Origin of the sequence: Aestuariimicrobium sp. p3-SID1156 (genome assembly GCF_025144225.1) — a bacterium.
Lineage (GTDB): Bacteria > Actinomycetota > Actinomycetes > Propionibacteriales > Propionibacteriaceae > Aestuariimicrobium.
On the sequence record NZ_JALXXB010000007.1, the window covers coordinates 56,804 to 113,055 of the forward strand.

Here is a 56,252-nt window from a genome sequence, read left to right on the forward strand (position 1 = left end):
CTTCGCTCCCCTGGCGCGGCCTGACAAGGCGACCTGCACCGGGCAGGACGAGCACGGCAACCCCGTCACCCTCACGGGCACCGGGCTGTTCGCGCGCTGCCTGCAGCACGAGACCGACCACTGCAACGGTACCGTCTTCGGCGACCACCTCTCCAGCCGCCACCGCCGCAAGCTCGACCAGCTCCAGGCCCAGTACGGCCCCCGCTACCCCGAGGACTGGCCGGTCTCCCCCAAGCTCAGCCTCGTCGAGGCCCGCGAAGCAGGACTGGTGGACAGGGACGCCGAGGAGGACTGAGCTCGTAGAGTTTCGGGCGCATCCTCAGGCCAGCGCGTGACAGGCGATCGCGCTGGCCGAGGCCACGTTGAGCGAGTCCACCCCGCGCGCCATGGGAATCCTCACCACGACATCGGACAGCTCGAGCCAGCCATCGCTCAGGCCGGAGCCCTCGGTGCCGAGCAGGATCGCCACCTTCTCCCCAGCGAGCCGGGTGGCTGCTTCCTCGAGGCTGACCGCATCCGCTCGAAGCGCCAGGGCCACCAGCGTGAAACCAGCATCCTTGAGCGCCGCCAGATCGGCGTCCTCGGTGAGGCGAACCCACGGCAGGTCGAACACGGTGCCCATCGCGGTCTTGATCGAGCGCCGGTAGAGCGGGTCGGCACTGCGTGAGGACAGCACCACCCCGTCCCAGCCCAGCCCTGCGGCATTCCGAATGATGGCGCCCAGGTTGGTGTGGTCGACCAGGTCCTCCACCACCACAAGCCGCCTCAGCCCCAGGACGGATTCCAAAGGCAACGGTTCCGGGCGGGCGAAAGAGCCCAGCGCCCCGCGATGGACATGGAAACCGGTGACCTCTTCCGCCAATCGCTCGCTGACCATGTGGACCGGCACGTCGAGTCCCTCGACCAGGGGTCGCAGCCCCTCCCACCAGCGTGGTGCCAGCATCAGTGATCGGGGGCGGCACCCGGCGGCGAGGGCGCGTTCGATGATCTTGACGCCCTCGGCGATGAAGAGCCCGTGCTCTGCCTCGACGGCATGGCGCAACTGTGTCTCCCGCAAGCGGGTGTAGTCGGCCAGACGCGGGTCGCTGGCGTCAGTGATCTCGATGAGGGTGGGCACCCGAACAGCCTAGTGACCGTCGCCCACCTGATGACTTCGTTCGGGATCGTGTGCGCCGGGCTGGTTGTCATGCTGGGCTCGGCCCAGCTCGTCAGCTCGGGGGCGGCGCAATCAGACGCGGTGCCGCGAGCCCCGGTGCGGTTCTCCGCCTCCTGCTCGATCTGGCTGGGCCGACGATCCTGACGATCGGGCCTGGGACGAGGGGCCACCACCAGCAGCTTCCCGGGGCGTGATCGATCGGGCGTGATGGCTGGCCAGGGCGCCGCAGGCCATCAGCTGGATCTGGTGGAAGACTATCAACGGCAGGCCCACCAGCCCCAGGGCGTGGCCCGAACCGGCGAAAATCACCGCCGCCATGGGCAGGCCGGTCATCAGCGACTTCTTGGTGGCACACATCTGCGCCGCGATCTGATCAGCCCGATCCATCCCCACACGGCCCGCCGCCCACCAACTGAGCGAGAGCATGACTGCCACCAGGGCGGAAAGAATGACCACCAACGCGATCATGCGTCCGATGGTGGTCTGGGACCAGGACTGCGAGCGCATCGCCTCACTGAAGGCGGCGTAGACGATCACCACGATCGAGGCCTGGTCGACCAGCTTGAGCCGGGGGTGGCGGGTGACAAAACCCAGCGTCCAGCGCCGCAGCACCTGGCCGACCAGGTAGGGCGCCAGGATGTTGGCGGCCACCGTGAGGATCGAACTCGGATTGATGTGGACGCCCATCCCACCGATCAGCAGCATCGCCAGCAGGGGCGTCAGGAACACGCCCAGGATGTTCGACACGCTGGCGCTCACCACGGCGCCGGCCACATTGCCCCCGGCGATGGAGGTGAAGTTCACCGACGACTGGACCGTTGAGGGGCACAACGTCAGATAGAGGATCCCGAGGGCAAGCGTGGTGCCGAGCCAATCGCCCAGCAGCAGCGACAAGCCGAGTCCGACCAACGGGAAGAGCACGAAGGTGAAGCCGAACACCAACCCGTGCAGTCGCCAGTTGCGCAGGCCGTGGAGGGTGTCGACGGGGCTCAGGCGTGTGCCGTACAGGAAGAACAGCAGCCCGATCAGGATCGTGCCCAGCCAGTCGACGGCGGGAATGGCCCATCCGCGGGCCGGGACGATGGAACCGATGACGGCGGCCACGATGATCGCGGTCAGGAAACCGTCGATCCGCAGCCGCCGCCACCAGGGAGCCCGGGGCCCGGGCTGGGCGCTCACGCCCTCAGGAGCCAAGAGGACCCTGCTGATCGGGGTGGGTGGGCTGATGGGGCTGGTTCGAGTAGGGCTGACCGTAGGGCTGGGCGCCGTAGTGCCCGGGCTGGCCCTGCCCCATCGGCTGCTGGCCGTAGCTCGGGGAGTCCTGCTGGGGCTGGGCGGGCTGGGGCTGGGCGGGCTGACCCTGGACCGGCTGGCGGCTGGTCTCCGGCTCGTCGTCGGTCTTGCCGGCGGTCAGGGCACCGGCCTGGAAGGGCGAGGTGCGGGTGGGGTTCTCCAGCTGGCGTGCCTCGGCGATGGCCTTCTCGACGGTCGCGTCCGAGGCAGCCTTCTCCTGTTCCTTCTGCGCCTCGATCTCGGCCATCACGTCGACCTTTTCCGGCGCGGTGAAGGTTCCTTCCGCAGCCGCAGGAGCCGCCTTGGGAGCGGTCACGGATTCACCACCCATGACCTGCCCGAGCCCCTTGAGGGCATCGTTCAGCTCGCTGGGCACGATCCACATCTTGTTGGAGTCACCCTTGGCCAGCGTGGGCAGCATCTGCAGGTACTGGTAGGCCAGCAGGCCCTGGGTGGGCTGGCCGGCGTGGATCGCGTTGAAGACGGTGGAGATGGCCTGGGCCTCGCCCTCTGCGCGGAGCATCTGGGCCTGGCGATCGGCCTGGGCGCGCAGCACCATGGCCTCGCGTTCACCCTGCGCCCTCAGGATCGCCGACTCGCGATCACCACCGGCCGACAGGATCTGCGACTGGCGCTGGCCCTCGGCCAGGAGCACCTGGGCACGCTTCTCGCGCTCGGCACGCGCACCCTTCTCCATCGCGTCACGGATGGTGGGCGGCGGCTCGATACCGCGCAGCTCGACGCGGTTGACCTTGATGCCCCACTTGCCGGTGGCCTCGTCCAGCACGGCGCGCAGGCGCTGGTTGATCTCCTCACGGGAGGTCAGGGCCGCCTCCAGGTCCATGCCGCCGATGATGTTGCGCAGGGTGGTCATCGTCAGCTGCTCGATGGCGGCCCGATAGCTCTGCGCCTCATAGGCGGCTCGGACCGGGTCGACGATCTGGAAGTAGATGACCGAGTCGATGCTCACCATCAGGTTGTCCTGGGTGATCACGCCCTGCGGCGGGAAGGGCTGCACCTGCTCGCGCATGTCCAGCTTGTAGGCGACGCGATCAAGAATCGGGACGACCAGGTGGGGGCCGGGGTCAAGCTTCTTGCGGAACTTGCCCAGCCGCTCGATCAGTCCGACCTGCTGGGTGTGGATGATCTTGACCGCCTGGGCCAGGAACACCACCACCGCCACGATCAGGACGCCAATGAGGATGAGGTCCATGCGTCGTTCTCCTTGCTCCGTTGACGCTGGTGGCGTGGGAACCCACCACCGGTTGCGCTTGTCCCGTTCACCCTACTCAGGCCCGGGTGCAGGACCCAACCAGGGCACGGCTGTCAGCGTCCGCCCGGGGGTTCAAGGCTCGGGAAGCCAGGCCCCTCGGCCGACCGCATGGAGGGGTAGACCTTCAGGGTGGTGCCGTCGACCTCCTGCACCTCGACCTTCTGGCCCACCAGGACCCGACCCGGCATGACCAGCTGGGCGTTCCAGGTGAGGCCATCAACCTTGACCTCTCCACCGTCCTGGGTGATCTCCGCGGTGGCGACCCCTTCGCTGCCGACCAGCGTCTCGAAGGAACCGCGATAGCTGGGGGCATTTCGCACCTTGGCCAGCAGCGTGGGGCGCAGTACGAACAGCAGCAGGACGGCCGAGACCAGGGCCACGATGATCTGGAGCATGACCATGCCCGGGAAGATGAGCGCCGTCACCCCACCGGCCGCAGCACCACCGGCCAGCATCAGCAAGGTGAAGTCGAGGGTTAACATCTCGGCGGCACCCAGCACGAGGGCCAGGCTCATCCAGGCCGACCACGGGTGGCCCCTCAGGTAGTCGAAGATTTCCATGATCGACTACTCCCTGGTTTCCAGCGCATGCCGACGTCGCGTTGCGCGAGCGGTCCAGCGGCCATCCTCATGGCGCACCGACAACGGCAGGGAGAAGGTCTCAGTGAGGTTCTCGTCGGTGAGCACCTCCTCGATCGGCCCCGCAGCAGTCATCCGCCCCTCCTTGAGCAGGAGCGCATGGGTGATGCCCTCAGGAATCTCCTCGACATGGTGCGTGACCAGGACAGTCGCCGGGGCGTACGGATCCAGACAGAGTTCCGACAGCGTGTCCACCAGTGCCTCGCGACCGGTCAGGTCCAGCCCGGCGGCCGGCTCATCCAGGAGCAGCAGCTCCGGGTCGGTCATCAGGGCACGGGCAATCTGGACACGCTTGCGCTCCCCCTCCGACAGGGTGCCGAAGGTGCGGTTCCGCAGGTGGTCGACGCGCAGCTGCTCCAGCAGCTCGGTGGCGCGTTCGGAGTCCATGCGGTCGTACTCCTCGCGCCAGCGGCCCATCACCGCATAGCTGGCCGACATCACCACGTCATCGACGCGTTCCCCGCGCGGGATCCGATCAGCGATGGCCGCCGAGGACACACCGATCCGGGGTCGCAGCTCGAACACGTCGGTCGCACCCAGCACCTCGTCCAGCAAACCGGCCACACCGGCTGTGGGGTGGAGCTGCGCGGCCACGACCTGAAGCAGGGTCGTCTTGCCTGCGCCGTTGGGGCCGATGATGACCCAGCGCTCGTCCTCGTTGACGGTCCAGGTGATGTCATCCAGCAGTTTGGCGCCACCGCGCACGACGTCGACACCGGCCAGGTCCACCACTGCACTCATGGTCCCAACCTACCCGACGCCGCTCCTCCACCAGCGGTGGGACGCCCCGAGCTCGCGTGCATCGGGTCCCTGCTCCCGGCTCCCGTCGGCGTTGGGTGGGGCTCCTAGTCTGGTGCGGTGGAACTGAGCATGCTGCAGCTGACGGCGACTCTCAATGCCATGGACGCCGGCGCCGTCAATCCGGCCGAGGCCGAGGATGCCCTGCGTGGCCCCGAGGGCGAACTCTTCGCCTGGGTGAAGGATCCTGATCGGTTGATGGGCATGTCCCATCGGCTCACCCTGCGCATCGGCATGGCGCAGGTGCCGCGACGCTTCCCCGGCCCATGGATGGTGGCGGTGGTGGCACCCGGACGCCTCACCGGGCTGCGCGGGCCGGCTGAGCTCACCAGGGCCGCACTCTCAGCCCAGGAGGACCCGGCCCTGGGTGCTGTGGCCGTGGCGGTCCGGCAGGCCGGCACCCTCGCCTGGACACCGGCGCTCGAGCCCGAGATGGGCGTCGGGGCCATCGACGCCGGCGGCCTGGACGACGAGGATCACCTGGTTCCGGTCCTGCGGCTACGGCATGCTGAGCGACCGCTGCCGCCGGCGACCCCCTCGGAGGCGGCGCATGCCCTCACCGCCGCGATGAACCGGGCCGCGGGCGCGCTGCAGGCGTCCGGGTTCACCAGTGGGCAACGGCCGGGGGCCACGGGCACCGTGCGGCTGGGCCCGGCCTATGGGCCGGCGAACCAGCGACTGCTGGACCAGGCGCTCACCATGCTGGCGGTCGTGGCAGCGGGCCAGGAACAGAACGGGGAGCTGCCACACTCCCATGCGATTGCGACGCGTGCTGCGGCACTCGCGCCCCTGCGCACCGCAGCTCTGGACGCCGTGTCCGCAGCCGTGTCCTGGCCCACACACGCCATGCAGTAGGCGCTCTGTTCAGGCGCCGGTGCTGTGCAGGCCGCCATCAACGTGGACGACCTCGCCGGTGGTGGCGGGAAACCAGTCCGAGAGCAGCGCCACGACGGCCTTGGCCGACGGCCCGGCGTCCTGCTGGTCCCAGCCCAACGGGGCGCGTCCCTCCCAGATGCCGTCGAAGGCCTCTGCACCAGGAATCGCATTCTTGGCAATCGTGGACAGCGGCCCTGCCGAGACGATGTTCGAGCGGATGCCCTCCGGACCGAGGTAGCGGGCCAAGTAGCGCGAGGTCGACTCCAGCGCCGACTTCGCCACACCCATCCAGTCGTAGGAGGGCCAACTCACGGTGGCGTCGAAGGTCAGCCCCACCACTGCGCTGCCGGGGGGCATGAGCTCCTTGACCGCCATCGTCATGCTCGTCAGGGAATACGCCGAGACGTTGAGCGCGGTCGCCACGTCCTCAAAGGGAGTGGTCAGGAACTTGCCGCCCAAGGCGGTCTCGGGGTTGGCGAAGGCGACCGAGTGAACGACGCCGTGCAGCTGGTCGACATGCTGGCGGACCTGGTCGGCCAGGCCGGCGAGGTGCTCGGTGTTGGTGACGTCCAGCTCCAGCACCGGGGGAACCGGGTCGAGCTTCTGCACCACGCGGTGGGTCAGCCGCAGTGCGCGTCCGAAGTTGCTCACCAGGACCGTGGCGCCCTCTTCCTGGGCGATGCGGGCGACCTCGTAGGCGATCGAGGTGTGATGGGTGACGCCTGCCACCAGGATGTTCTTGCCTTCGAGGATTCCCATGGTCCGTCCGTATTCGCTGGTTGTGGTTCGCTGGATCGCTGGTGAGTTGGTGGTCAGGTGGTGATCAGTGGCCCATGCCCAGGCCGCCATCGACCGGGATGACCGCGCCGGTGATGTAGCCGGCCTCGGCCAGGAAACCCACGGCCTGCGCGACGTCCTTGGTCTGGCCCAGGCGTCCAGCAGGGATGCGCTCCTGGTAGCCCCTGATGGTGTCCTCGGGCAGCGCAGCGGTCATGTCGGTCTCGATGAATCCGGGAGCCACCACATTGCAGGTGATCCCGCGGCCGCCGAGCTCGCGGCTGACCGAACGGGCGATGCCCACCAGGCCGGCCTTGGAGGCGGCGTAGTTCACCTGTCCGGGTGACCCGAGCAGGGCAACCACCGAGGAGATCAGCACGATGCGCCCGTAGCGCTGCTTCATCATGGCGCGGGTCGCGCGCTTCACCACACGGAAGGTGCCAGTCAGGTTGGTGTCGATGACCTGGCTGAAGGCGTCCTCGTCCATGCGCATCAGCAGGGTGTCCCTGGTGATGCCGGCATTGGCGACCAGCACCTCGACCGGGCCGAGTTCCTTCTCCACGGCGGTGAAGGCCTGGTCGACCTGGTCGGTGTCGGTGATGTCGCACTGAACGCCCAGCACTCCCTCGGGCACGTCACCGGAACGGAAGGTGCCCGCCACGCGGTAGCCCCGGTCGCGAAGGTGCTCCGCGATGGTCCGTCCGATGCCCTTGTTGGCACCGGTCACCAGAGCCACCCGGCCCGGTGCCTCGGTCTGGTCAGCGTTCTGGGGCGTCTCGGTCACAGATGGGAACCTATCGAAAGGGTGAGGCAGCCTCAACGTGCGTCCGCACAGCGTTTGCCATGTGTCTCTGTGGGGTTCGGTGCATGTCGCTGCCCCCGCCGTGGGACCCCACCGGTTCGGCGGGCCACAGCCCTGACCGGCAGGCGTACAGTGGATGAGTGCCCAGCCTGATCCATGACCCCGAGAGTGGCTACCGCCGCTCCTCGGAGCGCGTCGTGACGATCACCCAGGTCCCCGAGAGCCGCTCGGAGGACAGCGCCCGGCGCAATCGCAACTACATCATTGCGATGGGCATCCGTACCGCCTGCTTCCTGTCCCTGTTCCTCGTCCCCGGCGTCTGGCGCCTGCTGCCGCTGGCGGGCGCGGTGGTGCTACCAGTGCTGGCGGTGATGTTCGCCAACGCCATCGACCTGAAGCGCCCCGATCCGGTGCTGTTCGACGAGGACCCCATCCTTGCCCTGCCCGCTGGGGAGATCATCAAGGGCGAGGTCGTCGAGGAGCACCAGTGATGTCCGCAAGTAGGGTCGAGGCGTGAAGAAGCTGTGGATCCGTTGGGTGGCACTGCTGCTCGTCGTGGCGGCGCTCGGAGCCGTCTTCATTCGGCTCGGTGAATGGCAGTTGCATCGGCTGGACCAGCGCCGGGAGCGCAACGCGTCCGCCGTGGCGCACCAGCAGCAGCCGGTCAAGCCCTGGGCCGAGGTGATGGACAAGCCCATCACCGAGACCGACCAGTGGCAGCGCGTCCGGGCCCGCGGCACCTTCCTGGCCGACGAGCAGCTGGAGGTCCGCTACCGCAAGGTTGGCGACCAGCAGGGCAGCGAATGGGTGGTGCCCTTCAAGACCGTTGACGGCAGGACGGTCCTGGTGAACCGCGGGCTCACCGCCAAGCAGGAGGGTACGGTTCCTCCCCCTGCTGCGGTCCCGAGCGGTGAGGTCGAGCTCACCGGCTACGTGCGCCGCAACGAGAAGGGGAGGCTGAACGCCACCAAGCCTGTGCAGGGGTCTGTGCGACTCATCAACTCCCATGAGATCTCCAAGGAGCTGGGTGAGCCGCTGGCCGATGGGTACATCCAGCTGATCTCCTCCACCCCTGACGCGGCGAAGGGTCTCACCCTGATCGGGCCCCCAGAGCTCACCGAGGGGCCGCACTTCTCCTACGCGATCCAGTGGTTCATCTTCACGGTCATCGCCGCGGCCGGGGCGCTGCTGTTGATCCGGGCCGACCTGCGCGATCGCCGCAAGCGTCGTGCTCGTGCCGGCACCCCGATCCTGCCGGTGTCCGGTGCCACTCGTGCGGACGCCGCCACCAGCGCTGGGACCGAGTCCTCACCCCGCGAACCGTGAGCGGCTTCGACTGGCTGCTGTGCCCCCAGTGCGGCGACGGTCTGGTCGTCGAGGACCGGGCCGCCCGTTGCGACCGTGGCCACAGCGTCGACCGCGCCCGACAGGGCTACCTGAACCTGCTCGGCCGGGCCCAGGGAGCCAATGCCGACACCCCCGACATGGTCGCCCGCCGTCACGCCTTCTTGTCCTCAGGCCACTACTCCCCCATCGCGGACGCCGTCTCGCAGCGCTCCAGCGGCTCCGCTGCGGTGGTGGAGGTCGGCGCCGGGACCGGTTGGTACCTGGCCCGGGTCCTCGACGCGCTGCCGAGCGCCGAAGGTCTCGGCGTCGATGTCTCCGTGGCGGCGGCCAGGCGCCTGGCGAAATGCCACCCGCGAGCCCGCGCCATCGTGGCGGACGCCTGGCAGCCGCTGCCCATCGCGTCCGCTGTCGCCGACGTGATGCTGTCGATCTTCGCACCGCGCAACCCCGAGGATTTCGCCCGGGTCCTGGGGCCCAAGGGGCGTCTGGTGGTGGTGACCCCACGCGCCGACCACCTCCGGGAGGCCCGGGAGCGGTTCGGGCTGCTCGGCATCGAGGCGGACAAGCAGCAGCGGCTGGCCTCCACCCTTGGCCCCTGGTTCACCGAGACCGAGGCCGAGGACCTTGACGTCCCCATGGTGTTGGCGCCGGGGGAGCTGGTCAATCTGGTCGGGATGGGGCCCAATGCCTTCCACGACCATTCAGCCGACGTGCAGGAGCCCTTCGAGGTCACCGCGCGGGTGCGGATCAGCAGCTGGCAGAAGCGCTGACGCCCCCGGCCACACAAAGAGCTGGCGCACAGGAGCTCCGGGGCAGCGGCTCCCGGCGTCCTCATTCGAACTGGGTGGCGTACAGCTCGGCGTAGGGACCGCCAGTGGCCAACAGCTGTTCGTGGGTACCGCGCTCGGACACGCGCCCGCGTTCGATGACCAGGATCTGGTCGGCGTGACGCACGGTGGACAACCGGTGCGCGATCACGACGCTGGTGCGATCGTGCATGGCCGAGTCGAGCGCTCGCTGGACCGCGACCTCCGACTCGGAGTCCAGGTGGGCGGTCGCCTCGTCCAGGACCACGATCGGGGGCGCCACCAGCAGCAGCCGCGCGATGGCGAAGCGCTGGCGTTCACCACCGGAGAGCCGATAGCCGCGTTCCCCGACCATGGTGTCCAGCCCGTCGGGCAGGCGGTCGACGAGGTCCAGGACGTGGGCGGCCGCCAGCGCATCGCGCATCTGCTGCTCGGTGGCCTCCGGCGCGGCGTAGAGCAGGTTGTTGCGGATGGTGTCATGGAACATGTGGGCGTCCTGGGTGACGTAGCCCACCATCCTCTCCAGCGACTCCCCGGTGACGTCGCGCACGTCGTCGCCACCGATTCGCACCGCACCAGCGGACACGTCGTAGAGGCGGCGGAGCAGGTGGGTGATGGTGGTCTTGCCGGCCCCCGAAGGCCCGACCAGGGCCACCGTCTGCCCGGGTTCGGCGCGGAAACTGATGTCGAAGAGGACCGGGTCATTGGGACGCTCCGCCTTCGCGCTGGCCGGTTCCAGCGAGGGCAGCGAGTAGTCCGCCGGGTCGGGGTAGGTGAAGGCAACGTGGTCGAACTCGACGCTCGGAACCGGGGTGACGGGTTTCGCGTCCGGGGCATCAGCGATGAGGGGCTTGATGTCGAGCACCTCGAAGACGCGATCGAAGCTGACCAGGGCGCTCATCACGTCGACGCGGACGGTGGTGAGCTGCATCAGCGGCCCGTAGAGGCGCATCAGCAGACCGGCCAGCGCGGTGAGAGTTCCGACCGTCAGGTCCCCCTGGATGGCCTGCCAGCCGCCCACACCGTAGACGACCGCGGTGGCCAGGGCGGCGACCAGCGACATGGAGGCAGCGAAGACCCGGCCGATCATCGCGATCTTCACCCCGACGTCGAGTCGGGCGTTGGCGGGCTTCGCGAACAGGTCGTGCTCGCGCTGGGGGTCCCCGAAGAGCTTGACCAGCAGCGCCCCGGAGACGGTGAAGCGCTCGGTCATCATGGCGGCGATGTCCCCGTTGATCTGCATGGAACGCTTGGTCAGTTCGGCGACCCGTCCACCCACGATCCAGCCGGGGACCATGATCAAGCCGCCCAGCACGATGGAAGCCAGCGTCAACGTCGGGCTGAGCGCGAACATGGCCGCCACCACCAGCACCAGCGAGATGACATTGGAGACCACGCGGGACAGTGTCGAGGTGAAGGCCTGCTGGGCTCCGATGACGTCGGACTGGAGCCGGGAGACGAGCTGTCCGGTGTGGGTGCGGCTGAAGAAGGCCAGCGGCATCGCGGTGACGCGGTCGAAGACCTGGATGCGCAGGTCGCGGATGAGTCCCTCCCCGATCCGTGAGGAACACCAGGTCTGCAGCAGTCCGATGGCGACGTCCGCGATCGCCAACACGCCGACCACGATTGCCAGAGTGACCACGACGCGAGTGTTGCCCTGCAGCACGCCGTCGTCGATGATGCGCTGCAGCAGCAGCGGTGGCGCCACGCCGATGACGGCGCCCACGACGATGGTGACCAGGAAGAGGGTGAGCATCCCGGTGTAGGGGCGGGCGTAGCCGAGGACGCGCCGGGCCGTGCCCTCGCCGATCTTGTAGCCCTTGATCTCCTCGTCCTTGGACAGCGACCGCATCATGCGGCCGCCGCCCATGCCGCCACCGTGGCCGGCCACCGTCATTCCGTCTCCCCTGCTTCCAGCCGTCGTCGGACTTCGGGTCCGCCCAGGCGTTCGATCGCCTCCGGGTCGCCTACGACGACCAAACGGTCGGTCGCGCGGGAGAGCCCGACGTAGAGCCTCTCGGCCCCGCGCTCCCCTCGCCCAGAATCGTTCACACACAACACCACCGCCCGGCGTTCCATTCCCTTGAACCCCAGGACGTGCCCATAGAACACGTCGCAGTCGACTGACTGGTCCCAGTAGGTGTCCCAATAGCCGCGGTAGCCGTGTTTCTCCTGCAGTTCGGTGTGCTGGGGGTGTCGCTTTCCCACGGTGAGCAGGGCGATGTCGTGGGGGCGCCAGCCCTCGTCGAGCAGGATGTCGACCTGGTCGTCGGAGTCATGGACGGCATCGTCCAGGGTGCTCGGGATGAAGGTGACCTGGGGCCCCGTGCCGCCGCGAGAGCTCATGCCGCTGGGTGCCAGCGGCTTGAAGGTGTCGTAGATCTGCTGGGTGTTGCGCAGGTTGTGGTCCAGGACCAGCGGTACCAGCTGGATCGGAGGTGCCCCGAAGCGGTTGAAGACGCGCTGGTGCTCGTCGGAGTAGATCCCCAGGCGGCCCTGGTCCTGGTCGGCCAGCGCATGCAGGAGTGGTGTCCACCAGTGGTCGGCGAAGTCCTGCGCCTCGTCGACGATGATCGCGTCGAAGCGCTTGCCGTCGGGCAGTTGGTGCGCCTTGTGCGCCATGGTGGCCGGCAACCGGCGTTCCCAGAACTCGGAGTCATCCCGCGTGGCCCTGGAGGTGTCGATGCCCCAGTCGTTGGCCAGTTCCTCAAAGGCGCCCACGAAGCGTGGCTGCTTCTTGCGGGAGCCGACCTGCAATGTTCGTCGCAGGTAGCCGGCCAGGCCGTAGGAATAGCAGAGCACCGCCACCCGCTCCGGGCGTCCGGTCAGACGACCGTCGGCCAGGCGGCGGGCATGTTCTATTGCCAGATGCGTCTTTCCGCTGCCCGCCCCACCACGGATCTCGACGCGCGGCACCAGCCGGGTCACCTGCAGCAGGGTCGCCTGCTGGTCGGTGAGGCGGGAGATCTGCTCATCGCGGGCCTCCGCACCGACCAGGACATCGCGCTGGGGCAGGAAGCGTCCCCCCAGGATGTCCGCGATGAGCCTGACCTGGTCGGTCGTCGGCGGAAGCGCTCCGGAGGAGTGGTGGAGTTCGAGGTTGTCGACCAGCTGGTCCACCAGCGTCGGGAGGTCGCTGCTGCCGCTGACCTGCCAGCGCGGCACCTGGGGGGTGCAGAAGTCGGGTGCGAGCGGGGTGCTGGCCAGCACCACGTGGTGCGCCCAGCGCATCGGTCCCCCACTCCAGCGTGGATCCCTGCTGACGTACTTGATGAGCGCACGTTTGGCCTTCATCGCCTGCTCGAAGGGGTCGATGCGGCGTGGGCCCTCGGGGGTGGACTGCCACCACTGCTGGTCCTCGTGCCACACCCGGCCGCCCTTCACCTCGACCACAGCCATCCCAGAGCCGGGGACCAGCGCCACCAGGTCGGCTTCGAGGTCTTGGGCCTCCTCGGTGATCCGCAGGTTGGCGAGCAGGATCGAGCCCTCGGGGAGGCCGCGCTGCAGTCGTCGGCAGACGTCCTGTTCGTAGGTGTTGACGAAGGTGGGCTTGTCAGGCACGAGTGTGGCAGCCACGGTGCGTCCTCTCGATGGGCTTCTGACATCCCATCATGGACGCCGTGGCGAGTGCCCGGCAGGTCTCCTTCGGGGACGCGTGAGGGGCGGTACCACGTGGGTACCGCCCCTCTGGGCTCATTCAGCGCTGGTCACCAGCGCCTTGGATCAGCGACCGGTGTTGGGGAGGGCGCCGGGCTTCCCGTCCTTGCCGTCCTTGCCGGGCTTCCCGTCCTTGCCGATCAGGGAGTAGACCTGGACGACGGAGGGGCGGGGGCCGGCCATCTCGCCGGCGCGAGCGCCAGCCTTCTTGAAGTCCGGGAAGTAGGAGATCGGCTCAGCGAAGGTGCCACCCTCACCCGGGTGCTGGACGGCCACGAAGACCATGTTGTCCAGGTCGTGGATGACCGGGCCACAGGTCTCGGCGCCAGCCGGGACAGCGAGGAACTGCTCGACGCGACCGCGCTCGGCACCCACGAGGGTGACCTTGTGCAGGGCGTCGCAGTAGCCGATGGTGCCGGGCTGGCCGTCGGTAGAGACCCACAGGTTGCCCTTCGAGTCGAAGGCGACGTTGTCGGGGCAGGAGATCGGCGAAACCTTGTCGGCGGGGTAGCCGGCGAAGTAGGCCGACGAGGTCTTCGAGGGATCGCCGGCCACGATCAGGATGTTCCAGCCGAAGGTCAGGGCGGCAGCGTCATCACCGGTCTCGGTGACCTCGAGAATGTGGCCGTCCTTGTTCTTGTTGCGCGGGTTGGCCTCGTCGGCCGGGGCCTTGCCCTCGGTGCCACGCTGGGTGTTGTTGGTCATGGCCATGTAGATCTTGCCGGTGACCGGGTTGGGCTCGATGTCCTCGGGGCGGTCCATCTTGGTCGCGCCGACGCGGTCGGCGGCGATACGGGTCCAGACCAGGACCTCCTCGATGGACATGCCGGCGACCATCGACTTGCCGTTCTGGGTCAACGGGATCCAGGTGCCGGTGCCGTCGAAGGCGCCGTCGGAGGGCAGCTTGCCCGAGCCGTCGATCTCGGCCTCGGTGTCACCGGTGAACTTGGCGACGTAGAGGTCACCCTCGGTCAGCAGGTTCTTGTTGGCCTGGCGAGCAGCCCTGGGGTTGTACTTGCCTTTCGAGATGAACTTGTAGACGTAGTCGAAGCGCTCGTCGTCGCCCATGTACACGACGATGCGGCCGTCCTTGGCGACGGAGATGTTGCCGGCCTCGTGCTTGAAGCGGCCCATCGCGGTGTGCTTGACCGGGGTCGAGGTCGGATCCTGGGGATCGATCTCGACCATCCAGCCGAAGCGGTTGACCTCGTTGGCGTAGCCCTCGTTGTTGAGGTCGAAGCGGGGGTCAACGGTCTCCCAGCCGCGCTCGGACGTGGTGGGGATGCCGTAGCGCTTCTCGACCGACGAGCCGGTACCGACGAAGTACTGGTTGAAGTTCTCCTCACCCGACAGGACGGTGCCCCAGGGGGTGGTGCCACCGGCGCAGTTGTTGAGGGTGCCCAGGACCTTGTGGCCGGAAGGATCGGCAACGGTCTTCAGGAGCTTGGAGCCGGCGGCGGGGCCGTCGACCTTGAACTCGGTGGTGCCGGTGAAGCGGCGGTTGCGCTTGCCACCCTTGACGTAGCTCCAGGGCTTGCCGGCGCCGGCGCGGACCAGCTCGACCACGGCGAAACCGTGGGAGGCGATGGCGATCTTGCGGGCCTCGGCGGCGTTGGCCTTGAACCAGTCCTCGGGGAACATGATTTCTTCGTTGGTGTACTCGTGGTTGCACACCAGCAGGCCGTGGGTGTCGTCCTCGGCGATGATGTTCAGGTAGTCGTTGTTGTAGCCGAAGGACTTCTCAGCCTGCTCCACGGTCTTGACGAAGCCGTCGAAGGTCGGGGAGTCCTTGAACATCGGGTCGCCCCAGCGGATCACGGTGTCCCACTGGTAGCCCTTGGGCACGGTCACGGTGTCGACGGTGCGCTCGACCGGCGCGATCGGGGTGAAGGCCAGCTTGCCGCCGGCAGAGCCGTTGCCACCGAAGTCGGCGACTGCCGGGGTGGCGCCACCACCGACGACGTGACCGACAACCACAGCGCCAGCAGCGGCGCCACCGAGGCCGAGGGCTGCGCGGCGGGAGAGGGCAGCGCCGGCGATCTCACGGAAGTAGGAGTTGTCGGAGGTGTTGCAGGTCTCGCCGAGGCAGGCGTTGCCACACTTGTAGTGGCAGGTGGCAGCCGAACGGTTGCCGTTGGTGTGGCCGAACATCGGCAGCAGCTTGAGGCTCTTGTGCATGAAGAACTCCTGGTCAGACGTGATCATGGCGCAGCGGACATCAATCCGATTGCCTGAACACTCTCAGCGACAAGGAACCTGCACGCGACGGCACCGTGAACGGTTGGCAAACAATGGCGCACAGCACGTTTCACACACCACGGCTAGCCATTGCGGACGCCACCCGGACCTGACTAGGCCAATTACTACGCCCCGTAGCGGTCGGAGTGGCTGTCGGCTCCGCCCAGCCCGCGGGTCTCGTTCACGTGTTCTTCTTCTTGGACGCCTTGTCCTTGTCCTTCGACTTGCCGCTCTTCTTCTTGGACTTCTCGGACTTCTCAGGAGTCGGGGGCTTGGGCTGGTGCTTGGATTTCTTGGACTTCTTGACCTGGTCCTTCGACTTCGCCTTCTTCGTGCCCTTGCCCTTCTGTTGTTGGACCTCGAGCGGCCGCACCTTGACGTGGTCCTCCACTGCTGGCGCGGTCATGGTGCGCTGGGCGACCGCCGCCTGGCGTGTGCGGGCCACCGACGAGCGGGTGTCCCCACCGCGGGTCCTCAGGGTGACACCTGCCTCCCGCAGGAGGGTCTGCACGAAGCCGTAGCTTCGACCAAGATCAGCCGCGATGGCACGGATGGATTCCCCGGCCTGGTAGCGCTGGCACAGCTGCCCGGCCAGGGTCTCCCGGGCCTCCCCCGTGACGCGAGACCCAGGCCCCAGAGGGATGTGTGCAGTGACCATGGTCAGGACCTTTCCTTGATCAGGTATCCGCCCAGCGTAGCTGGACGAGCACCCAGAACGGCTCACGCCAACGCGATGAGGTCCTGGTAGTCCCTGCTCCACAGGTCCTCGACCCCGTCGGGCAGCAACAGGACGCGATCGGGTTCCAGCGCCTCCACCGCTCCCTCGTCGTGGGTCACGAGGATGACCGCTCCCTGGTAGCTACGGATGGCGTCCAGCACCTGCTCCCGACTGGCGGGGTCCAGGTTGTTAGTGGGCTCGTCGAGCAGCAGCACATTGGCCGCCGACACGACCAGGGTCGCGAGCGACAGCCGGGTCTTCTCACCACCGGAGAGGACGCGGGCGGGCTTCTCCACATCATCGCCGGTGAACAGGAACTGTCCCAGCACCTTGCGGCAGTCGGTCTCGTTCATGTCGGCGGCCGCTCGGGTCATGTTCTCCAGCACGGATGCCTTCATGTCCAGCAGGTCATGTTCCTGCGCGAAGTAGCCGAGCTTGAGGCCGTGGCCGGGCAGGATCCGGCCGGTGTCGGACTGCTCGACGCCGGCCAGGATGCGCAACAGGGTCGTCTTGCCCGCGCCGTTGAGTCCCAGGATCACCACCTGCGAGCCGCGGTCGATGGCGAGGTCCACGGAGGTGAATACCTCCAGCGACCCGTAGGACTTCGAGAGGTTCTCGGCCATCAGCGGGGTCTTGCCGCAGGGGGCGGGGGTGGGGAAGGCGATCTTGGCGACCTTGTCCTGGACGCGTTCGCCCTCGATGCCGGCGAGCAGCTTCTCGGCGCGCTTGGCCATGTTCTGGGCAGCGACAGCCTTTGTCGCCTTGGCGCGCATCTTGTCGGCCTGGCTCAGGAGCTGTTCGGCCTTGCGCTCGGCGTTGAGACGTTCACGCTTGCGGCGCTTCTCGTCGGTCTCGCGCTGGAGGAGGTAGCGCTTCCAGTCCATGGAGTAGATGTCGAGTTCGGCGCGGTTGGCGTCCAGGTGGAAGACCTTGGTCACCGTCGCGTCCAGTAGGCCGGTATCGTGGCTGATCATGACCACGCCACCCGGGTAGCCCTGCAGGAAGGTCCGCAACCAGCTGATCGAGTCGGCGTCCAGGTGGTTGGTGGGCTCGTCGAGCAGCAGGGTGTCGGATCCGGAGAACAGGATGCGGGCCAGTTCGACGCGGCGGCGCTGGCCACCGGAGAGCTGCCGGATGGGCTGGCTCAGGACGCGCTCGGGCAGGCCCAGGTTGGCGCAGATCTGGGCGGCCTCGGCCTCAGCGCCGTAGCCGCCGGCGGCGACATGCTCGGCCTCGGCACGGGAATAGGACTCCATCGCCTTCTCGCGCCGTTCCCCGACCGCTTCAGCCATCTCGTTCTCGTAGCGGCGCATCCGACCCAGGATCTGGTCCAGACCCCGGGCGCTGAGGATGCGGTCGCGAGCGGTGACATCAAGATCACCATCGCGCGGGTCCTGCGGCAGGTAGCCGAGCTTGCCGGTGCGGGTGACGGTGCCACCGGAGGGCTGCCCCTCCCCCGCCAGGATGCGGGTCATCGTTGTCTTGCCGGCGCCATTGCGCCCGACCAGCCCGATCTTGTCGCCGGGCAGCACCTGGAACGACACTGGTTCCAGCAGAGTACGGGCGCCGATGGAAACGGCGAGATCCTTGACCTGAAGCACGAGGGGCGAGTCTACGCTCCGGGCGGCCCCGACCCGAATCGGTCAGACCCGAATCGGTCAGACCCGAATCGGTCAGACCCGAATCGGTCAGACCCGATAGCGGTCGGACCCGATAACGATCAGACGTTGTAGCCGATGGCGCGCAGCTGTTCGCGGCCGTCGTCGGTGATCATCTCCAGCGACCACGGCGGCATCCAGACCCAGTTGATCGCCGCGGAGGTGACCAGTCCCTCGAGCACCGTCTGGGTGTCGTACTCGATGCGGTCGGTCAGCGGGCAGGTGGGGCTGGTCAAGGTCATGTCGATGGTGGCGTTGTTGGCCTCGTCGAGGTGCACTCCGTAGACCAGGCCGAGGTCGACGACGTTGACCATCAGCTCGGGGTCCACGACATCACGCATGGCCTCCAGCACGTCCTCCTCGCTCACGGCCGTCCGCGCTGGCGCGTCCACGTCGGGGAGCTCGTCGCGCACCAGGTCGGAGGGGCGGCGAGCGCCCTCCCCACCCGGCGCCAGGGTGTTCTCGGGCTGGGCCATCGGGGAGCCCTGCCCTTCTGCCGCCGGGGTGCCCGGCAGGTCGGCTGTCTGGTCGGACATCATGCCTCCTGTGAGGTGGTGGGTTCGGTGGGCCGGCGGGAACCGGCAGATTCGGCGCGGAGCAGGGCGTCCTTGAGGGCGGACCAACCCAGCAGTGCGCACTTGACGCGGGCGGGGAACTGGGAGACCCCGATGAAGGCGATGCCGTCCTCGAAACGGTCCTCGTCGGGTTCCATCTTGCCCTGCGAGTTCATCATCACGACGAATTCGTCGTGCAGTGCCAGGGAGTCTTCGACGTCACGACCGATGACCAGGTCGCTCATCACCGAGGTCGATGCCTGGGAGATCGAGCAACCCTGGGCGACATAGGAGACGTCCTTGATCATCCCGTCCTCGACATCGACGCGCAGGGTCAACTCGTCCCCACAGGTGGGGTTGACGTGGTGCACCTCGGCGTCGAACGGCTCCCGCAGCCCGGCGTGGTGCTTCTCGCGGTAGTGGTCCAGGATGATCTCCTGGTACATCTCCTCGACGTTCATGCTCCTCCTCGGTCATCCTCGGGGACGGCCCCGGTCTGGGCGCCACCGTCGAGTTCTTCACGGGCGACCCGGCGCGCTTCCCGAGCGGCCTTGCGTTCGGCCAGGGTCATCCTGCCTCGGTGGGAACGCGACTTTCCGGTGAAGAAGTCCCGAGCGTAGTCCAGGGCGTCCACCAGCTGGTCGACCTCGCGGGTGGTGGTGTACAGGTAGCTGCTGGCCCGCGACGAGCTCTGCACGCCCAGACGATCGTGCAACGGACGCGCGCAGTGGTGCCCGCCCCGGATCGCTACGCCACGTGCGTCGGTCAGCTGCATCAGGTCATGGGGATGGACCCCGTCCAGGGTGAAGGCGATCGCTCCCCCACGGTCATCGTCCCGGGTCGGGCCGAGGATCCTGAGCCCCTCGACCTTCATCAGCCGGTCGATGGCGTAACGGGTGATGGCCTTCTCGTGGGCCGCCACCTTTTCCATACCGATGCCACGCACGTAATCGATCGCCGCGGCCAGGCCGACGGCCTGGGCGATGGGGGGCGTCCCTGCCTCGAAGCGAGCTGGGGGTGGGGCGAAGGTCGAGCCCTCCATGCGAACGACCTCGATCATCTCGCCACCGCCCAAGAAGGGGGGCAGGGCCTCCAGCAGCTGCAGGCGGCCCCAGAGCACGCCGATGCCGGTGGGTCCGCAGAGCTTGTGGCCGGTGAAGGCGAGCATGTCGACGCCCAGCTCGCTCACGTCCGTGGGCCGCTGCGGAACACCCTGGGCACCGTCCGCGACCATGATCGCGCCGTGCTGGTGGGCCCAGTCCGCGATCTCCCGGATGGGGTTGATGGTGCCGAGCACATTCGAGGCCCAGGTGATCGAGACGATCTTGGTCCGGTCGTTGATCAGGTTCTCGGCCCGCGCCTTGTCGAGGTCGAGGTGGCCGTCCTCGGTAATGTCGAACCAGCGCAGCGTGGCGCCGGTGCGCTGGCAGACCAGCTGCCAGGGGACGATGTTGGAGTGGTGCTCCATCACCGAGACCACGACCTCGTCACCCGGCTCCAGGCCGGCGCCCAGCGTGTTCGCAGCGAGGTTCAGGGCCTCGGAGGCGTTCTTGGTGAAGACGACCTCAGCGGCCTCGGCGGCACCGATGAAATCGGCCACGGTGGCCCGTCCGCCCTCGAAGGCGGCGGTGGCTTCAGCGCCCAGCTGGTGCATCGCCCGGGCGACGTTGGCGTTGTGCTCCAAGTAGTGGGAGGCGATGGCGTCCACGACCTGCTGGGGTTTCTGGGAGGTGTTGCCCGAATCGAGGTAGGCCAGCGGGTACCCGTTGATCTCGCGCTCGAGAATCGGGAAGTCCCGGCGAATTGCCTCGACGTCGTAGTTCATCTCCCACTCACTTCCTTGCTTGTGCCCTGGCAACCTGGGTGGACGCCACGGGCCGGGTGCCCGCGCCGATCGGCTCGGCGCGGGCCACGAGCCTGGGATTCAGGCGCGCGAGGCGGTCACGAACTTCTCGTAACCCTCGGCCTCCAGGCGGTCGGCGAGCTCCTTGCCGCCCTCCTCCGCAATGCGTCCGTCCACGAAGACGTGGACGAAGTCGGGCTGGATGTAGCGCAGGATGCGGGTGTAGTGCGTGATGAGCAGCACACCGCGGTCCTTGTCCTCCATGTAGCGGTTGACGCCGTCGGAGACGATGCGCAGGGCGTCGATGTCCAGGCCGGAGTCGGTCTCGTCAAGGATGGCGAACTTGGGCTTGAGCAGCTCCAGCTGGGCGATCTCGTGACGCTTCTTCTCACCGCCGGAGAAGCCCTCGTTGACCGAGCGCGCGCTGAACTCGCTGTCGAGCTGCAGGCGTCCGAGGGCGTCGTTGACCTCCTTGACCCAGGTGCGGACCTTGGGGGCCTCGCCGTCCAGGGCGGTCTTGGCGGTGCGCAGGAAGTTGGCGACCGAGACGCCGGGCACCTCGACGGGGTACTGCATGGCCAGGAAGAGGCCGGCGCGGGCACGCTCATCGACGCTCATCTCGGTGAGCTCCTCACCATCGAGCGTGATGGAGCCCTCGGTGATCTCGTACTTGGGGTGGCCGGCGATGGCGTAGGCCAGGGTCGACTTGCCCGAGCCGTTGGGGCCCATGATGGCGTGGATCTCGCCGGGGTTGATGGTCAGGTCAACGCCCTTGAGGATCTGCTTGGGACCGCTCTCGGTGTCGATGGTGACGTGCAGGTTGCTGATTTCCAGCTTCGACATGTTCTCCAGGCTTTCTGTGTGCGTGGGGTGCGTGGGGTTCAGGACGCCAGCGCGTCCGCGGGGATCGGGTTGTCGACATCGACCTCGAGGTCGCTGCCCACCACCCGGCAGGGGTAGACGGGGACCGGCTGGGTGGCCGGGAGGTTGAGCGCGCGTCCGGTGCGCAGGTCAAACGTGGAGGCGTGCAGGTAGCACTCGATAGAGCAGTCCTCCACGTCGCCCTCACTCAGCGGCACCTGGCCGTGGCTGCAGACGTCATGGATGGCGAAGTACTCCCCCTCGTGCTGGACCAGCGCGACGCGGACCTCCTCGCCGCCGTCGGAGTCCACCTCGACTGCCAGGGGCAGGTTCTCGGTGAGTTCCTCGAGCGGGGCCACGGCTCGCCAGGTCACGAGACGACCTGCAGCTCGTTCTCGACGACCTCCAGCAGGTGCTCCTCCAGCTCGGGCAGGCCGATGCGACGGATGATATCCCAGAAGAAGCCATGGACGACCAGGCGGCGGGCCTCGGACTCGGGGATGCCGCGGCTGCGCAGGTAGAACAGCTGCTCGTCGTCGAAGCGCCCGGTGGTCGAGGAGTGGCCCGCACCAGCGATCTCGCCGGTCTCAATCTCCAGGTTCGGGACCGAGTCGGCCTGGCAGCCGTCGGTGAGGACCAGGTTCTTGTTCGACTCGTAGGTCTCGATGCCCTCGGCCACCTTGCGGATCAGCACGTCACCGATCCAGACCGAGTGTGCCTTCTCGCCCTGCAGGGCGCCGCGGTAGTCGACATTGGAGTTGGTGTTGGGGGCGTTGTGGTCCACGAAGAGGCGGTGCTCGATGTGCTGGCCGGCATCCACCAGGTAGAGGCCGAACTGCTCGACCGAGCCGCCGGGGCCACCGAAGCGGGTGTCCTCCTGCAGGCGAATGTCGCCGCCGATGGAGACGGTGACGGTCTTGACAGTGGCATCGCGTCCGATACTCAGCGAGCGCTGGCCGCCGTGGATGCTGCCCTGCTCCCAGTCCTGGACCGTGACCAAGTTGACGATGGCGCCGTCGCCCACGAGTACGTCGAGCTTCTCGGAGTAGTCGGCATTGCCCTGAAAGCGAATGACGATGGTGGCCTTGGCGTGGGCACCCACGGAGATGACGTAGTGATCGCTGGCGCGTCCACCCTGGCCGGTTGCGGTGAACTCGATGGGCTCGTGGATCTCGACATCGGCCGGGACCTGGATGTGGGTGCGGTGCACGCTCTGCTCGGCAGCCAGCGCGGCGATGCGGTCCACGGGAGCCTCGACAGCCAATTCGCGGGCCTGCTCGTCGGTGAGCTCGGTGACGGTCACCTGCTCAGGGAAGTTGGCGCCCCACTCCAGTGTCTTCAGGCCCTCAGCGGGCTCCAGGAGGGAAGCAAAGCGCTTGATGGGGGTGAAGCGCCAGATCTCCTCACGACCCGTGGGGGCTGAATGATCGGCGAGGTCCCAGGAGGGGGTGGGGTGAAGGTGCGACTCGACCGTCTCGATGGCAGGGGCGACGGCCGGCTGCTCAGTGGTGACTGACAACGTTACTCTTTCTGTTCAGAAGTGTGTGGACGCGGCCCAATCGGGGGCGATGCCCAGGGGTGGACATCGCCCAGCGATGGACGCAAGGGTGGCGCAGGTCAGCCGACCGCGCCCTCCATCTGCAGTTCGATCAGGCGGTTGAGCTCGAGGGCGTACTCCATCGGCAGCTCCCGGGCGATCGGCTCGACGAAACCGCGCACGATCATCGCCATGGCTTCCAGCTCGTCCATGCCGCGGCTCATGAGGTAGAAGAGCTGGTCCTCGGACACCTTGGAGACGGTGGCTTCGTGGGCCATCGACACGTCCTCCTCGCGCACGTCGACGTAGGGGTAGGTGTCAGAACGGCTGATGGTGTCGACCAGCAGCGCGTCACACATCACCGAGCTGGCGGAGTGGCGGGCTCCCTCCTGCACCTCGACCAGGCCGCGGTAGGAGGAACGACCACCGCCGCGGGCCACCGACTTCGAGACGATCGAGCTGGAGGTGTACGGGGCGCAGTGCACCATCTTGGAACCGGCGTCCTGGTGCTGGCCCTCGCCGGCGAAGGCGATCGACAGGGTCTCGCCCTTGGCGTGGGGGCCCATCAGGTAGACGGCCGGGTACTTCATGGTGACCTTGGAACCGATGTTGCCGTCGATCCACTCCATGGTCGCGCCCTCCTCGCAGACGGCGCGCTTGGTGACCAGGTTGTACACATTGTTTGACCAGTTCTGGATGGTCGTGTAGCGAACCCGGGCGTTCTTCTTCACGATGATCTCGACGACCGCGGAGTGCAGCGAGTCCGAGGAGTAGATCGGCGCGGTGCAGCCCTCGACGTAGTGGACGTAGGAGCCCTCGTCGGCGATGATCAGCGTCCGCTCGAACTGGCCCATGTTCTCGGTGTTGATGCGGAAGTAGGCCTGCAGCGGGATCGAGACGTGGACGCCCTTGGGCACATAGATGAACGAGCCGCCCGACCACACCGCGGTGTTCAGTGCGGAGAACTTGTTGTCACCGGTCGGAATGACGGTGCCGAAGTACTCCTGGAAGATCTCCGGGTGCTCCTTGAGCGCGGTGTCGGTGTCCAGAAAGAGGACGCCCTGCTTCTCCAGCTCCTCGTTGATCTTGTGGTAGACCACCTCGGACTCGTACTGGGCAGCCACACCGGCGACCAGGCGGGCCTTCTCGGCTTCGGGGATGCCAAGGCGGTCGTAGGTGTTCTTGATGTCCTCGGGCAGGTCCTCCCAGCTGGTGGCCTGCTTCTCGGTGGAGCGCACGAAGTACTTGATGTTCTCGAAGTCGATCTCGCCCAGGTCAGCACCCCAAGTCGGCATCGGCTTGCGCTCGAACATCTTCAGGCCCTTCAGACGCATGTTCAGCATCCACTCGGGCTCGTCCTTCTTGGCCGAGATGTCGCGGACGACAGCCTCGCTCAGACCGCGCTGGGCGGCCGCGCCGGCCGCGTCCGGGTCGTGCCAGCCCCACTGGTAGGTGGAGAGCGCCTCGAGGTGCTCGTCCTGGGTGGCACCGGTGCCGGGGGCAGGAGCCGGGCGGCTCTGTTCCACGGTGTTCACGTCAGCACCGGTGACCTCGGGAGTCTGGATGGCATTGGTATCGGTGGTCTGGGTCATGAGTCAGGACCTTTCCTTGGGCGAAATCTGGACGTCCACGGGGCGCGGGATGTGCGTGGTGCACACTCCGTCGCCGTGGGCGATGGTGGCCAGTCGCTGGACGTGGGAGCCCAGCAGTCGGCTGAAGAGTTGGGTTTCTGCCTCGCACAGTTCGGGGAACTGCGCCGCCACGTGGGCGACCGGGCAATGGTGCTGGCAGATCTGCTCCCCCGAGCCGACCGGCTTGATGGAGGCCACGTAGCCGGTCTCGGACAGGGCCGCTGCCAGGGCCTGGATGGGTGGGGCGTCCGGAGCACTGACCCGTGCTTCACGGTAGCGGGCCTCGACGTCGGCCACGCGCTGTTCGGCCAGAGACCTCAGCGCACTGGGCCCGGCGGCTGCGGCGAGCTCGCGGATGGCCTGGATGGCGAGGTCGTCGTAGGCCTGGTAGAAGTCCGCGCGTCCGGCGTCGGTGAGCACGAAGACCTTCGAGGGGCGCCCGCGGCCACGTTGGCCGTAGACCTTCTTCTCCCTGCTGGCGACTGCGCCGAGCTCGGTGAGCGCCCCCAAGTGGCGGCGGATGGCGGCGGGGGTGAGCTCGAGTCGTGCAGCGAGTTCAGCGGCGGTACTGGGACCATGCTCGAGAATGGACTGCAGGACACGGTCGCGGGTCGACGCATCGTCGACGGCAGCTGCCGTGGCCGCGTCGGGTTCCCGTCGGAGGGGTCCGCGCTCGACCACGGCGTCACGATGACGGGTCGAGTTTTTCATGACGCCAGCCTTGCGTATTGAAGGCCACGGTTCAAGTAAGGAGGACCTGACCTGCGTGGCTGTGGACGATTTCCGCTGCAAGCGCAAGAACCGGCGGACGGTTCTGTGCACATCACAATCCAGAGGATTTCGGGTAGGTCGCTCACACGGGATGAGCGAGGTGCTGTAGACAGGTGGTAGCAGCCGGGTCAGTGGTGATCCGGCCTGGCCCGAAAGGCAATCATGAACAGTTTCAACCGTCGTTTGCTGCTCCAGGGTGGCCTGGCCGCAGGCGCCGTGGCCTCCCTGGCGGCGTGTGGCGTCAGCACCAGTTCCAGCACTGCCCCGGCGCCCACGGCTGCCGGTAGCACCGGCGCGCCGACCAGCTCCCCCGCCAACACCTCAGGTGGCGACTCGGCCGGTGCCATCACCGTCTGGATCGACTCCAACCGATCCCCGGTGCTGTCCCCCGTGGCCAAGCAGTTTGAGGCCGACACCCAGGTCAAGGTCAACCTGGTGATCAAGGACTTCGGGAAGATCGCCGACGACTTCATTACCCAGGCCCCCACCGGCAAGGGTCCCGACGCGGTCATCTGCGCCCACGATGGCGTGGGTCGCTTCGTCCAGAACGGCGTGATCGCCCCGCTCGAGCTGGGCGACGCCTCCACCTTCCAGGACGTCGCCGTCCAGGCCTTCAGCTACGAGGGCAAGACCTACGGCGTTCCCTACGCCATCGAGAACATCGCCCTGCTGCGCAACACCGAGATGGTCCCCGAAGCCCCCAAGACCTGGGACGACCTGCTCAAGGCCGGCGAGGGCAAGGGCAAGTACAAGGTGCTCGTCGGCCTGGACCCCAAGGCGTCCGACCCGTACCACCTGTACCCGCTGCAGGCTTCCTTCGGCGCCCCGGTGTTCAACCAGAAGCCCGACGGCTCCTACGACGGCTCCAAGATCGCCATGGGCGGGGAACCAGGCCACAAGTTCGCCCAGTTCCTCGCCCAGATGGGCAAGGAGAAGGTCTTCTCCCTCAACATCTCCGGCGACATCGCCAAGGACCAGTTCACCAAGAAGCAGTCTGCCTTCTTCATCACCGGCCCCTGGAACATGGACGTGATCAAGAAGGCCGGTTTCACCTACGCCATTGACCCGATCCCCGCTGCGGGCGACAAGGACGCCACCCCGTTCGTGGGCGTGCAGGGCTTCGTGATGTCGGCCAAGGCCAAGAACGCCGTGGCCACCCAGAAGTTCCTGGTCGAGTACGTGGGTTCCCAGAAGGTGCAGGAGGCGCTCTTCAAGGCCGGCAACCGGGCCCCGGCGAACAAGGCTGCCTTCGAGACCGCCAAGTCCGACAAGGACGTGGCCGCCTTCGGTGCTGTCGGCGCCAAGGGTGTCCCGATGCCGAACGTGCCAGCCATGGGCTCGGTGTGGGCGGACTGGGGACAGACGCAGGCCACCATCATCGGCGGCAAGGCTGACGATCCCAAGGCTGCCTGGGACAAGATGGTCCAAGCCATCCAGTCCAAGATCAAGTGACGCCGAGGATCACCTGGTTCATCAAGGCGCCGTCAGTCGGCGGCGCCTCACGGGGGCAGTCGACCCACGTCGCCCGCCCCTCACCTATTGCACATCTGCTGGCCGCGCCGGTGCGCGCCCGCGGTCGCGATGAAGAAAGTTGGCGATGAGCACCACACTCACTGAACGAGAGAAGCGGGGCACCCGCGCCCGGGAGACGTACTCCTCCAGCCTGACCGCCTGGATCATCAAGATCCTCGGCTTGGGAGCCGTCGACGCCATGGCGGTGCTCGGCGCGCTGACGGCCGCCTCCAAGGGCGCCTGGTTGATCATGGCAGGCTTCCTGTTGATCGCGCTGGCGGCGACCCTCATCTACCTGCCGCCGAACCGGCTCCTCCCGGGCAAGTACCTCTTTCCCGGCTTGGTCTTCCTGTTGATCTTCACCGTCGGCGCGATGATCTACACGGTCTGGGTGGGCTTCACGAACTACGGCGACGGGCACAACGGTTCGAAGAAGGACGCCATCGCGTCCATCATCAAACAGAACCAGGCGCGGGTGCCGAACACGCCCACCCACCCGGCTGCCGTGGCCGAGAAGGACGGCAAGCTCTGGTTGGTCGTGGTCGACGAGAAGGCCCAGGAGGTGAAGGCGGGGACCACCGATACCCCGGCTGCCAAGGTCGAGGGCGCCGAGATGAATTCGCTGGGAGCAGTCAAGGCGCTGCCGGGCTACCGCATTCTGCAGTTCGCCGAGATCTCCAAGCGCTCGCAGGATGTCTCCGCACTGCAGGTGCCGCTGACTGACAAGCCCGAGGACGGCTACTACCGCACCACCACCGGGTCGCAGGCCTTCGTCTACAACTCGACGATCAAGTATGACTCGGCCAAGGACACCTTCACCGACCCCCAGGGGGTCGTCTACACCGACAACGGCAAGGGCAACTTCGCCACCGCCGACGGCAAGACGATTGATCCGGGCTGGCGCGTGAGTGTCGGCGTGGACAACTTCACCTCGATCTTCACCAACAAGGACATCCGCAGCCCGTTCATCGCTGTGACGCTGTGGACCTTCGCCTTCGCGATCCTCAGTGTGTTCAGCACGTTCGTGCTCGGCCTCTTTCTGGCGCTCGTGCTGAACGACCCCAAGATGACCGGCCAGAAGGTCTACCGCACGCTGCTGATCCTCCCCTACGCCTTCCCCGCCTTCCTCTCGGCGCTGATCTTCGCCGGCTTGTTCAACCAGGAATTCGGCTTCATCAACGAGGTGCTCCTCCGCGGTGCGGACATCCCGTGGCTGAACGACCCGTTCTGGTCCAAGCTGGCGCTGCTTCTGACCAACCTGTGGCTGGGCTACCCCTACATGTTCTTGGTGGCCACCGGCGCCCTGCAGTCGATCCCCGAGGACATTCTGGAAGCCGCCAAGGTGGACGGCGCGTCCCCGTGGAAGACCTTCATGTCCATCAAGCTGCCGCTATTGATGGTCCCGCTGGCCCCGCTGCTGATCAGCTCGTTCGCCTTCAACTTCAACAATTTCACCCTGGTCTTCCTGCTGACCCGCGGCTGGCCGCAGTTCACCGACACCTCGCTGAACGTCGGCCATACCGACATCCTGATCTCGATGGTCTACAAGTTGGCCGGGCTCGATGGCAGTGCCCGACATGACTACGGCCTCGCCTCGGCCTTCTCCATCCTGATCTTCATCCTGGTCGGCGTGGTCTCCTACCTCGGATTCCGCCAGACCAAGTCCCTGGAGGATGTGAACTGATGAGTATCGAACAGACCCCCACCGCCGTCTCCGTTGCCGACAAGACCCCGGTCACCGAGTCGAAGAAGCGCCAGAAGATGGTGAGCTCGGAGAACCGCAGGCTCAGCCCCGGCCAGTGGATCGCACGCGTCGGCTGGCGCCACCTGATCGCCATCATCGCGGTCATCTACGCTGCCTTCCCGCTGGTCTACGTGCTGTCAGCCTCCCTCAACCCCAAGGGCAACCTGACTGGTTCGAACAAGCTGTTCACCACCTTCTCGCTGGCAAACTACGAGGCGCTGCTCACCAACCCGCTGCGCCCCTATGGCCGCTGGTATCTCAACACGCTGTTCATCGCCGGGACCACCGCGATCCTGACGGTGCTGCTCGGCGCGATGGCCGCCTACGCCTTCAGTCGTCTCCGCTTCGCGGGTCGCCGAGCGGGCCTGATGAGCCTGCTGCTGATCCAGATGTTCCCCCAGCTGCTGATGGTCGTGGCGATCTTCCTGTTGCTCTCGGCACTGGGCGACGTCGTGCCGTCGTTGGGCATCGGTTCGGCGATCGCGCTGATCCTGGTCTATCTGGGCGGAGCGCTGGGCACGAACACCTACCTGATGTACGGCTTCTTCAACACGGTACCGATGGCACTGGACGAGGCCGCCAAGGTGGACGGAGCAAGCCACGCGCGCATCTTCTTCACCATCATCCTGCGCCTGGTCGCGCCCATCCTGGCGGTGGTCGGCCTGCTCAGCTTCGTTGGCACCTTCAACGAGTACGTCGTGGCTTCGGTCGTGCTGGGCAACGACCCGAAGCAGAACACGCTGGCCATCGGCCTGTTCCAGTACGTGTCGACGGAGTTCAACAGCTTCTGGCAGGTCTTCGCCGCCGGGGCGGTGCTCGCCTCCCTGCCCGTGCTGGTCCTGTTCCTGTGGCTGCAGAAGTACATCGTCTCCGGCCTGACGGTCGGCGCCGTGAAGTAGCACCTCCCGGCGACCGTGGTCATGGCGGGCCGCGTCCTGGCACCTCGGGCGCCGGGCGTACACTTGCCCGGTGCCCGATACCGTTCTTCTCGACCTGGACGACGTCCACGTCACCTTCGGCACCCTGAACGCCCTCGACGGGCTCTCACTCCAGGCGCATGCCGGTCAGGTCACGGCAGTCCTGGGCCCCAACGGCGCCGGCAAGACCACCATGGTGCGCTGCTGCACCGGCCTGCTCACCCCGGACGCGGGGAGCATCCGCATCGTGGGCGATGCACCCGGCTCCGCGCGTGCCCTGGCTGAGGTTGGCGTGATGCCCCAGAGCGCCGGAGCCTGGAACGCGATCCGTGCGCGGGAACTGCTGGTACACCTCTCACGCCTCTACAACGACCCCCATCCTGTGGACGAGCTCATGGAGCTCCTCGGCATCTCCCACACTGCGAGGACTGCCTACCGCCGCCTGTCGGGAGGCCAACAACAGAGCCTGAACATGGCCGCTGCCCTCATCGGACGCCCCCGGCTGGTCTTCCTGGACGAGCCGACCGCCGGGCTCGACCCGCACGTGCGTCAACGCGTCTGGCAGGTCATCCGCCAACTGCGGGACGCGGGGGTCGGCATCGTGCTCAGCACCCACCTGATGGACGAAGCCTCCGCTCTCGCCGACCACATCTACATCATGGACGCCGGCCACGTGCGGCTGGACGGCACCACCGCAGAGCTCACGGCCAAGCAGAGCCTGGAGGACGTTTTCCTCGCCAACACGAATGTCGGAGGCGTGCGATGAGCATCGACTTCGCTCCCCGCCCGGCGCCTGCGTCCCCAGCCACCCGGCTGCGCGCCCAGGGGGCGCTGGAGACCTCGCTGATGATGCGCAATGGCGAGCAATTGCTGCTGGCCCTGGTGATCCCCATCGGCCTCCTCGTGGTCGGCTTCACCGTCGGCCATCGTTTCGGCATCGGCACCGCCGGTCTGGTCGGTTCGGTGCTGGCCCTCGCGATCTGGTCCACGGCCTTCACGTCCACCGCCATCGCGACCGGCTTTGACCGGCGCCAGGGCGTCCTCGAGCGCATGGCCGCCACCCCGCTGGGGCGCACCGGACTGCTCGGTGGCAAGGCCGTCGCCGTCGTGGTGATCAGCCTGTTGCAGTGGCTGGTGCTGCTGGGCGTGTCGCTGGCACTGGGCTGGCGCCCCCGGTTCGAGGTCGTGCAAACCCTTGGCGTCCTCGTCGCGGCCGTGCTCGCCATCGTCTGTTTCGTCTCGCTCGCTCTCGCCATGGCCGGGACGCTGCGGGCCGAAGCGACCCTTGGGTTGGCGAACCTGGTCTACCTGGCCGGTCTCGCGCTGGGCATCATGGTGCCGCCCTCCGAGCTGGGCTCGCCGTTCGGTGACGTGGTGCGCTGGCTGCCCACATCCGCACTGGCGGACATGACCCGCGCCTGGACTTCGGGCAGCCAGGACCTCTCCGGTCTGCTGCCGCTTCTACTCTGGGCGTTGGGCTCAGCGTTGTTGGCAAGGAAGGTGTTTCGATGGACCTCGTGACTGACCAGGCTCCCCCACTCACCGAGGAGCGCAGCAGCTTCTGGGGCCGCATCAGCGCCACCCGCGGCGCCCTGATCGGTTGGGCCGTCGCCAGCATGATCGGCAACATCCTGATCATTGTCACCGGCGCCGTGGTGCGCCTGACCGAGTCCGGGCTCGGGTGCCCGACGTGGCCGCGCTGCCAGCCCGACTCCTATGTACCTCGCAGCGGTCTGGGCCACCACCAGTTCATCGAGTTCGGCAACCGCCTGCTCACTTTCGTGCTGATCTTCCTGGCCATCATGGTCTTCGTGGCAGCAGTCCGGACTCACGCTGACAGGCTGACCCGTCGGATCGCGTTCTGGGCCGGGCTGGGTATCCCCTTCCAGGGCGTGATCGGGGGCATCACGGTGCTGACTGACCTGAACCCCTGGGTGGTGGCTCTGCACCTGATGCTCTCGCTGGTCCTGGTGGCGGCCCTCACCAAACTCGTCCTGCACGTTGCCGGCAGCGCGTCGGTGCCGGTGCCCGCCCTGGCGCTGTGGGCCTCCCGGGCCGCCTTCGCGGGCATGATGGTGGCTTGCTGGCTGGGCACGGTGGTCACCGGTTCGGGCCCGCACTCCGGCGACGGGGGCGCCAAGCGCACCGGTCTGGACATTCCCTCGGTGGCGCGGATCCACTCGCTCTCGGTGTGGTTCACCGTGCTGTGCACGCTGGTGGCCCTGTACGCCCTGCGGCGGGCAGGCTCGGCGGCAGTAAAGTGGGCCGCGATCCTGCTGGGCGTGGAGTTGGTCCAGGGTGCCATCGGCTATTACCAGTACTTCAACGGCGTCCCGATCGTGGCGGTGCTGATGCACATGGTCGGCGCAGGAGTCGCTGTTGCGGCAGCGGCCGCGCTGTTCTTCTCCGTGCGAGGCGAGGGGGAGCCGGCGACCATCGCCTGACCAGCCCCGTCTGCCTCAGAAGACTGACCGGTCCCGTCTGCCTCAGAAGATGAGCGGGTCGATCGCTGCCGCGACGAACAGCAGCGCCAGATAGGTGTTCGACCAGTGGAACAGCCGCATCGCGTTCAGGGAGGCACCCGTGAATCCCCGACGGGCCCGCTGCAGCAGCTGGACCGACTCCCACAGCAGCACCGCACCCGTCACGATCGCCACCACCGGGTAGAGCCAGCCGGTGTGCGCCACCGGCCACAGGACCAGCGAGGTCGCAACGGTCGCCGCCGAGTAGCACAGGATGCGCCAGGCCACGCCAGGGGCATCCATCACGACAGGGAGCATCGGGACGTGGGCGGCGGCATAGTCGTCGCGGTAGCGGAAGCCCAGCGCCCAGGTGTGCGGGGGCGTCCAGAAGAAGACGATCAGGAACAGCACGAGCGGGGCCCAGCTCACCGAGCCGGTGATGGCGGTCCAGCCGATCAGGGGCGGGAAGCAGCCGGCGATGCCGCCCCAGACGATGTTCTGCGAGGTCCGCCGCTTGAGCAGCATGGTGTAGACGAAGACGTAGAAGGCGTTCGCGGCCAGGGCCAGCCCCGCCGAGAGCCAGTTCGCACCGAAGCCCAGCACCAGGGCCGACAGGATGCCCAGGACGACACCGAAAACCGTCGCATTGGTCGGGGAGACCTGGTGCCGCGGCACGGGGCGGCGACGCGTCCGACGCATGACCTCGTCAATGTCACGGTCGATCACGCAGTTGAACACGTTCGCGGACGCCGCAGCGAACAGCCCACCCAGCATGGTCCACAGCGCGGTCATCAGCGGGGGAACCCCGCCGGCGGCCAGGAACATCGCGGGAATGGTGGTGACCAGCAACAGCTCAATGATCCGCGGCTTGGTCAGCGCCACATAGGCCTTCAGCACATCCTTGGTGCGCGCCTGCCCCTGGGCCCCGTCAACCGAGCGCTCGACGACGCGCGAGGCGTCGATGGCAGGGTTCGGCTGGGCAGAGGTGTGGGTGGTCAAGACACAAATCCTTTGGAAGGGGGCGCTCCAGCCAGTCTACGTCGCCATGACCGGATGGCCGAATGCTCAGCCGGTGGGTGAACCGCGTGGATAGAGTGCTGGCAACACCACCGCGTACCCCCGACACCCCAGGAAAGCAGCATGACCCACACCCCCAACGCCCGCACCGCCGCCCTCAGCAAGGCCGGGGTCTCCATCTGGCTCGATGATCTGTCCCGGGACCGCCTCACCTCGGGGAACCTGGCCTCCCTGATCCAGGAGCTCTCCGTGGTCGGTGTGACCACCAACCCCACCATCTTCGCGACCGCGCTGAGCAACGGCGCCGCCTACAACGAGCAGCTGCGCCAGGTGGCCGACCAGGGGCTGGATGCCTCCATCCGCGCGATGACCACCACCGATGTGCGTGACGCCTGCGACTTGTTCATGGATGTCTACCGGCACAGCAAGGGCTACGACGGCCGCGTCTCGATCGAGGTCGATCCCCGCCTGGCCATGCAGACCGAGGCCACCGTGGAGGAGGCGCTTGCCCTCCATGAGACCGTCGGCCGGGAGAACGTGCTGGTGAAGATTCCCGCCACGGAGCCCGGCCTGGAGGCCATCCGCCGCACCATCGCCCACGGCGTCTCAGTCAACGTCACCCTCATCTTCAGCCTCGACCGGTACCTCGCGGTGATGGACGCCTACCTGTCCGGTCTGGAGGAGGCCAACGCGGCGGGAATCGACCTGTCCACCATCCACTCGGTCGCCTCGGTCTTCGTCAGCCGTATCGACACCGAGGTGGACAAGCGTCTGGACGCCATCGCCACCCCCGAAGCCACTGCCCTCAAGGGCAAGACCGCCCTGGCGAACGCGCGCCTCGCCTACCAGGCCTACGACAGGACCTTCTCCGGCGACCGCTTCCAGGCCCTGGAGGCGAAGGGAGCCAACCGCCAGCGCCCGCTGTGGGCGTCCACCGGCGTCAAGGACCCCACCCTGCCTGACACCCTGTACGTCACCCAGCTCGTGGCCCCCGGCGTGGTCAACACCATGCCGGAGAAGACCCTGCTCGCCTTCGCCGACCACGGCGAGGTCGAGGGTGACCAGGTCACCGCCCACTATGCCGAGGCCGAGCAGGTACTTGAGCAGGTCCGCGCCCAGGGCGTGGACCTGGCCGACGTCTTCCAGGTCCTGGAGCGCGAGGGCGTGGAGAAGTTCGAGAAGTCCTGGGCGGAGCTGCTGCAGACTGTCCAGGGCGAGCTCGACAAGCTCTGACCACTCCCATCGACCACTGTGGAAGACCTCGTGACCCATCCCACTCCCCTGCCGACGGCAACCGCCTCCACCCCGGAGGCGATACCGGTGACCAATCCCCTTCGCGCACCGGAGGACTACCGCCTGCCCCGGATCGCCGGCCCCTCCGTGCTGGTGATCTTCGGGGTCACCGGCGACCTCTCCCGCAAGAAGCTGATGCCCGCTGTCTATGACCTGGCCAACCGAGGGTTGCTGCCTCCCGGCTTCGGGCTGGTCGGTTTCGCCCGTCGAGAATGGGACGCCCAGGACTTCGCGCAGGTCGTCCACGACGCGGTGAAGCAGCATGCCCGCACCGAGTTCAAGGAGGAGGTCTGGCAGCAGCTGCTCGAGGGCATCCGGTTCGTTCGTGGCGAGTTCGATGACGACGAGGCCTTCGATCGGCTGCACCAGACCCTGCGCGAGCTGGACGAGTCGCGCGGGACCGGCGGCAACCATGCCTTCTACCTGTCGATTCCGCCGGACAACTTCGAGACGGTGGTCAGCCAGCTGAAGCGTCACGGGATGGCCGAGGACCGGCAGGGCCACTGGAACCGGGTGATCATCGAGAAGCCTTTCGGCCACGACCTCACCTCGGCGCGCCAGCTCAATGCCGTCGTGAGCCAGGTCTTCCCGCCCGAGTCGGTGTTCCGCATCGACCACTACCTGGGCAAGGAGACGGTGCAGAACATGTTGGCGTTCCGGTTCGCCAACCAAATGTTCGAGCCGATCTGGAACAACAACTACGTCAGCAATGTCCAGATCACCATGGCCGAGTCGATCGGCATCGGCGGTCGGGCGGGGTACTACGACGGCATCGGCGCTGCCCGGGACGTCATCCAGAACCACCTGCTGCAGCTGCTCGCGCTGACCGCCATGGAGGAGCCGAACTCCTTCGAGGCGGCCCAGCTGCGCGCGGAGAAGCAGAAAGTGCTGGCCGCCACGCGCCCCCCCGCTGACATTGCCGCCCACACCGCTCGGGGCCAGTACCTGGCGGGCTGGCAGGGAGGCAAGCAGGTGAACGGTTATTTGGATGAGGACGGCATCGCGCCCGACTCGATCACCGAGACCTATGCCGCGATCCGCGTTGAGATCGACAACCGACGCTGGGCGGGCGTCCCCTTCTACCTGCGGGCGGCCAAGCGGATGCCCCGTCGGGTGACGGAGGTCGCCTTGCAGTTCAAGCCCGCCCCGCACCTGCCCTTCACAGCTGCCCAGACCGCCGGGCTCGGGGTCAACTCCCTGGAGATGCGCATCCAGCCCGACGAGGGCATCACCATGCGGTTCGGGGCGAAGGTCCCCAGCACCCAGATGGAGATCCGCGACGTCTCCATGGACTTCAACTACGGCGGATCCTTCACCGAGACCAGCCCCGAGGCCTACGAGCGGCTCATCCTCGACGTCCTGCTCGGTGACCCGCCGCTGTTCCCACTGCAGCAGGAGGTCGACCTGTCCTGGCAGATCCTGGACCCGATCCTGGAGAACTGGGAGTCGAGTGGCAAGCCCGAGGGTTATGCACCCGGCACCTGGGGGCCGGCGAGCGCCGATGCCATGATCGGACGCGACGGATTCACCTGGAGGCGCCCATGATCACCGAGTTGAACGACACCACCTCCGACCAGATCCTGTCGGAACTGGAGAAGGCGCATCGTGCCGAGGGATCGGGCAGCGGCATGGTTCACACGCTGCTGGTGGCCTGCCAGGCCGTCTCCTTCGAACGCGCCTTCGCCGCGGCCAGGGATGCCGCCCGCGAACACCCTTCGCGCGTCATCCTGGTGGTGGAGAACCCCACCCAGCAGGGGCTTGACGCTCGCGTCCAGCTCGGCGAGGGAGTCCCCGGTGACATCGTCACCCTGACCGTGCCTCAGGACCTGACCGAGCACCTGGAGACCTTGCTGCGCCCGCTGCTGCTGCCGGACTCCCCCGTGGTCGCCTGGTGGCCTGGTGAATCCCCCACCAACCTGTCCCAGGACCCGGTGGGCCGGCTGGCAACCCGCCGGATCACCGATGCCGGTGGCGTGGACGACCCGCTCGCCGCCCTGCACTGCCGTGCGCTGAACCATTCGCCCGGTGACACAGACCTCACCTGGACGCGGCTGACACCGTGGCGGGCCCTGCTGGCTGCCGCACTCGACCAGCATCCAGCCCAGGTGCTTTCCGCCGAGGTGGAGGCCGCTCCGCACAATGCCCCTGCGGAGTTGCTGGCTGCCTGGCTTGCAGATCGGCTCGAGGTGGACGTGGTGAGGACCGAGTCAGCCGGTCCTGGCATCACCGGCGTGCGACTGCATGCCGCAGACGGGGATTTCGCCCTTCTGCGTCCGTCGGGTGCCACCGCCAGCTACGAGGTGCCCGGCCAACCGCGGCGCACCGTGGCGCTGGCCCGGCGTGCGATGAATGCCCTGATCACCGAGGAATTGCGGCACGCGGCACCCGACGAGATGTTCGAGGACGCCTGCCAGGAGTACCTCCGGCGGGCCGAGACCGGGCTGGCGAGGTCGTCCAGTCCGCGTCGTGACGAGACGAACCGATGAACCCCGAGGCCCGGGCAGTGAACGAGCCCACCGCAGGGCGTCCCGCCCCACGCGTCGTCCGCCTCGCATCCCCGGAGGCGCTGGCCGAAGCGGTGGCTGGACAGCTACTGGAGCGGCTCCTCAGTCGACAGCAGAAGGGCGACGTCCATCTGTGCCTGACAGGCGGTCGCATCGCCAATCGCATGTACGAGGCCCTGGCCAACCTGGTCCCGACAACGAATCTCGACCCGGCGCGGCTGCACATCTGGTGGGGGGATGAGAGTTTCGTCCCGGTCACTGACCCGGACCGCAATGCCACCCAGTCCTTCGGGATCCTGGCGCGCACGATCACCTTCGCGCCGGGCCAGACCCATCCAATGCCTGCGCAAGATGGGCAGCGGGATGCTGACGAGGCGGCCTTCGCCTATTCCCGCGAACTCGGCGACACTGTCTTCGACGTCTGCCTGCTGGGCTTGGGCGAGGATGGCCACATCGCCTCACTGTTTCCCTGCCACCCATCGTTCGCCCAATCGACGTCGGCGACGGTCATCGGTGTCTCGGAGGCTCCCAAACCACCACCGGACCGGATGAGTCTCACCCTTCCCGCGATCAACCGGTCACGGGCGGTGTGGGTGCTGGTCTCCGGGGAGGAGAAGTCAGGTGCCGTCGCCCGCGCGCTGGCGGGTGACGTGGACCTGCCCAGCGCGGCGGTCAGCGGGACTGAGGAAACCTTCTGGTTCCTGGACGCGGACGCGGCCAGCCAGCTGCCTCGTTACAACTGCCTGCTCTGACCCACAACTGCCCGCGGCTGCAGGGATGCGGCGGCTCAGTAGATGACCTCGCCGGCTGCGCGACGAGCACGCAGGTGGCTGAGGGCGTCGGCCAGGATGGTGGCCGCCTCGGCGTCGGAACGACGCTCCTTCACGTAGGCCAGATGGGTCTTGTAGGGAAGAATCTTTGGCGGGGGCGGCGGATTGTGCTCGTCCATGTTGGCCGGGAGACCGCACCGTGGGCAGTCCCAGGTCTCGGGAATCTGCGCGTCGGCGGCGAAGGCCGGGCGGGTCTCATGGGCGTTGGAGCAGAAGTAGGAAACGTGCAGGCGAGGTGCTGCGTCCCCGCGTTCGGCCTCACCCATGGGGCCTGCTCCGACACGACTTCCTCTGATGGCGCTGCCACCAACCACGTTGTTCTCCTTACTGAGTCCACTGCCCTGCCGGCTGGCAGGCGTGGGTTACTGCGAACGCTTCGACGCGTGGCTCACCGCAACCGAGCGGAGTCCGGCGACGAGCCGTCAAGAACCGATCTTGTAGAGGGCCAACAGGCCGACGATGCACAGGAGCCAGACCAGCCCAATGATGATCGTGAGGCGGTCCAGGTTGCGTTCGGCCACGGAGGTACCACCCATGGAGGTCGACATGCCGCCGCCAAAGAGGTCGGACATGCCACTGCCGCGTCCCTTGTGCAGGAGGACCGTCATGGCCAACAGGATGCTGGTGATCACGAGAAGGATCGACAGCGTCATGGTGGGCCAGCTCATCGCCATGGGTACCAAGATCACCAGCACAGGTTAGCTCACGGCCCAAGCTTTTCCACAATGGGGTGGGGACGCCAAAGCCCCGCCCCCGCCGGGTTCGGCGAGGACGGGGCCTGGGTGGGTGTGAGCTGCCGTGGCTGCGACGATCAGGCAGGCAGCGCGTAGAAGCGCACGATGCCCGCGAACTCCTCGGGGTCAAGGCTGGCGCCCCCGACCAGGGCACCGTCCACGTCGGGCTGGGCCATGATCTCGACAACATTGGCGGCCTTCACTGAACCGCCGTACTGGATGCGCACCTTCTCCGCCGCCTCGGCGCCGATCCTCTCGGCGATGTCAGCGCGGATGGCACCACAGACCTCCTGTGCGTCAGCGGGGGTGGCCACCTCGCCGGTACCGATGGCCCACACGGGCTCATAGGCAATGACGAGGCCGGCGACCTGCTCGGCCGGAATGCCCTCGAGGGAACCACGCACCTGGTCCAGGGTGTACTCGACCTGACGGCCCTCCTTGCGGATGTCGAGACCCTCACCGACGCAGATGATGGGGGTGATGCCGTGCTCGAGCGCCTTCTTGGCCTTGGCGTTGACGACAGCGTCGTCCTCGCCGTGGTACTGGCGTCGCTCGGAGTGGCCGACCACCACGTAGGCGCAGTTCAGCTTGGCCAGCATCTCCGCCGAGACCTCACCGGTGTAGGCGCCCTTGTCGTGGGTTGACACGTCCTGAGCGCCGTAGCCGATGGTGAGCTTGTCACCCTCGACCAGGGTCTGCACGGTACGCAGGTCGGTGAAGGGGGGCAACACGACGCACTCGGACTGCTCTGGGTCCCACTGCTTGTCGTTGAGGGTCCAGGCCAGCTTCTGAACCAGGCCGACGGCCTCCACGTGGTTCAGGTTCATCTTCCAGTTGCCGGCCATGATCGGCTTGCGGGTGCTCACTTGTTCTCCTCCAGAACGGTCAGACCGGGCAGTTCCTTGCCCTCGAGGTATTCCAGCGACGCGCCGCCGCCGGTCGAGATGTGACCGAAGGCGTCATCGGCGAAGCCGAGCTCCCGCACGGCGGCAGCGGAGTCGCCGCCACCCACGACCGAGAGGCCGTCGACCTCGGTGAGGGCCTGCGCGACGGCCTTGGTGCCGCCGGCGAACTCCTCGATCTCGGAGACACCCATGGGACCGTTCCAGAACACGGTCTTTGCACCCTTGATGGCGTCGGCGAAGGCCTTCTCCGACTCAGGGCCGATGTCCAGACCCATCTTGTCGGCGGGGATGGCGTTGGCGGGGACCACCTCGACCTCTCCAACGACCTTGTGGTTCTCGAAGTCGGCACCCTCGGCCACGCGGATGTCGGTGGGCAGCAGGATGGTCTTGCCGGCCTTCTCGGCGTCCTCCAGGTAGCGCTTGCAGGCCTCGAGGCTGTCGTTGTCGACCAGCGACTTGCCGACCTCCAAGCCCTTGGCCTTGAGGAAGGTGAACAGCATGCCACCACCGATGACCAGGGTGTCGGCGAGCTTCAGCAGGTTGTCGATGACGGCCAGCTTGTCGGCCACCTTCGCGCCGCCGAGGACGACGACGTAGGGTCGCTGCGGGTCCTGGGTGAGGCCGGCGAGGACGTCGACCTCCTTCGTGACCAGGGTGCCTGCGGCGTTGGGGAGCAGCTTGGCGACGTCGTAGACCGAGGCCTGCTTGCGGTGCACCACACCGAAGCCGTCGGAGATGAAGACCTCACCGAGAGCGGCGTACTTCTTCGCCAGCTCGACGCGCTCGGCCTCGTCCTTGGACTCCTCGGCCTTCTCGTAGCGCACGTTCTCCATGAGGGCGACCTCGCCGTCCTGGAGGGCGGCGACGGTCTGCTGGGCGGACTCGCCGACGACGTCACCGGCCAGCGTGACCTCGGTGCCGAGCAGTTCACCCAGCCGCTTGGCGACGGGGGCCAGGGAGTACTTGGGGTTGACCTCACCCTTGGGGCGGCCAAGGTGGGCCAGGACGGCGACGCGGGCGCCGGCCTCGCGCAGCTGGTTCAGGGTGGGCAGGGCGGCGCGGATACGACCGTCGTCGGTGATCGTCTCGCCGTCCAGGGGGACGTTGAAATCGCAACGGATGACCACGCGCTTGCCGCGCAGGTCGCCGAGCTCGGAAACGGACTTCACAGTCTGTGCCTTTCGGGGGGGTGGCTGGGGGTGTGAGTGTCGGGAGACGGAAAGAGGGGGCGGGGCGGACCCCACCCCCTCGTTCCTCAGGAGTTGATCAGAGCTTGGAGCCGACCAGGACGGTCAGGTCGACGAGGCGGTTGGAGTAGCCCCACTCGTTGTCGTACCAGCCGACGACCTTCACCTGGTTGCCGATGACCTTCGTCAGCTGGGCGTCGAAGATGCAGGAGGCCGGGTCGGTCTCGATGTCCTTGGAGACGATCGGGTCCTCGGTGTAGACCAGACGGCCCTTCATGTGGCCTTCCGCGGCCTTCTTGACGATCTCGTTGACCTCCTCGACGGTGGTCTCGCGCGAGGCCTCGAAGGTGAGGTCGGTGGCGGAACCGGTCGGGGTGGGGACACGCATGGCGTAGCCGTCCAGCTTGCCCTTCAGCTCGGGCAGCACCAGGGCGACGGCCTTGGCGGCGCCGGTGGTGGTGGGAACCATGTTGAGGGCAGCGGCGCGGGAGCGACGCAGGTCCTTGTGGGGACCATCCTGCAGGTTCTGGTCCTGGGTGTAGGCGTGGATGGTGGTCATCAGGCCCTTGACGATGCCAAGACCGTCGTTCAGCGCCTTGGCCATGGGGGCCAGGCAGTTGGTGGTGCAGGAGGCGTTGGAGATGATGTTGTGAGCGGCGGGATCGTACTTGTCGTCGTTCACGCCCATCACGACGGTGATGTCCTCGTTCTTGGCGGGAGCCGAGATCAGGACCTTCTTGGCTCCAGCGTCCAGATGGGCCTTGGCCTTGGTGGCGTCAGTGAAGAAGCCGGTGGACTCGATGACGATGTCGACGCCGAGGTCCTTCCACGGCAGGTTCGTGGGGTCCTTCTCGGCGAAGGCCTTGATCTCCTTGCCATCGACGTAGATGGCGTTCTCGTCGTGCGACACCTCGCCGGGGAAACGGCCCAGGATCGAGTCGTACTTCAGCAGGTGAGCGAGGGTGGCGTTGTCAGTGAGGTCGTTGACGGCCACCACTTCGAGGTCAGCCCCCTGGGCGACCAGTGCGCGGAAGTAGTTGCGGCCGATACGGCCGAAGCCGTTGATGCCAACCTTGACAGTCATGTGTTGTGCTCCTTTACCTTTGTGGTTGCACCCCCAGCCTAACGAAAAGGTCACGGAGTCGGGAGGGCGGGGGCCAAAGGTAGGGCGCACGCTTTCCGACCTGTCGCGCAGCCCACCTGCACGATGGTGCATCGCCAGGATGCAGGGGCCGGATCCGCGGGAATACAGCCCTTGTGAGGCGGATGCTCCCCGGTCTCAGCGCAAACGGCTGTCCTCGGCCTCATCGAGCATCTGCGCTGTGAGATTCGCCTCGGTGTCAGGAATTCCCTGCTCCTCGGCGACCTTGTCGGCGGTCGCGAGAAGGCGTCGAATACGGCCCGCCATCGCGTCCTTGGTGAGCGGAGGGTTGTGGGCCTGGCCAAGTTCCTCCAGGCTCGCGTTGCGGTGCTCCAGACGGAGGCGGCCGGCGCTCAACAGGTGGTCGGGGATGTCATCGCCCAGGATCTCCAGGGCACGTTCGACGCGCGCGCTGGCGGCCACAGCGGCTCGCGCCGAGCGGCGCAGGTTGGCATCGTCGAAATTGGCCAGCCTGTTGGCGGACGCACGGACTTCGCGGCGCATCCTGCGTTCTTCCCAGGCCAATACGGCCTCGTGGGCGCCCATCCGCGTGAGCAGGGCGCCGATCGCATCGCCGTCCCGGATCACCACCCGGTCGATGCCGCGCACCTCGCGCGACTTCGCGGTGATCCCCAGGCGTCGCGCAGACCCGACCAGGGCCAGGGCAGCTTCGCTGCCCGGGCAGGTGACCTCGAGTGACATCGAGCGGCCGGGTTCAGTGAGGGAGCCGTGGGCGAGGAAGGCACCGCGCCACACCGACACCTGGCAGCAGGCACCGGCGCCGACCACGGTGGCGGGCAGCCCGCGCGCGGGGCGTCCCTTGGAATCGACCAGGCCGGTCTGGCGAGCCAAGGAGGCGCCGTCCTGGACCACGCGGACGGTGTAGCGGGTCCCCTTGCGCAGCCCGGAGCTCTGGATGACCAGCATCTCCGAGTCAATGCCGTAGACCTCCATCAGTCCCGTACGCAGGCGACGGGCAGCCGCGCCGGTGTCGAGTTCGCATTCGATGACCAGGTGCCCCCCGCCGACGATGTGCAAGCCGCCCCCGAAACGCAGCATCGACGTGATCTCCGAGCGGCGGCAGCAAGGCTTGGTCACCTTGATCGTGCACAGCTCCGACTTCACCAGGGGGGTCATGGCCATGCCAGCATCCTTACACATTCGATCCCAACGCATGCTCGAGCGGAAACGGGGCTACAGGCCCATCACCTCGCCCAGCGCCGAGGCAAGGCGGAAGGGATCGTGGCGGGCACTGCCATCGCGCATCGCCACGTGGCTGACAAACAGCTGGGCGCCGAGGGAGCCCGCATAGGCCTCCAGGTGGCGGTCCTCCTCAACGAACTTGCGGTCGGCGACGACCCAGTCGAGACGCAGGCCGGGGGCGTGTTCGGACAATAGCTCGAGGTGCCGGGAGGCGGTGTATCCGGCGGTTTCGTCGGCCGGGCGGATGTTGAGCGTCAGGATCCGCCTGGCGGGCGTGGTGTTGATGGCCTGGTAGAGGTCGGGCACGAGCAGGTGCGGCATCACCGAGGTGAACCAGGACCCCGGCCCCAGGACCACGAAGTCGCTCTCCTCGATCGCCTGCACGGCCTCCGGGCAGGCAGGAGGCTTCTCGGGGACCAACCTGACCCCCTGCACCTGCCCGCGCGTCTTCGCGATGGTTGCCTGCCCTGCCAGGGTGCACACCTCGTCGGGCGAGTAGGGATCCAACCCCAGCACGTCGGCCTCGATGCCCAGCGGCGTGGTTGACATGGGCAGGACGCGGCCGCGGGAGTGCAGCAGCTCCCCCACCATGGCCAGGCCCCGCACGGGGTCACCCAGCCGTTCCCAGATGCCGGCGATCAGCAGGTTGCCGATGGCGTGACCTCCCAGTTGCCCGTCACCGGGGAAACGCGTCTGCAGGATCTCGGCCCACAGGCGTCCGGTGTGGTCGTCGCCGCACAGCGCCGCCAGCGCCATGCGCAGGTCGCCGGGGGGAAGCCCACCGAACTCCTGCCGGATGCGTCCTGAGGAGCCGCCGTCATCAGCGACCGTGACGATGGCGGTCAGCCGGTCGGTGAGGCGGCGCAGGGCGCTGAGGGACGCCGAGAGGCCGTGCCCGCCCCCGAGGGCAGTCACGGCGGGGAGTTGGTCCAGGGTGGGGCGCGTCATTCCAGCCCCAGGTCACGGTGGATCACGGTGACGTGATGGCCCACCTCACGCAGGCGGCGGGCGAGCTCCTCGCTCATGGCGGTGGAGCGGTGCTTGCCCCCCGTGCAGCCAATGGCGGCGGTGAGCAGTCGCTTGCCCTCGCGGACATAGCCGGGGGCGACGATGGCGAGCAGGCCCTGGAGCTGGTCGAGGAATTCAGCGGCACCGGGCTGGGAGAGCACGTAGCTGCTGACCGGTTCGGACAGGCCCGTCATGGGGCGCAGCTCGGGCACCCAGTGCGGGTTGGGCAGGAAACGCACGTCGAAGACAACATCGGCGTCAATGGGCAGGCCGTTCTTGAAGCCGAAACTCATGATCGCGATGCGCACCATGTGGTCGTGGGCGCCGCCGAAGGCATGGGCGATGCGGGAGCCGAGCTGGTGAATGGTGAGGTTGGAGGTGTCGATGACCAGGTCGGCCTGGGCCCGCAGCGGCCCCAACAGTCGGCGTTCCTTGACGATGGCTTCGACGAGGCGTCCATCACCCTGGAGGGGAAGGGGGCGCCGGGATGACTCCTGGCGCTTGACGATCACTGCGTCGTCGGCCTCAAGGAAGAGGATCTCGGGGTTGATTCCCGCCTCGCGCAGTTCTTCCAGGGTGTTGGGCATCTCCTCGGCGAGGGCTGCCGAGCGGACGTCGAGGATGACCGCAACCCGGGGGAGTCGGTTGCTGCGCGTGACCTCCAGCAGGTGCGGGATCATGGCGGCGGGAAGGTTGTCCACCACGTACCATCCCAGGTCCTCCATGGCGTGGGCGGCAGTGCGTCGCCCTGCCCCCGACATCCCGGTGATCACGACCAGCCGGGTTGGCTCATCGCCGTCGGGGCGCGAGATGTCGAGCCGCGGCAGGCGGCCGGTCAGGGCGGAGTCATCGCTGGTCACGCCTCCATTATGGCCAGCCCGCCGGGGGCGGGCCTGTCGGCTCAGTTCTCGACGATCTCGCCCGTGGTCATGTTGACGGCCACCGGGGCCTCGGTATCGGCCATCGCGTCGTGGACGGCAGCGGCCAGGGTGGGCCCGAAGCCGGGCACGGCGGCGATCTCGTCGACCGTCGCGGCGCGCAGCTTCTTGAGCGATCCGAAGTAGTTGAGCAGTGTCTTGCGGCGAACCTCCCCCAAGCCCGGGACGTCGTCCAGGGTCGACTCGAGCATCGCCTTCGAGCGGCGTCCCCGGTGGTGGGTGATGGCGAAACGGTGGGCCTCGTCGCGGAGTCGCTGAAGCAGGTAGAGCCCCTCGCTGGTACGCGGCAGGATGACCGGATACTCGTCGTCGGGCACCCACACCTCCTCCAGACGCTTGGCCAGGCCGCACAGGGCGATGTCGGTGATTCCGAGGTCGTCCATGGCCCGCTGGGCGGCGGCGACCTGCGGGGGGCCGCCGTCGACGACGATGAGGGCCGGGGCATAGGCGAACTTGCGGGCGACTCCGGTGGTGGGGTCGATGAGAGCCGGGCCGTCCGTCGCCTCGGCGGACATGGATTCGCGATCGTCGAGCAGTCGGCGCAGGCGGCGGGTGATCACCTCGTGCATGGCGCGCACGTCATCGGAGCCCTCGAAGCTCCGGATGATGAATCGGCGGTACTCCGACTTGCGGGGCAGGCCGTCCTCGAAGACGACCATGGACCCCACCACTTCCTGGCCCTGGGTGTGGGAGATGTCGAAGCACTCGATGCGCAGGGGCGGTTCGGGCAGGCTCAGTGCCTTGTGGATCTCTTCCAGGGCGCGGTTGCGGGTGGACAGGTCGCTGGCTCGCTTCATCTTGTGCTGGGCCAGGGCCTGGGCAGCGTTGCGGGCCACCGTGTCCATGAGTGTCACCTTGTCACCGCGTTGGGGGACGCGGATGGTGACCCTGCTCCCCCGCACCGAGCTCAAGAGTTCAGCCATGACGGGGCCGGAGGTCGGTTGGGCGGGTACGAGGATCTCCTTGGGTACCGGGGATTCCTCTCCTGGCTCCTGATGGGCTGTGGCGTCGGCGTAGAGCTGGAGCAGGAAGGCCTCGATGAGGTCCGACAGGCTGGAGTCATCGGCCCTGTCGGCGATCCAGCCCCGTTCACCGCGCACGCGTCCAGCGCGGACGTGGAAGATCTGGATGGCCACCTCCAACGGGTCCTCGGCGACCGCGATGACGTCGGCGTCCGTGCCATCGGAGAGCACGATGGCATTCTTTGCGGTCGCCTTGGAGAGTGCTCCGAGGGAGTCACGCAGGACCGCAGCCTTCTCGAACTCGAGGTTGTCCGAGGCGATCTGCATCTGCTTCTCAAGCCGGCGGGTCAGCTGCTGGGTCCGCCCGGACATGAACGTGCAGAAGTCCTCGACCAACTCCCGGTGGTGCTCCTCGTCGATCCGGCCCACGCACGGCGCCGCACATTTGCCGATGTGGGCCAGAAGGCAGGGGCGGCCCGTGGACTGGGCGGTGCGAAAGGTGCCATTGGAGCAGGAGCGCATCGGGAAGACCCGCAGCAGGGAGTCGACGGTCTCCCGGATTGCCCAGGCCTGGCCGAAGGGGCCGAAGTAGCGGTAACCCTTGCGCTTGGCGCCGCGACCGACGAAGACGCGGGGGAACTCATCGGACCAGGTGATGCACAGCCAGGGGTAGGACTTGTCGTCGCGGTACTTCACGTTGAAGCGGGGGTCGTACTGCTGGATCCAGGTGTATTCCAGCTGCAGCGATTCAAGCTCGTTCTGCACCACGGTCCATTCGACCTTGGCCGCGGTACGGACCATGGTCTGGGTACGGAAGTGCAAGCCCGCTGGGTCGGCGAAGTAGGAGTTGAGTCGCTGGCGCAGGTTCTTGGCCTTGCCCACGTAGAGCACCGTGCCGTGCGCGTCCAGGAAGCGGTAGACCCCTGGATCGGTGGGGATGCTTCCGGGCGCAGGACGGTACGTGGACGGATCGGCCATGCGTGCGAGTCTAGGCTGCGGCCCTGACAGAACCGGACGCCCGAGCGCCGCGCAGCTGCGGTGTTCGCCCCCGGCGCAGCCGCTGTGGGGTGTGGGTAGGGTGGGGGCACAGACCCCGCAGTGAAAGGTGACCCCGTTGACACCTCCCGATCGCCGCCTCTTCCTCGCCGCAGCCGGCCTCGCCGCCGCATCCACCGCCGGTCTGGCCGGATGCTCGAACAAGCCCGGCTTGGACATGAACAAGCCCAAGGAGCCGGTGACATTGCCGGTCGGTGACGTCCCGGAAGGGGGCGGGGTGATCCTCAAGGGCAAGGGCTACGTCGTCACGCAGCCGAAGGGCGGGGAGTACAGGGCCTTCAACTCCACCTGCCCCCACGCGGGCTGTGAGGTCACCAGCGTCGCCGAGAACAAGATCATCTGCGGCTGCCACAACTCCCAGTTCAACCTCGACGACGGTTCCGTGCTGCAGGGTCCGGCGACGTCCGGACTGGGCAAGGCCAAGCTCGAGAAGGACGGCGACACCCTGACGGTCAGCGGCTAGGTGCACTCCGCCATCACGGTGGTGCCGAGCAGCTGACCGGCTCCCACGAAAGGCTCGTGGGACCCGGACGCTCAGAACTTCGGGGTGGCCCGCTTTCGGGTCGCCTTCGTCGCGGGAGCAGCCTTCCGGGCGGTCGCCGGGGCGGTCGTGGGCTTCGGTCCGGCAGTCTTCTTCGCAGCAGCCTTGCGGGTCGACTTCTTTGCGGGTGGAACATGATCGACCAGGGCTGGCTCGAGCTCGCCGACCGGCACCTCGTGCCCCGTCAGGATCTCCGCCAGGAACATCCCCGTGTGGGATTGGGGGCACTTCGCGACCTCCTCGGGGGTGCCTTCGACCACCACGGTGCCGCCTCCCGAACCGCCTTCAGGACCCATGTCGATGATCCAGTCCGCCGTCTTGATGACATCAAGGTTGTGCTCGATCACCACCACGGTGTTGCCGGTGTCGACCAGCCTCCCGAGCACGCCCAGGAGCTTGCGGGTGTCCTCGAAGTGCAAGCCGGTGGTGGGCTCGTCGAGCACGTACATGGTGCGTCCGGTGGAACGCTTCTGCAGCTCGGCAGCGAGCTTGACGCGCTGGGCCTCACCACCTGACAGGGTGGTGGCGGGTTGGCCCAGACGCACATACCCCAGCCCGACCTCGTTGAGGGTCACCAGGTGTCGGTGGATCGACGAGATGGGTTCGAAGAACGACGTCGCCTCCTCGATCGGCATGTCGAGCACCTCGGCGATGTTCTTGCCCTTGTACTTCACCTCGAGGGTCTCCCGGTTGTAGCGGGCACCGTGGCAGACCTCGCAGGTGACGTAGACGTCTGGCAGGAAGTTCATCTCGATCTTGATGGTGCCATCGCCCATGCAGTTCTCGCAGCGCCCACCCTTGACGTTGAAGGAGAACCGGCCCTGCAGGTAGCCGCGCACCTTCGCATCCGGCGTCGAGGCGAACAGGGCCCGGATCTTGTCGAAGACGCCGGTGTAGGTCGCCGGGTTCGACCGCGGGGTGCGTCCGATCGGTGACTGGTCGACGTGGATGATCTTGTCGATGTGCGCGTAGCCGCTGATCGACCGATGTCGGCCCGGGAGCGCCTTGGTCTTGTAGATGCGCCGTGCCAGCGCCTTGTACAGGATGCCATTGACCAGGGAGGACTTGCCGGACCCCGAAACACCCGTCACTGCGATCATCTGCCCCAGCGGGAAGCTGACGTCGACATTCTGCAGGTTGTTCTCGGTCGCGCCATGGATCGTGATCTCCCGCCCAGTGCGGGGGCGCCTCACTGCCGGCAGGGCGATCGATCGCTTGCCCGACAGGTACTGGCCGGTGAGGGACTCCTCGGAGGCCATCAGTTCGGGCACGGTGCCGCTGACGACCACCTGACCACCGTGCTCACCGGCTCGCGGGCCGATGTCGACGGCCCAATCCGCCACCCGGATGGTGTCCTCGTCGTGCTCCACCACGATGAGGGTGTTGCCCAGATCTCGTAGTCGCACCAGGGTCTCGATCAGGCGTCGATTGTCGCGCTGGTGCAGGCCGATCGAGGGCTCGTCGAGGACGTAGAGGACGCCCACCAGCCCCGAACCGATCTGGGTCGCCAGGCGGATGCGCTGGGCCTCGCCGCCCGACAGCGTCCCCGCCGCGCGCGACAGCGTCAGATATTCGAGCCCGACGTCCAGCAGGAACGTCAGCCGTGCGTCGATCTCGCGCAACACCAGGGTCGCGATTTTGGCCTCGCGCTCGCTCAGCGTCAACGAGGACGCCCATTCCGCCGCCTGTCGGATCGACATGTCCGAGACCTGCGCGATGTTGCGGCCGCCCACCGTCACCGCCAGCGAGGTCGGTTTCAGGCGTGCACCCTGGCAGACCGCGCAGGGGATCTCGCGCATGTACTCCCCGAAGCGCTCACGCATGTTGTCGGTCTCGGCCTCGGCATGGCGCCTCTTCACGTAGTGGATCGCACCCTCGAAGTTCTGGGTGAACGAGCGAATGCGTCCGAAGCGGTTGCGGTAGCGGACCACCACCGGGTCACCGGCGCCATGCAGCAGCACCTTCTTTGCCTTCGACGGCAGGTCCTTCCACGGTGTCTTCAGGTCGAAGCCCTCGGTCTGGCCCAACGCCTCGTAGACATGCTCGAAGTGGGAGGCGACGTGGGGTGTATTCCAGACCGCGATGGCACCGTCGGAAAGACTCAGCTCCTCGTCGGGGACGAGCAGGTCGGGGTCGACCTCCATGGTCGTACCGATGCCACCACAGGCTGGGCAGGCACCCCAGGGCCCGTTGAAGGAGAACTGGCGTGGCTCCAGCTCCTCGATGGAGATGTCGTGGTCGTTGGGGCAGGCAAGCTTCTCCGAGTAGCGGCGCTCGCGCCCGGGGTCGTCCTCGGCCAGCTCGACGAACTCGATGCCGACCACGCCCTGGGCCATGCCGAGGGCGGTTTCCACCGAGTCAGTGATGCGCTGCTTGGCGCTGGGCTTGATGGCGATGCGGTCGACGACCACGTCGATGTCGTGCTTGTACTGCTTGTCCAGCGTCGGCGGCTCGGTCAGCTGGATCGTCTTCCCGTCGACCCGAGCTCGGCTGAAACCCTGGCTGGCGAGGTCCTTGAACAGGTCCACGAACTCACCCTTGCGTCCGCGGACGACAGGGGCGAGCACTTGCATGCGCGTCCCCTCGGGGCGTTCGAGCAGGCGATCGACGATCTGCTGGGGGGTTTGACGGGTGATCGGCTCACCACATTCAGGGCAGTGCGGGTGGCCGATGCGCGCATAGAGCAGGCGCAGGTAGTCGTGTACCTCGGTGATGGTGCCCACCGTTGAACGAGGATTGCGGCTGGTCGACTTCTGGTCGATTGCCACCGCCGGCGAGAGCCCCTCGATGAAGTCGACATCCGGCTTTTCCATCTGCCCCAGGAACATGCGGGCGTAGGCGCTCAACGACTCCACGTAGCGGCGCTGGCCCTCGGCGAAGATCGTGTCGAAGGCGAGCGAGGACTTCCCCGAACCCGACAGACCAGTGAAGACGATCAGCGCATCGCGGGGGAGGTCGAGGGAGACATTGCGCAGGTTGTGGGCGCGCGCGCCACGGACGATGAGCCGATCATTCACGTCTAGCATCGTATGCGCTGCCTCCGACAAGACTTGCGGCTCAGGGTCGCGCTGCCCACCACAAGGGCGTTACGGTGGAGCCATGCTTGCCGAGGAAGCCGGGACGAATGAGGGTTCCTTCCCCCGTCCCACTTTCGCCGAAAGCGTAGCGGCCGTGCGCAAGCGGAAGATGGAGGAGACCCAGCACCTGCTCGGTGACACCATCCGCCTCAGCGACAACGAATGGCAGTCCCCCAGTCTCCTTCCGGGCTGGACCCGGGCACACGTCGCCACCCACCTCGCCCGTAATGCCGACGGTCTGCGCCGCTCGGTGGATGCCTTTCTCTCCGGGCGTTCCGCGCGCATGTACGCCTCGGAGATGGAACGCCAGGATGAGATGGAACGCGGGTCCCAGCGGACCGGGCTGGACCTGCAGATTGATCTGGACACCTCCGCCAGCCAGCTGAATGCGGTGATGAACAGGCTGGCAGCCAGCAGTGAGGATGACCTGGCCAGGGAGGTTGAACTCCGCGCCGGCTTCCACGTCCCTGCCTGGCTGATCGCCACTGCGCGCCTGAACGAAGTGGTCCTCCATCATGTCGACCTGGGCATCGGTTACAGCATTGACCAGGTCGACGATGACATCGCGCGCTGGCTGCTTGAGTGGATGGTCTTCCGGCTGGATGACCGCATGGACGTACCTCGACTTGAGTTGCAGTCGACGTCCGGCGTCCGGGCGAGGATCGGCGGCTTCGGTGAACCGACTGTCGTGAGCGGCGCCGACCGCTTCCTGCTCGGGTGGCTGACAGGCCGGTGCGATTCGAGCAAGCTGGAGGGTGCCGACCAGGTTGTCCTGCCGCTGGTCGGCTGATCAGAGGAGCACTGCATGACCAGTTACCACGTCGACGCCGAGTCGGCGCCGCTCACCTTCGACCTGGGTGGAGGCCTTGAGTGCACGAAGGTGTCCCTCGGCCCGATGGACAACAACGGCTACCTGCTCGTGGGCCAGACCGGTCCCGCGGTGTGGATCGATGCTGCTGACGAGGCCGATCGCATCCTGGAAATCCTCAAGGGACGCGACCTGGGCACGCTCGTGACCACTCATCGCCACCACGACCATGTCGGCGCCACTGCCGACGTGATGGACGCCACCGGAGCCGTCGGAATCTGCGGTGGGCCCGACCGGGACGCCATCGAGCGAGCCACCGGGACCGAGCAGAAGCAGGTCTGGGACGGCTCCACCATCCAGGTCGGCGAGGGCGCGCTGGAGGTGATCGGCCTGGTCGGACACACGCCCGGCTCGATCGCGCTGGTCTGGACGCCCGCAGACGGGCCGACCCACATTTTCTCCGGTGACTCGCTGTTCCCCGGGGGTCCCGGCAAGACGAACTCGCCGGAGGACTTCACCTCGCTGCTGGATGACCTGGTAGACAAGGTCTTCGACCGCTTCCCCGATGACACCGTGGTACACCCGGGCCATGGTGACGCCACGACACTCGGGGCCGAACGGCCACAGCTGGGGGAATGGCGAACAAGGGGCTGGTGATCACACCAGTCGTTCCGACTGCCTGTCACGGTTGAGCCACTCACCGCATGTCCATCCCTGTGAGGGACGGCGAAGGCGTCGGCCTCATCGACACGAACGTCGTCTCACGGCCAATCCTGATGATGACGGTCACATCGAAGGATTGGCCGTGCACTCCGTGCGTCGCCGGAAGAATGAGCCCCGTCGCGTCAGTCGTTCATGGCCGCATTGGCTGCAGCGACGATGCGCAGGTTCTGTGGCAGGGCCCCATCAGCGGCGGGTGTCGTCATGGTGAGGATCACGCTGTCGCGTCCCGGGTTGTTCACGAACTTGGTCGAGAAGTACCCCTGCCAACTGTACGCCCCCGCCCCACCCAAGTAGTGGTCGGAACCGACCGGGGCGTTTACTCCCTGCTGGATGTCCAGCATGAAGCCCCACTTGTTCTGGGTCAGTTGCCAGTTGGTCAGGTCACCAATCTGATTGCTTGTCATGAGCTCGACCGCCGCTGGGCTCAGAATGCGTGCGCCGTCCAGAGTGCCCTTGTTCAGGAGCATCTGCGCGAATCTGAAGTAGTCAGCAGTGGTCCCGTGCAGACCGGCAGCACCACTGAAGTAGCGGTGGTGCTCACTGTGCGCGCCTTCGGGCCCCAGCATGACCGGCCCGACCTGAACATTGCTCCGCTGCACTTCGTCGCGTCCGGGCCAGTACACCTCCGTCAGCCGAGCACGATGCTCGTCCGGAATGAAGAACCATGTCTCGTGCATACCAAGTGGCTCGAGGATGTGTTGCTTCTGGTAACTGTCAAAATCTTGTCCGGACACAACCTCGACAATGCGGCAGAGCACATCCACACTGCTGTTGGAGTAGTCGAACATGGTGCCGGGATCGGCGATGAGCGGAACCTTGGCCAGCCGAGTCATGTTCTCTTCAAGGGTGAGATCCGGCGCATTCATGTCGTCGCGTACTTCCGCCTCAGCGTAGAGTTTCGGCACCACCTTGTAGACGTCGAGGGGGAACGCATCCTGCCACCACGTATTGGTGAATCCTGCCGTCATCGTCAGCAAGTCCTGGACGCAGATCTCGCGTGCGGCAGGTCGAAGGGTGTAACTCCCATCCGGCTGGCACTCGGCAACCTGACGATCCCCGAGTTCGGGGATGTAGCGGCTGACGGGGTCGGCAAGACCGAGCATTCCGCGATCCCACAGCTGCATCACCGCTACCGCGGTCAGAACCTTCGTCATCGACGCCAGCCGGAAGATGCTGTCCGTGCTCATGGGCACTCCCTCAGCAGCCTTGCCATGCGCCTTGAAGTAGCAGACCCTCCCGTGCCTGGCGATGAGGACGACGCTGCCCTGGTAGTCGTTGTTGGCGATCTGCCGGGTGATCAGCGCCTCTACCGCGTCCAATCCGGCTGGGGACACGCCCACCGATTCGGGGCTCACGATCTCGATGGTTCCACCAACAGTCATTCTTCCTGCTCCTTTGCGACGCGTTCGTGCTTCGATCGTAGGCCTGCGGGACTGCTGGTGGGCGGAACTACCCCAGACCTTCACCCAGGCGTCGCTGGCCATTCCTGGCGACCGTCCCATCGCGCGGTGTGACCGTAGCCGGGTGGCGGGATGGGTACTGGCTCACTTGTTCGCCTCGATCATCTGGCGCAGCTCCTTCTTCAGGTCACTGATTTCGTCGCGTAGACGGGCAGCCAGCTCGAACTGCAGCTCCTTGGCGGCAGTGTGCATCTGCTCGGTGAGTTCCTGGACCAGGTCAGCCAGCTCGCTGGTCGCCATTGCCCCGGTGTCGAGCTTGCGCGATTCCTGCCCCAGCGTCGGCACGGGGGAGGTCGGGCGACGCCCGCCGGGTTGGGCCTGCTTGACCAGCGCCTCGGTGTCGGCGTCCTCACGGGCCAGCATGTCGGTGATGTCGGCGATCTTCTTGCGCAGCGGCTTCGGATCGATCCCGTGTTCCTTGTTGTAGGCCACCTGGATGTCGCGGCGACGGTTGGTCTCGTCGATCGCCTTTTCCATGGAGGGGGTGATCTTGTCGGCGTACATGTGCACCTGACCGGCCACATTCCGGGCTGCACGACCGATCGTCTGGATCAGGGAGCGATCCGAGCGCAGGAATCCCTCCTTGTCAGCATCCAGGATCGCCACCAGCGACACCTCGGGCAGGTCCAGGCCCTCTCGCAGCAGGTTGATACCCACCAGCACGTCGTACTCGCCCATCCGTAGCTCGCGGAGCAGTTCGACGCGGCGCAGCGTGTCGACCTCTGAGTGCAGGTAGCGCGTCCGGACGCCGTTCTCGAGCAGGTAGTCGGTGAGGTCCTCCGCCATCTTCTTGGTGAGGGTGGTGACCAGGACGCGCTCATTCTTCGCGACGCGCTGCTTGATCTCGCCCATCAGGTCGTCGATCTGGCCCTTGGTGGGCTTGACGATGACCTCGGGATCCACCAGACCGGTGGGTCGGATGATCTGCTCGACGAAGCCATCCGACCGTGCCATCTCGTAGTTGCCGGGGGTGGCGGACAGGTAGACGGTCTGCCCGATCCGCTCGACGAACTCCTCGAAACGCAGCGGTCGGTTGTCCATTGCCGACGGCAGCCGGAAGCCGTGGTCGACCAGGGTCCGCTTGCGGGACATGTCACCTTCGTACATGCCACCGATCTGCGGAACGGTCACGTGGGACTCGTCCACGACGAGCACGAAGTCCTCAGGGAAGTAGTCAAGCAGACAGTTCGGCGCGCTCCCTCGCGGGCGTCCATCGATGTGGAGGGAGTAGTTTTCGATGCCGGAGCAGGCACCGATCTGGCGCATCATCTCGATGTCGTAGCTGGTGCGCATGCGCAGGCGCTGAGCCTCGAGCAGCTTCTGCTGGCCCTCCAGCTCGGCCAGCCGCTCGGCCAGTTCCTTCTCGATACCGTTGATCGCACGCTCCATGCGCTGCGGGCCGGCGACATAGTGGGACGCCGGGAAGACGTAGATCTCCTCGTCGTTCGTGAGCACCTCGCCCGTGAGCACGTGCATGGTCGACAGTGCCTCGATCTCATCGCCGAAGAACTCAACCCGAACGGCATTCTCCTCATACATCGGGAAGATCTCGAGGGTGTCGCCCCTCACGCGGAAGGTGCCGCGCGTCCCGGCCAGGTCGTTGCGCGCGTACTGCATCTCGACGAGCCGGCGCAGCAGCCCGTCACGCTCATGCTCTTCCCCGACCCGCAGCGTCAGGCTGCGGTCCAGGTACTCCTGTGGCGTCCCCAGACCGTAGATCGCGGAGACGGTCGCCACCACAATCACGTCACGCCTGGTCAGCAGGGAGTTGGTGGCCGAGTGGCGGAGCCGCTCAACCTCCTCGTTGAGGGAGGAGTCCTTCTCGATGTAGGTATCGGTCTGCGGGACGTAGGCCTCGGGCTGGTAGTAGTCGTAGTAGCTGACGAAGTACTCAACGGCATTGTCGGGGAAGAACTGGCGCAACTCGTTGGCGAACTGGGCAGCCAGCGTCTTGTTGGGCTGCATCACCAGCATCGGACGCTGCAGGCGCTCCGCCAGCCAGGCCACCGTCGCGGTCTTGCCAGTACCGGTGGCGCCCAGGAGGACAACGTCCTGCTCGCCGGCGTTGACTCGGCGTTCGAGCTCGTCAATGGCTGCTGGCTGGTCGCCGGCCGGCTCGAAGTCGGCGACCACCTTGAACGGTGCCACCCGGCGCTGAATGTCTCCTACTGGACGCATGGTTCCACCCTATGCGGGCAGTGTGACAGAACTGGCAGTGTGCGCTCACGGCTGAGTCGTGGACCGGCCCAGGTCGCGCCACACCCGATCCACCTGCGGCGCCAGATCCTCCACCGTCCCCGAGTTGTCGATGACCTGGGTTGCGACCGCCAACCTCTCCTCCCGGGACGCCTGTGCGTTGATCCTGGCCCAGGCCTCCTGCTCGTCGAACTGGTTGCGCGCCATCAGCCTCCGCAGCTGCACCTGGGGATCCACGTCCACCACGAGGACCTCGTCGAAATCCGGGGCCTGACCGGTCTCCACCAGGAGTGGGATCATCCTGATCGGGACGCGCCCCTGATCCCAGGCCTCCTGCTGCCGCCGCTTCGACTCTGCGATCACCAGCGGGTGAATGATGGCGTTGAGGTCCCGCCGGGCCTCCTCGTCACCGAAGACGAGCTTGCCCAGTGCCGGCCGGTCCAGGCCCCCACCTGCAGCCAGCACCTCACTGCCGAAGCGATCGAGGACGGCGGCCAGCCCGGGTGTCCCGGGGGCAACGACCTCGCGCGCCAGGACGTCGGAGTCGATCACCACCGCACCGAGGTCGGCCAACATCTCCCCCACCGTGCTCTTGCCCGAGGCAATCCCGCCGGTCAGGCAGACACGAAGTTCCTTCGTCATGTCCACAGCTTTCCAGATCCGCCCCTTGGCACCAGTGAACCACTGACCTCCATGCGCCAGGCTGCTCCATCGAACGAGTGCAGGGTTCCTGGTGTTCCAGCCCCGACACGGGGCAGGGACGACCTGGCCTCCACCACCGTCAACGACGCCGGCCCCCC

At 67.0% G+C, this 56,252-nt stretch carries 51 protein-coding genes and 1 pseudogene (1 of these 52 cut by a window edge); 18 read left to right on the top strand and 34 right to left on the bottom strand.

Features of this window, described 5'->3' with window-relative positions:
- On the top strand, window positions 1-295 hold the final stretch of the coding sequence (gene def / locus M3G03_RS09135) for a peptide deformylase (protein ID WP_259809389.1). The gene continues 320 nt to the left of window position 1, outside the view; the window shows 295 of its 615 coding nt (coding positions 321-615); its start codon lies off the left edge, out of view; its stop codon occupies window positions 293-295.
- Window positions 296-319: 24 nt separating this feature from the next.
- Here the strand turns inward: def and M3G03_RS09140 are convergent, their stop codons facing one another.
- The 5 genes from M3G03_RS09140 to M3G03_RS09160 all read right to left on the bottom strand — a co-directional run bounded on the left by M3G03_RS09140 (window position 320) and on the right by M3G03_RS09160 (window position 5,101).
- Complete coding sequence (locus tag M3G03_RS09140; RefSeq protein ID WP_259809390.1) at window positions 320-1,117, bottom strand: RNA methyltransferase; 798 nt, start codon at window positions 1,115-1,117, stop codon at window positions 320-322.
- 111 nt (window positions 1,118-1,228) lie between these two features.
- Window positions 1,229-2,335, bottom strand: coding sequence for a bile acid:sodium symporter family protein (locus M3G03_RS09145; protein WP_259809391.1), 1,107 nt, complete (start codon window positions 2,333-2,335; stop codon window positions 1,229-1,231).
- A gap of 4 nt (window positions 2,336-2,339) precedes the next feature.
- Window positions 2,340-3,662 carry an SPFH domain-containing protein gene (locus M3G03_RS09150; RefSeq protein ID WP_396121931.1) on the bottom strand — a complete coding sequence of 441 codons (1,323 nt, stop codon included), beginning with the start codon at window positions 3,660-3,662 and terminating at the stop codon, window positions 2,340-2,342.
- A 113-nt stretch (window positions 3,663-3,775) separates the two neighbouring features.
- Window positions 3,776-4,282 (bottom strand): NfeD family protein, encoded by a 507-nt coding sequence (locus M3G03_RS09155; protein ID WP_396121932.1) that lies wholly within the window; start codon window positions 4,280-4,282, stop codon window positions 3,776-3,778.
- 6 nt (window positions 4,283-4,288) lie between these two features.
- Entirely contained in the window at window positions 4,289-5,101 is an 813-nt protein-coding gene (locus M3G03_RS09160) for an ABC transporter ATP-binding protein (protein ID WP_259809392.1), read from the bottom strand.
- 117 nt (window positions 5,102-5,218) lie between these two features.
- Here M3G03_RS09160 and M3G03_RS09165 point away from each other — a divergent pair, with 117 nt between their 5' ends.
- Complete coding sequence (locus tag M3G03_RS09165; protein WP_259809393.1) at window positions 5,219-6,013, top strand: hypothetical protein; 795 nt, start codon at window positions 5,219-5,221, stop codon at window positions 6,011-6,013.
- 9 nt (window positions 6,014-6,022) lie between these two features.
- On the opposite strand, the gene fabI is transcribed toward M3G03_RS09165, so the two are convergent.
- The gene (gene fabI, locus M3G03_RS09170; RefSeq protein WP_259809394.1) at window positions 6,023-6,793 is read right to left on the bottom strand and encodes an enoyl-ACP reductase FabI; all 771 of its coding nucleotides are present in this window, start codon (window positions 6,791-6,793) and stop codon (window positions 6,023-6,025) included.
- Window positions 6,794-6,857: 64 nt separating this feature from the next.
- Window positions 6,858-7,595, bottom strand: a complete 738-nt coding sequence (gene fabG, locus M3G03_RS09175; RefSeq protein WP_259809395.1) for a 3-oxoacyl-ACP reductase FabG — start codon at window positions 7,593-7,595, stop codon at window positions 6,858-6,860.
- A 158-nt stretch (window positions 7,596-7,753) separates the two neighbouring features.
- Between fabG and M3G03_RS09180 the strand changes: the two genes are divergently transcribed.
- The 3 genes from M3G03_RS09180 to M3G03_RS09190 are packed head-to-tail and all read left to right on the top strand — an operon-like array spanning window position 7,754 to window position 9,730.
- Entirely contained in the window at window positions 7,754-8,104 is a 351-nt protein-coding gene (locus M3G03_RS09180; RefSeq protein ID WP_259809396.1) for a DUF3099 domain-containing protein, read from the top strand.
- 22 nt (window positions 8,105-8,126) lie between these two features.
- Window positions 8,127-8,939, top strand: a complete 813-nt coding sequence (locus tag M3G03_RS09185) for an SURF1 family protein (RefSeq protein ID WP_259809397.1) — start codon at window positions 8,127-8,129, stop codon at window positions 8,937-8,939.
- Window positions 8,936-9,730, top strand: a complete 795-nt coding sequence (locus M3G03_RS09190) for a putative RNA methyltransferase (RefSeq protein ID WP_259809398.1) — start codon at window positions 8,936-8,938, stop codon at window positions 9,728-9,730. The genes M3G03_RS09185 and M3G03_RS09190 overlap by 4 nt, the downstream gene beginning before the upstream one ends.
- 61 nt (window positions 9,731-9,791) lie before the next feature.
- On the opposite strand, the gene M3G03_RS09195 is transcribed toward M3G03_RS09190, so the two are convergent.
- The 13 genes and pseudogenes from M3G03_RS09195 to M3G03_RS09255 all read right to left on the bottom strand — a co-directional run bounded on the left by M3G03_RS09195 (window position 9,792) and on the right by M3G03_RS09255 (window position 25,174).
- A complete protein-coding gene (locus tag M3G03_RS09195; RefSeq protein WP_259809399.1) occupies window positions 9,792-11,663 on the bottom strand; it encodes an ABC transporter ATP-binding protein in 1,872 nt (623 codons plus the stop codon).
- Window positions 11,660-13,342, bottom strand: coding sequence for a nuclease-related domain-containing DEAD/DEAH box helicase (locus tag M3G03_RS09200; protein WP_259809400.1), 1,683 nt, complete (start codon window positions 13,340-13,342; stop codon window positions 11,660-11,662). The genes M3G03_RS09195 and M3G03_RS09200 overlap by 4 nt, the downstream gene beginning before the upstream one ends.
- Window positions 13,343-13,489: 147 nt before the next feature.
- Window positions 13,490-15,628, bottom strand: a complete 2,139-nt coding sequence (locus M3G03_RS09205) for a PhoX family phosphatase (protein ID WP_259809401.1) — start codon at window positions 15,626-15,628, stop codon at window positions 13,490-13,492.
- A 214-nt stretch (window positions 15,629-15,842) separates the two neighbouring features.
- Window positions 15,843-16,319, bottom strand: a complete 477-nt coding sequence (locus M3G03_RS09210) for a helix-turn-helix domain-containing protein (protein ID WP_259809402.1) — start codon at window positions 16,317-16,319, stop codon at window positions 15,843-15,845.
- A 62-nt stretch (window positions 16,320-16,381) separates the two neighbouring features.
- Window positions 16,382-17,980, bottom strand: a complete 1,599-nt coding sequence (locus M3G03_RS09215; RefSeq protein WP_259809403.1) for an ABC-F family ATP-binding cassette domain-containing protein — start codon at window positions 17,978-17,980, stop codon at window positions 16,382-16,384.
- A gap of 119 nt (window positions 17,981-18,099) precedes the next feature.
- Window positions 18,100-18,513 carry a metal-sulfur cluster assembly factor gene (locus tag M3G03_RS09220; protein ID WP_259809440.1) on the bottom strand — a complete coding sequence of 138 codons (414 nt, stop codon included), beginning with the start codon at window positions 18,511-18,513 and terminating at the stop codon, window positions 18,100-18,102.
- A gap of 59 nt (window positions 18,514-18,572) precedes the next feature.
- Window positions 18,573-19,052 carry a Fe-S cluster assembly sulfur transfer protein SufU gene (gene sufU / locus M3G03_RS09225; protein WP_259809404.1) on the bottom strand — a complete coding sequence of 160 codons (480 nt, stop codon included), beginning with the start codon at window positions 19,050-19,052 and terminating at the stop codon, window positions 18,573-18,575.
- 134 nt (window positions 19,053-19,186) lie between these two features.
- Window positions 19,187-20,416 (bottom strand): annotated as a pseudogene (locus M3G03_RS09230) (cysteine desulfurase); the annotation flags it as partial.
- 99 nt (window positions 20,417-20,515) lie between these two features.
- Window positions 20,516-21,277: a Fe-S cluster assembly ATPase SufC gene (gene sufC, locus M3G03_RS09235; RefSeq protein WP_259809405.1), complete on the bottom strand. Its 762-nt coding sequence runs from the start codon at window positions 21,275-21,277 to the stop codon at window positions 20,516-20,518.
- Between the two features lie 38 nt (window positions 21,278-21,315).
- On the bottom strand, window positions 21,316-21,669 hold the full coding sequence (locus tag M3G03_RS09240) for a non-heme iron oxygenase ferredoxin subunit (protein ID WP_259809406.1): 354 nt from the start codon (window positions 21,667-21,669) through the stop codon (window positions 21,316-21,318).
- Window positions 21,666-22,814, bottom strand: coding sequence for a Fe-S cluster assembly protein SufD (gene sufD / locus M3G03_RS09245; RefSeq protein ID WP_259809407.1), 1,149 nt, complete (start codon window positions 22,812-22,814; stop codon window positions 21,666-21,668). Before sufD ends, M3G03_RS09240 begins: the two co-directional genes overlap by 4 nt.
- A gap of 98 nt (window positions 22,815-22,912) precedes the next feature.
- Complete coding sequence (gene sufB / locus M3G03_RS09250; RefSeq protein ID WP_259809408.1) at window positions 22,913-24,424, bottom strand: Fe-S cluster assembly protein SufB; 1,512 nt, start codon at window positions 24,422-24,424, stop codon at window positions 22,913-22,915.
- 3 nt (window positions 24,425-24,427) lie between these two features.
- Window positions 24,428-25,174, bottom strand: a complete 747-nt coding sequence (locus tag M3G03_RS09255) for a metalloregulator ArsR/SmtB family transcription factor (RefSeq protein ID WP_259809409.1) — start codon at window positions 25,172-25,174, stop codon at window positions 24,428-24,430.
- 222 nt (window positions 25,175-25,396) lie between these two features.
- On the opposite strand from M3G03_RS09255, the gene M3G03_RS09260 reads away from it, so the two are divergent.
- From M3G03_RS09260 to M3G03_RS09285, 6 genes are all read left to right on the top strand, one after another.
- On the top strand, window positions 25,397-26,686 hold the full coding sequence (locus tag M3G03_RS09260) for a maltose ABC transporter substrate-binding protein (protein WP_259809410.1): 1,290 nt from the start codon (window positions 25,397-25,399) through the stop codon (window positions 26,684-26,686).
- Between the two features lie 145 nt (window positions 26,687-26,831).
- Window positions 26,832-28,430, top strand: coding sequence for an ABC transporter permease subunit (locus M3G03_RS09265; RefSeq protein ID WP_259809411.1), 1,599 nt, complete (start codon window positions 26,832-26,834; stop codon window positions 28,428-28,430).
- Between the two features lie 77 nt (window positions 28,431-28,507).
- On the top strand, window positions 28,508-29,389 hold the full coding sequence (locus M3G03_RS09270) for a sugar ABC transporter permease (RefSeq protein ID WP_396121934.1): 882 nt from the start codon (window positions 28,508-28,510) through the stop codon (window positions 29,387-29,389).
- Between the two features lie 70 nt (window positions 29,390-29,459).
- Complete coding sequence (locus tag M3G03_RS09275) at window positions 29,460-30,173, top strand: ABC transporter ATP-binding protein (RefSeq protein ID WP_259809413.1); 714 nt, start codon at window positions 29,460-29,462, stop codon at window positions 30,171-30,173.
- Complete coding sequence (locus tag M3G03_RS09280) at window positions 30,170-30,928, top strand: ABC transporter permease (RefSeq protein WP_259809414.1); 759 nt, start codon at window positions 30,170-30,172, stop codon at window positions 30,926-30,928. The genes M3G03_RS09275 and M3G03_RS09280 overlap by 4 nt, the downstream gene beginning before the upstream one ends.
- A complete protein-coding gene (locus tag M3G03_RS09285) occupies window positions 30,916-31,851 on the top strand; it encodes a heme A synthase (RefSeq protein ID WP_259809415.1) in 936 nt (311 codons plus the stop codon). Before M3G03_RS09280 ends, M3G03_RS09285 begins: the two co-directional genes overlap by 13 nt.
- A 42-nt stretch (window positions 31,852-31,893) precedes the next feature.
- Here M3G03_RS09285 and M3G03_RS09290 read toward each other — a convergent pair whose 3' ends face one another.
- Window positions 31,894-32,877 (bottom strand): heme o synthase, encoded by a 984-nt coding sequence (locus M3G03_RS09290; RefSeq protein WP_396121935.1) that lies wholly within the window; start codon window positions 32,875-32,877, stop codon window positions 31,894-31,896.
- A 132-nt stretch (window positions 32,878-33,009) separates the two neighbouring features.
- On the opposite strand from M3G03_RS09290, the gene tal reads away from it, so the two are divergent.
- From tal to pgl, 4 genes are all read left to right on the top strand, one after another.
- On the top strand, window positions 33,010-34,119 hold the full coding sequence (gene tal, locus M3G03_RS09295; protein ID WP_259809416.1) for a transaldolase: 1,110 nt from the start codon (window positions 33,010-33,012) through the stop codon (window positions 34,117-34,119).
- A gap of 156 nt (window positions 34,120-34,275) precedes the next feature.
- Window positions 34,276-35,724, top strand: coding sequence for a glucose-6-phosphate dehydrogenase (zwf, locus tag M3G03_RS09300; protein WP_259809443.1), 1,449 nt, complete (start codon window positions 34,276-34,278; stop codon window positions 35,722-35,724).
- On the top strand, window positions 35,721-36,665 hold the full coding sequence (locus tag M3G03_RS09305; protein WP_259809417.1) for a glucose-6-phosphate dehydrogenase assembly protein OpcA: 945 nt from the start codon (window positions 35,721-35,723) through the stop codon (window positions 36,663-36,665). The genes zwf and M3G03_RS09305 overlap by 4 nt, the downstream gene beginning before the upstream one ends.
- A 17-nt stretch (window positions 36,666-36,682) precedes the next feature.
- Window positions 36,683-37,435 (top strand): 6-phosphogluconolactonase, encoded by a 753-nt coding sequence (pgl, locus tag M3G03_RS09310; RefSeq protein WP_259809418.1) that lies wholly within the window; start codon window positions 36,683-36,685, stop codon window positions 37,433-37,435.
- Between the two features lie 35 nt (window positions 37,436-37,470).
- On the opposite strand, the gene M3G03_RS09315 is transcribed toward pgl, so the two are convergent.
- From M3G03_RS09315 to uvrC, 9 genes are all read right to left on the bottom strand, one after another.
- The gene (locus M3G03_RS09315) at window positions 37,471-37,827 is read right to left on the bottom strand and encodes an RNA polymerase-binding protein RbpA (RefSeq protein ID WP_259809419.1); all 357 of its coding nucleotides are present in this window, start codon (window positions 37,825-37,827) and stop codon (window positions 37,471-37,473) included.
- Between the two features lie 108 nt (window positions 37,828-37,935).
- A complete protein-coding gene (gene secG, locus M3G03_RS09320; protein WP_259809444.1) occupies window positions 37,936-38,181 on the bottom strand; it encodes a preprotein translocase subunit SecG in 246 nt (81 codons plus the stop codon).
- Between the two features lie 143 nt (window positions 38,182-38,324).
- Window positions 38,325-39,092, bottom strand: a complete 768-nt coding sequence (gene tpiA / locus M3G03_RS09325; protein WP_259809445.1) for a triose-phosphate isomerase — start codon at window positions 39,090-39,092, stop codon at window positions 38,325-38,327.
- Between the two features lie 17 nt (window positions 39,093-39,109).
- Complete coding sequence (locus tag M3G03_RS09330; protein ID WP_259809420.1) at window positions 39,110-40,321, bottom strand: phosphoglycerate kinase; 1,212 nt, start codon at window positions 40,319-40,321, stop codon at window positions 39,110-39,112.
- Window positions 40,322-40,418: 97 nt separating this feature from the next.
- Window positions 40,419-41,423, bottom strand: a complete 1,005-nt coding sequence (gene gap, locus M3G03_RS09335; RefSeq protein ID WP_259809421.1) for a type I glyceraldehyde-3-phosphate dehydrogenase — start codon at window positions 41,421-41,423, stop codon at window positions 40,419-40,421.
- Between the two features lie 195 nt (window positions 41,424-41,618).
- Complete coding sequence (gene whiA, locus M3G03_RS09340; RefSeq protein WP_259809422.1) at window positions 41,619-42,623, bottom strand: DNA-binding protein WhiA; 1,005 nt, start codon at window positions 42,621-42,623, stop codon at window positions 41,619-41,621.
- A 51-nt stretch (window positions 42,624-42,674) separates the two neighbouring features.
- Complete coding sequence (gene yvcK / locus M3G03_RS09345) at window positions 42,675-43,631, bottom strand: uridine diphosphate-N-acetylglucosamine-binding protein YvcK (protein ID WP_259809423.1); 957 nt, start codon at window positions 43,629-43,631, stop codon at window positions 42,675-42,677.
- A complete protein-coding gene (rapZ, locus tag M3G03_RS09350; RefSeq protein ID WP_259809446.1) occupies window positions 43,628-44,503 on the bottom strand; it encodes an RNase adapter RapZ in 876 nt (291 codons plus the stop codon). Before rapZ ends, yvcK begins: the two co-directional genes overlap by 4 nt.
- Before the next feature lie 89 nt (window positions 44,504-44,592).
- The gene (gene uvrC, locus M3G03_RS09355) at window positions 44,593-46,569 is read right to left on the bottom strand and encodes an excinuclease ABC subunit UvrC (RefSeq protein WP_259809424.1); all 1,977 of its coding nucleotides are present in this window, start codon (window positions 46,567-46,569) and stop codon (window positions 44,593-44,595) included.
- 136 nt (window positions 46,570-46,705) lie between these two features.
- Here uvrC and M3G03_RS09360 point away from each other — a divergent pair, with 136 nt between their 5' ends.
- The gene (locus tag M3G03_RS09360; protein WP_259809425.1) at window positions 46,706-47,110 is read left to right on the top strand and encodes a ubiquinol-cytochrome c reductase iron-sulfur subunit; all 405 of its coding nucleotides are present in this window, start codon (window positions 46,706-46,708) and stop codon (window positions 47,108-47,110) included.
- A 71-nt stretch (window positions 47,111-47,181) separates the two neighbouring features.
- Here the strand turns inward: M3G03_RS09360 and uvrA are convergent, their stop codons facing one another.
- Window positions 47,182-50,214, bottom strand: coding sequence for an excinuclease ABC subunit UvrA (gene uvrA, locus M3G03_RS09365; RefSeq protein WP_259809426.1), 3,033 nt, complete (start codon window positions 50,212-50,214; stop codon window positions 47,182-47,184).
- Window positions 50,215-50,359: 145 nt separating this feature from the next.
- Between uvrA and M3G03_RS09370 the strand changes: the two genes are divergently transcribed.
- Window positions 50,360-51,055, top strand: coding sequence for a maleylpyruvate isomerase family mycothiol-dependent enzyme (locus M3G03_RS09370; RefSeq protein ID WP_259809427.1), 696 nt, complete (start codon window positions 50,360-50,362; stop codon window positions 51,053-51,055).
- 15 nt (window positions 51,056-51,070) lie between these two features.
- Complete coding sequence (locus M3G03_RS09375) at window positions 51,071-51,730, top strand: MBL fold metallo-hydrolase (protein WP_259809428.1); 660 nt, start codon at window positions 51,071-51,073, stop codon at window positions 51,728-51,730.
- Window positions 51,731-51,918: 188 nt separating this feature from the next.
- Here M3G03_RS09375 and M3G03_RS09380 read toward each other — a convergent pair whose 3' ends face one another.
- The 3 genes from M3G03_RS09380 to coaE all read right to left on the bottom strand — a co-directional run bounded on the left by M3G03_RS09380 (window position 51,919) and on the right by coaE (window position 56,094).
- The gene (locus M3G03_RS09380; protein WP_259809429.1) at window positions 51,919-53,178 is read right to left on the bottom strand and encodes a serine hydrolase; all 1,260 of its coding nucleotides are present in this window, start codon (window positions 53,176-53,178) and stop codon (window positions 51,919-51,921) included.
- A gap of 162 nt (window positions 53,179-53,340) precedes the next feature.
- On the bottom strand, window positions 53,341-55,434 hold the full coding sequence (gene uvrB, locus M3G03_RS09385; RefSeq protein WP_259809430.1) for an excinuclease ABC subunit UvrB: 2,094 nt from the start codon (window positions 55,432-55,434) through the stop codon (window positions 53,341-53,343).
- A 45-nt stretch (window positions 55,435-55,479) separates the two neighbouring features.
- Entirely contained in the window at window positions 55,480-56,094 is a 615-nt protein-coding gene (gene coaE / locus M3G03_RS09390; protein ID WP_259809431.1) for a dephospho-CoA kinase, read from the bottom strand.
- Between the last annotated feature and the right edge of the window lie 158 nt (window positions 56,095-56,252).

What these genes read in the sequence shown, in the direction of transcription:
- M3G03_RS09150 (WP_396121931.1), bottom strand. Translation starts at nt 3,662, where the DNA reads ATGGACCTCATCCTCATTGGCGTCCTGATCGTGGCGGTGGTGGTGTTC.
- M3G03_RS09155 (WP_396121932.1), bottom strand. Translation starts at nt 4,282, where the DNA reads ATGGAAATCTTCGACTACCTGAGGGGCCACCCGTGGTCGGCCTGGATG.
- M3G03_RS09160 (WP_259809392.1), bottom strand. Translation starts at nt 5,101, where the DNA reads ATGAGTGCAGTGGTGGACCTGGCCGGTGTCGACGTCGTGCGCGGTGGC.
- fabI (WP_259809394.1), bottom strand. Translation starts at nt 6,793, where the DNA reads ATGGGAATCCTCGAAGGCAAGAACATCCTGGTGGCAGGCGTCACCCAT.
- M3G03_RS09195 (WP_259809399.1), bottom strand. Translation starts at nt 11,663, where the DNA reads ATGACGGTGGCCGGCCACGGTGGCGGCATGGGCGGCGGCCGCATGATG.
- M3G03_RS09205 (WP_259809401.1), bottom strand. Translation starts at nt 15,628, where the DNA reads ATGATCACGTCTGACCAGGAGTTCTTCATGCACAAGAGCCTCAAGCTG.
- M3G03_RS09210 (WP_259809402.1), bottom strand. Translation starts at nt 16,319, where the DNA reads ATGGTCACTGCACACATCCCTCTGGGGCCTGGGTCTCGCGTCACGGGG.
- M3G03_RS09220 (WP_259809440.1), bottom strand. Translation starts at nt 18,513, where the DNA reads ATGGCCCAGCCCGAGAACACCCTGGCGCCGGGTGGGGAGGGCGCTCGC.
- sufU (WP_259809404.1), bottom strand. Translation starts at nt 19,052, where the DNA reads ATGAACGTCGAGGAGATGTACCAGGAGATCATCCTGGACCACTACCGC.
- sufC (WP_259809405.1), bottom strand. Translation starts at nt 21,277, where the DNA reads ATGTCGAAGCTGGAAATCAGCAACCTGCACGTCACCATCGACACCGAG.
- sufB (WP_259809408.1), bottom strand. Translation starts at nt 24,424, where the DNA reads ATGACCCAGACCACCGATACCAATGCCATCCAGACTCCCGAGGTCACC.
- M3G03_RS09255 (WP_259809409.1), bottom strand. Translation starts at nt 25,174, where the DNA reads ATGAAAAACTCGACCCGTCATCGTGACGCCGTGGTCGAGCGCGGACCC.
- M3G03_RS09260 (WP_259809410.1), top strand. Translation starts at nt 25,397, where the DNA reads ATGAACAGTTTCAACCGTCGTTTGCTGCTCCAGGGTGGCCTGGCCGCA.
- M3G03_RS09265 (WP_259809411.1), top strand. Translation starts at nt 26,832, where the DNA reads ATGAGCACCACACTCACTGAACGAGAGAAGCGGGGCACCCGCGCCCGG.
- M3G03_RS09270 (WP_396121934.1), top strand. Translation starts at nt 28,508, where the DNA reads ATGGTGAGCTCGGAGAACCGCAGGCTCAGCCCCGGCCAGTGGATCGCA.
- M3G03_RS09280 (WP_259809414.1), top strand. Translation starts at nt 30,170, where the DNA reads ATGAGCATCGACTTCGCTCCCCGCCCGGCGCCTGCGTCCCCAGCCACC.
- M3G03_RS09285 (WP_259809415.1), top strand. Translation starts at nt 30,916, where the DNA reads ATGGACCTCGTGACTGACCAGGCTCCCCCACTCACCGAGGAGCGCAGC.
- tal (WP_259809416.1), top strand. Translation starts at nt 33,010, where the DNA reads ATGACCCACACCCCCAACGCCCGCACCGCCGCCCTCAGCAAGGCCGGG.
- M3G03_RS09305 (WP_259809417.1), top strand. Translation starts at nt 35,721, where the DNA reads ATGATCACCGAGTTGAACGACACCACCTCCGACCAGATCCTGTCGGAA.
- secG (WP_259809444.1), bottom strand. Translation starts at nt 38,181, where the DNA reads ATGAGCTGGCCCACCATGACGCTGTCGATCCTTCTCGTGATCACCAGC.
- tpiA (WP_259809445.1), bottom strand. Translation starts at nt 39,092, where the DNA reads ATGGCCGGCAACTGGAAGATGAACCTGAACCACGTGGAGGCCGTCGGC.
- gap (WP_259809421.1), bottom strand. Translation starts at nt 41,423, where the DNA reads ATGACTGTCAAGGTTGGCATCAACGGCTTCGGCCGTATCGGCCGCAAC.
- whiA (WP_259809422.1), bottom strand. Translation starts at nt 42,623, where the DNA reads ATGGCCATGACCCCCCTGGTGAAGTCGGAGCTGTGCACGATCAAGGTG.
- yvcK (WP_259809423.1), bottom strand. Translation starts at nt 43,631, where the DNA reads ATGACGCGCCCCACCCTGGACCAACTCCCCGCCGTGACTGCCCTCGGG.
- uvrC (WP_259809424.1), bottom strand. Translation starts at nt 46,569, where the DNA reads ATGGCCGATCCGTCCACGTACCGTCCTGCGCCCGGAAGCATCCCCACC.
- uvrA (WP_259809426.1), bottom strand. Translation starts at nt 50,214, where the DNA reads ATGCTAGACGTGAATGATCGGCTCATCGTCCGTGGCGCGCGCGCCCAC.
- M3G03_RS09375 (WP_259809428.1), top strand. Translation starts at nt 51,071, where the DNA reads ATGACCAGTTACCACGTCGACGCCGAGTCGGCGCCGCTCACCTTCGAC.
- M3G03_RS09380 (WP_259809429.1), bottom strand. Translation starts at nt 53,178, where the DNA reads ATGACTGTTGGTGGAACCATCGAGATCGTGAGCCCCGAATCGGTGGGC.
- uvrB (WP_259809430.1), bottom strand. Translation starts at nt 55,434, where the DNA reads ATGCGTCCAGTAGGAGACATTCAGCGCCGGGTGGCACCGTTCAAGGTG.
- coaE (WP_259809431.1), bottom strand. Translation starts at nt 56,094, where the DNA reads ATGACGAAGGAACTTCGTGTCTGCCTGACCGGCGGGATTGCCTCGGGC.